Origin of the sequence: Treponema primitia ZAS-1 (assembly GCF_000297095.1) — a bacterium.
Classification (GTDB): Bacteria; Spirochaetota; Spirochaetia; order Treponematales; family Breznakiellaceae; genus Termitinema; species Termitinema primitia_A.
In genome coordinates, this window is record NZ_AEEA01000070.1 from 1 (window position 1) to 47,964 (window position 47,964).

45 protein-coding genes and 1 riboswitch are annotated in these 47,964 nt (G+C 53.2%); of the genes, 20 read left to right on the forward strand and 25 right to left on the reverse strand.

From position 1 onward, the window contains the following. Positions 1 to 74: 74 nt before the first annotated feature. Positions 75 to 716: a HigA family addiction module antitoxin gene (locus TPRIMZ1_RS18970; RefSeq protein ID WP_010260224.1), complete on the reverse strand. Its 642-nt coding sequence runs from the start codon at positions 714 to 716 to the stop codon at positions 75 to 77. 231 nt (positions 717 to 947) lie between these two features. Here TPRIMZ1_RS18970 and TPRIMZ1_RS0112555 point away from each other — a divergent pair, with 231 nt between their 5' ends. Then, a complete protein-coding gene (locus tag TPRIMZ1_RS0112555) occupies positions 948 to 2,702 on the forward strand; it encodes an NAD+ synthase (RefSeq protein ID WP_010260227.1) in 1,755 nt (584 codons plus the stop codon). Positions 2,703 to 2,718: 16 nt separating this feature from the next. Here TPRIMZ1_RS0112555 and TPRIMZ1_RS0112560 read toward each other — a convergent pair whose 3' ends face one another. Continuing rightward, complete coding sequence (locus tag TPRIMZ1_RS0112560) at positions 2,719 to 3,246, reverse strand: hypothetical protein (RefSeq protein ID WP_010260231.1); 528 nt, start codon at positions 3,244 to 3,246, stop codon at positions 2,719 to 2,721. 68 nt (positions 3,247 to 3,314) lie between these two features. On the opposite strand from TPRIMZ1_RS0112560, the gene TPRIMZ1_RS0112565 reads away from it, so the two are divergent. From TPRIMZ1_RS0112565 to TPRIMZ1_RS0112575, 3 genes are all read left to right on the forward strand, one after another. Next, positions 3,315 to 4,175 carry an MBL fold metallo-hydrolase gene (locus tag TPRIMZ1_RS0112565; RefSeq protein WP_010260234.1) on the forward strand — a complete coding sequence of 287 codons (861 nt, stop codon included), beginning with the start codon at positions 3,315 to 3,317 and terminating at the stop codon, positions 4,173 to 4,175. Between the two features lie 85 nt (positions 4,176 to 4,260). Continuing rightward, positions 4,261 to 5,619 (forward strand): hexokinase, encoded by a 1,359-nt coding sequence (locus TPRIMZ1_RS0112570; RefSeq protein ID WP_010260236.1) that lies wholly within the window; start codon positions 4,261 to 4,263, stop codon positions 5,617 to 5,619. Positions 5,620 to 5,844: 225 nt separating this feature from the next. Next, the gene (locus TPRIMZ1_RS0112575; protein WP_010260238.1) at positions 5,845 to 8,154 is read left to right on the forward strand and encodes a hypothetical protein; all 2,310 of its coding nucleotides are present in this window, start codon (positions 5,845 to 5,847) and stop codon (positions 8,152 to 8,154) included. A 147-nt stretch (positions 8,155 to 8,301) separates the two neighbouring features. On the opposite strand, the gene TPRIMZ1_RS0112580 is transcribed toward TPRIMZ1_RS0112575, so the two are convergent. The 7 genes from TPRIMZ1_RS0112580 to TPRIMZ1_RS0112610 all read right to left on the reverse strand — a co-directional run bounded on the left by TPRIMZ1_RS0112580 (position 8,302) and on the right by TPRIMZ1_RS0112610 (position 14,073). After that, positions 8,302 to 9,228, reverse strand: a complete 927-nt coding sequence (locus TPRIMZ1_RS0112580; RefSeq protein WP_010260241.1) for a catechol 2,3-dioxygenase — start codon at positions 9,226 to 9,228, stop codon at positions 8,302 to 8,304. Between the two features lie 16 nt (positions 9,229 to 9,244). Beyond that, on the reverse strand, positions 9,245 to 9,541 hold the full coding sequence (locus TPRIMZ1_RS0112585; protein ID WP_010260244.1) for a 2Fe-2S iron-sulfur cluster-binding protein: 297 nt from the start codon (positions 9,539 to 9,541) through the stop codon (positions 9,245 to 9,247). Between the two features lie 18 nt (positions 9,542 to 9,559). Continuing rightward, complete coding sequence (gene dmpG, locus TPRIMZ1_RS0112590) at positions 9,560 to 10,582, reverse strand: 4-hydroxy-2-oxovalerate aldolase (protein ID WP_010260247.1); 1,023 nt, start codon at positions 10,580 to 10,582, stop codon at positions 9,560 to 9,562. 1 nt (position 10,583) lies between these two features. Next, the gene (locus TPRIMZ1_RS0112595; RefSeq protein ID WP_010260250.1) at positions 10,584 to 11,453 is read right to left on the reverse strand and encodes an acetaldehyde dehydrogenase (acetylating); all 870 of its coding nucleotides are present in this window, start codon (positions 11,451 to 11,453) and stop codon (positions 10,584 to 10,586) included. A gap of 111 nt (positions 11,454 to 11,564) precedes the next feature. Next, entirely contained in the window at positions 11,565 to 12,347 is a 783-nt protein-coding gene (locus TPRIMZ1_RS0112600; protein WP_010260252.1) for a 2-keto-4-pentenoate hydratase, read from the reverse strand. A gap of 2 nt (positions 12,348 to 12,349) precedes the next feature. Next, positions 12,350 to 13,174 carry an alpha/beta fold hydrolase gene (locus TPRIMZ1_RS0112605; RefSeq protein ID WP_010260255.1) on the reverse strand — a complete coding sequence of 275 codons (825 nt, stop codon included), beginning with the start codon at positions 13,172 to 13,174 and terminating at the stop codon, positions 12,350 to 12,352. Positions 13,175 to 13,323: 149 nt separating this feature from the next. Then, positions 13,324 to 14,073, reverse strand: a complete 750-nt coding sequence (locus TPRIMZ1_RS0112610) for a FadR/GntR family transcriptional regulator (protein WP_010260258.1) — start codon at positions 14,071 to 14,073, stop codon at positions 13,324 to 13,326. Between the two features lie 126 nt (positions 14,074 to 14,199). Between TPRIMZ1_RS0112610 and TPRIMZ1_RS0112615 the strand changes: the two genes are divergently transcribed. Genes TPRIMZ1_RS0112615 through TPRIMZ1_RS0112630 form a run of 4 tightly spaced genes read left to right on the forward strand, consistent with a single transcriptional unit; the run spans position 14,200 to position 17,624 of the window. Then, a complete protein-coding gene (locus TPRIMZ1_RS0112615; RefSeq protein WP_010260261.1) occupies positions 14,200 to 15,036 on the forward strand; it encodes a transketolase in 837 nt (278 codons plus the stop codon). A gap of 2 nt (positions 15,037 to 15,038) precedes the next feature. Then, positions 15,039 to 15,974, forward strand: coding sequence for a transketolase family protein (locus TPRIMZ1_RS0112620; protein WP_010260264.1), 936 nt, complete (start codon positions 15,039 to 15,041; stop codon positions 15,972 to 15,974). Positions 15,975 to 15,987: 13 nt separating this feature from the next. Continuing rightward, positions 15,988 to 16,869, forward strand: a complete 882-nt coding sequence (gene garR, locus TPRIMZ1_RS0112625; RefSeq protein WP_010260268.1) for a 2-hydroxy-3-oxopropionate reductase — start codon at positions 15,988 to 15,990, stop codon at positions 16,867 to 16,869. After that, a complete protein-coding gene (locus tag TPRIMZ1_RS0112630; protein ID WP_010260271.1) occupies positions 16,866 to 17,624 on the forward strand; it encodes an SDR family NAD(P)-dependent oxidoreductase in 759 nt (252 codons plus the stop codon). The genes garR and TPRIMZ1_RS0112630 overlap by 4 nt, the downstream gene beginning before the upstream one ends. Here the strand turns inward: TPRIMZ1_RS0112630 and amrB are convergent. Beyond that, on the reverse strand, positions 17,621 to 18,472 hold the full coding sequence (gene amrB / locus TPRIMZ1_RS0112635; RefSeq protein ID WP_010260274.1) for an AmmeMemoRadiSam system protein B: 852 nt from the start codon (positions 18,470 to 18,472) through the stop codon (positions 17,621 to 17,623). The two genes, TPRIMZ1_RS0112630 and amrB, sit on opposite strands and share 4 nt — an antisense overlap. Positions 18,473 to 18,520: 48 nt before the next feature. Then, complete coding sequence (locus TPRIMZ1_RS0112640; RefSeq protein ID WP_010260277.1) at positions 18,521 to 20,008, reverse strand: NFACT RNA binding domain-containing protein; 1,488 nt, start codon at positions 20,006 to 20,008, stop codon at positions 18,521 to 18,523. 34 nt (positions 20,009 to 20,042) lie between these two features. Here TPRIMZ1_RS0112640 and TPRIMZ1_RS0112645 point away from each other — a divergent pair, with 34 nt between their 5' ends. Next, complete coding sequence (locus TPRIMZ1_RS0112645; protein WP_010260280.1) at positions 20,043 to 21,212, forward strand: glycoside hydrolase family 3 N-terminal domain-containing protein; 1,170 nt, start codon at positions 20,043 to 20,045, stop codon at positions 21,210 to 21,212. Between the two features lies 1 nt (position 21,213). After that, positions 21,214 to 22,005, forward strand: a complete 792-nt coding sequence (locus TPRIMZ1_RS18975) for an RluA family pseudouridine synthase (RefSeq protein WP_051004316.1) — start codon at positions 21,214 to 21,216, stop codon at positions 22,003 to 22,005. On the opposite strand, the gene TPRIMZ1_RS19810 is transcribed toward TPRIMZ1_RS18975, so the two are convergent. Next, entirely contained in the window at positions 21,932 to 22,666 is a 735-nt protein-coding gene (locus tag TPRIMZ1_RS19810) for a leucine-rich repeat domain-containing protein (RefSeq protein WP_010260285.1), read from the reverse strand. The genes TPRIMZ1_RS18975 and TPRIMZ1_RS19810 overlap by 74 nt on opposite strands. A 22-nt stretch (positions 22,667 to 22,688) precedes the next feature. Continuing rightward, the gene (locus TPRIMZ1_RS19815; protein WP_010260288.1) at positions 22,689 to 23,597 is read right to left on the reverse strand and encodes a hypothetical protein; all 909 of its coding nucleotides are present in this window, start codon (positions 23,595 to 23,597) and stop codon (positions 22,689 to 22,691) included. 77 nt (positions 23,598 to 23,674) lie between these two features. Here TPRIMZ1_RS19815 and TPRIMZ1_RS0112665 point away from each other — a divergent pair, with 77 nt between their 5' ends. From TPRIMZ1_RS0112665 to flgN, 4 genes are all read left to right on the forward strand, one after another. Continuing rightward, entirely contained in the window at positions 23,675 to 24,595 is a 921-nt protein-coding gene (locus TPRIMZ1_RS0112665; RefSeq protein ID WP_010260295.1) for an aldo/keto reductase, read from the forward strand. Between the two features lie 9 nt (positions 24,596 to 24,604). Beyond that, the gene (locus TPRIMZ1_RS0112670) at positions 24,605 to 25,297 is read left to right on the forward strand and encodes a DUF554 domain-containing protein (RefSeq protein ID WP_010260298.1); all 693 of its coding nucleotides are present in this window, start codon (positions 24,605 to 24,607) and stop codon (positions 25,295 to 25,297) included. Positions 25,298 to 25,383: 86 nt separating this feature from the next. Further along, positions 25,384 to 25,830 (forward strand): flagellar export chaperone FliS, encoded by a 447-nt coding sequence (gene fliS, locus TPRIMZ1_RS0112675; protein WP_010260301.1) that lies wholly within the window; start codon positions 25,384 to 25,386, stop codon positions 25,828 to 25,830. Between the two features lie 10 nt (positions 25,831 to 25,840). Then, entirely contained in the window at positions 25,841 to 26,329 is a 489-nt protein-coding gene (flgN, locus tag TPRIMZ1_RS0112680) for a flagellar export chaperone FlgN (protein ID WP_010260304.1), read from the forward strand. A 36-nt stretch (positions 26,330 to 26,365) separates the two neighbouring features. On the opposite strand, the gene TPRIMZ1_RS0112685 is transcribed toward flgN, so the two are convergent. From TPRIMZ1_RS0112685 to TPRIMZ1_RS0112700, 4 genes are read right to left on the reverse strand one after another with little or no spacing between them, the layout of a single operon-like run. Next, positions 26,366 to 27,883, reverse strand: a complete 1,518-nt coding sequence (locus tag TPRIMZ1_RS0112685) for an alpha-L-arabinofuranosidase C-terminal domain-containing protein (RefSeq protein ID WP_010260307.1) — start codon at positions 27,881 to 27,883, stop codon at positions 26,366 to 26,368. Positions 27,884 to 27,923: 40 nt separating this feature from the next. Further along, positions 27,924 to 29,006, reverse strand: a complete 1,083-nt coding sequence (locus tag TPRIMZ1_RS0112690; RefSeq protein WP_010260311.1) for a M42 family metallopeptidase — start codon at positions 29,004 to 29,006, stop codon at positions 27,924 to 27,926. A gap of 9 nt (positions 29,007 to 29,015) precedes the next feature. Beyond that, positions 29,016 to 29,144, reverse strand: coding sequence for a hypothetical protein (locus tag TPRIMZ1_RS21005; RefSeq protein WP_269775817.1), 129 nt, complete (start codon positions 29,142 to 29,144; stop codon positions 29,016 to 29,018). Further along, entirely contained in the window at positions 29,141 to 30,454 is a 1,314-nt protein-coding gene (locus tag TPRIMZ1_RS0112700) for a Na+/H+ antiporter NhaC family protein (RefSeq protein WP_010260323.1), read from the reverse strand. The genes TPRIMZ1_RS21005 and TPRIMZ1_RS0112700 overlap by 4 nt, the downstream gene beginning before the upstream one ends. A gap of 186 nt (positions 30,455 to 30,640) precedes the next feature. Between TPRIMZ1_RS0112700 and polA the strand changes: the two genes are divergently transcribed. From polA to TPRIMZ1_RS0112735, 6 genes are all read left to right on the forward strand, one after another. Next, positions 30,641 to 33,568 carry a DNA polymerase I gene (gene polA / locus TPRIMZ1_RS0112705; protein ID WP_010260327.1) on the forward strand — a complete coding sequence of 976 codons (2,928 nt, stop codon included), beginning with the start codon at positions 30,641 to 30,643 and terminating at the stop codon, positions 33,566 to 33,568. A 55-nt stretch (positions 33,569 to 33,623) separates the two neighbouring features. Continuing rightward, positions 33,624 to 33,726: riboswitch (glycine riboswitch) on the forward strand. Between the two features lie 173 nt (positions 33,727 to 33,899). Further along, positions 33,900 to 34,985 carry a glycine cleavage system aminomethyltransferase GcvT gene (gcvT, locus tag TPRIMZ1_RS0112715; RefSeq protein ID WP_010260330.1) on the forward strand — a complete coding sequence of 362 codons (1,086 nt, stop codon included), beginning with the start codon at positions 33,900 to 33,902 and terminating at the stop codon, positions 34,983 to 34,985. Positions 34,986 to 35,003: 18 nt separating this feature from the next. Continuing rightward, the gene (gcvH, locus tag TPRIMZ1_RS0112720; RefSeq protein ID WP_010260333.1) at positions 35,004 to 35,375 is read left to right on the forward strand and encodes a glycine cleavage system protein GcvH; all 372 of its coding nucleotides are present in this window, start codon (positions 35,004 to 35,006) and stop codon (positions 35,373 to 35,375) included. A gap of 9 nt (positions 35,376 to 35,384) precedes the next feature. After that, on the forward strand, positions 35,385 to 36,707 hold the full coding sequence (gcvPA, locus tag TPRIMZ1_RS0112725; protein WP_010260335.1) for an aminomethyl-transferring glycine dehydrogenase subunit GcvPA: 1,323 nt from the start codon (positions 35,385 to 35,387) through the stop codon (positions 36,705 to 36,707). Then, complete coding sequence (gcvPB, locus tag TPRIMZ1_RS0112730; protein ID WP_010260338.1) at positions 36,704 to 38,125, forward strand: aminomethyl-transferring glycine dehydrogenase subunit GcvPB; 1,422 nt, start codon at positions 36,704 to 36,706, stop codon at positions 38,123 to 38,125. Before gcvPA ends, gcvPB begins: the two co-directional genes overlap by 4 nt. A 74-nt stretch (positions 38,126 to 38,199) precedes the next feature. Next, positions 38,200 to 39,012, forward strand: coding sequence for a hypothetical protein (locus TPRIMZ1_RS0112735; RefSeq protein WP_010260341.1), 813 nt, complete (start codon positions 38,200 to 38,202; stop codon positions 39,010 to 39,012). A gap of 52 nt (positions 39,013 to 39,064) precedes the next feature. Here TPRIMZ1_RS0112735 and TPRIMZ1_RS19820 read toward each other — a convergent pair whose 3' ends face one another. From TPRIMZ1_RS19820 to cooS, 8 genes are all read right to left on the reverse strand, one after another. Then, positions 39,065 to 39,526, reverse strand: coding sequence for a CooT family nickel-binding protein (locus TPRIMZ1_RS19820; RefSeq protein WP_010260343.1), 462 nt, complete (start codon positions 39,524 to 39,526; stop codon positions 39,065 to 39,067). Next, positions 39,526 to 39,879 carry a cobalt transporter gene (locus tag TPRIMZ1_RS20540; protein ID WP_157784233.1) on the reverse strand — a complete coding sequence of 118 codons (354 nt, stop codon included), beginning with the start codon at positions 39,877 to 39,879 and terminating at the stop codon, positions 39,526 to 39,528. Before TPRIMZ1_RS20540 ends, TPRIMZ1_RS19820 begins: the two co-directional genes overlap by 1 nt. 3 nt (positions 39,880 to 39,882) lie before the next feature. Further along, a complete protein-coding gene (gene acsE / locus TPRIMZ1_RS0112755) occupies positions 39,883 to 40,668 on the reverse strand; it encodes a carbon monoxide dehydrogenase/acetyl-CoA synthase methytransferase subunit (protein WP_010260352.1) in 786 nt (261 codons plus the stop codon). A gap of 27 nt (positions 40,669 to 40,695) precedes the next feature. Then, the gene (gene acsC, locus TPRIMZ1_RS0112760; protein ID WP_010260356.1) at positions 40,696 to 42,027 is read right to left on the reverse strand and encodes an acetyl-CoA decarbonylase/synthase complex subunit gamma; all 1,332 of its coding nucleotides are present in this window, start codon (positions 42,025 to 42,027) and stop codon (positions 40,696 to 40,698) included. A 12-nt stretch (positions 42,028 to 42,039) separates the two neighbouring features. Continuing rightward, positions 42,040 to 42,984, reverse strand: coding sequence for an acetyl-CoA decarbonylase/synthase complex subunit delta (gene acsD / locus TPRIMZ1_RS0112765; RefSeq protein ID WP_010260359.1), 945 nt, complete (start codon positions 42,982 to 42,984; stop codon positions 42,040 to 42,042). An 84-nt stretch (positions 42,985 to 43,068) separates the two neighbouring features. Further along, positions 43,069 to 45,213: an acetyl-CoA decarbonylase/synthase complex subunit alpha/beta gene (acsB, locus tag TPRIMZ1_RS0112770; RefSeq protein WP_010260362.1), complete on the reverse strand. Its 2,145-nt coding sequence runs from the start codon at positions 45,211 to 45,213 to the stop codon at positions 43,069 to 43,071. A gap of 15 nt (positions 45,214 to 45,228) precedes the next feature. Further along, the gene (locus tag TPRIMZ1_RS0112775; RefSeq protein ID WP_010260365.1) at positions 45,229 to 46,008 is read right to left on the reverse strand and encodes an AAA family ATPase; all 780 of its coding nucleotides are present in this window, start codon (positions 46,006 to 46,008) and stop codon (positions 45,229 to 45,231) included. Further along, positions 46,008 to 47,903, reverse strand: coding sequence for an anaerobic carbon-monoxide dehydrogenase catalytic subunit (gene cooS, locus TPRIMZ1_RS0112780; protein WP_010260368.1), 1,896 nt, complete (start codon positions 47,901 to 47,903; stop codon positions 46,008 to 46,010). The genes TPRIMZ1_RS0112775 and cooS overlap by 1 nt, the downstream gene beginning before the upstream one ends. Between the last annotated feature and the right edge of the window lie 61 nt (positions 47,904 to 47,964).

Genomic DNA, 47,964 nt, shown 5'->3' on the forward strand with positions numbered 1-47,964 from the left:
GGCGCATGGCTTCACCGGGCATGCGATTACCAAAAAAAACGCCGCATAAAGCGGCGTTAGATGAACAACTTTTACTAATTATTGTCCGACGAAGGGGTCCAGGATACTACCGGGGCCGGAGCCGGGGTTGCAGGTTTGGGAGCAGGCTTCGGCGCAGCCTTTTTTACTGCTTTTTTAGCGGGGGCTTTAGCCTTGGGGGCAGCCTTTTTGGCCGGAGCTTTCTTGGCAGCAACCTTCTTCACAGCCTTTTTGGCCGGGGCTTTCTTGGCAGCAACCTTCTTCACGGCTTTTTTAGCCGGGGCTTTCTTTGCAGCAACCTTCTTCACGGCTTTTTTAGCCGGAGCTTTCTTGGCAGCAACCTTCTTCACGGCTTTCTTGGCCGGGGCTTTCTTGGCAGCAGCCTTCTTAGCCGGGGCTTTCGGGGCTACCTTTACGGCTTTGGAAACAGATTTAAGAATGGCAGCGTTCTTCTTGTCTGCGGTTAATTCCTTTAGCTCGTAGGCGGTCTGTAAATCAATCCAATATTCGGGGGTTTTCCCGAAAAACTTGGAAAGACGCTGTGCGAAGGGGACGCTGATCCTCAGCTTATTGTTGATTAACAAACGGGCGGCGGAAGGGCTAATCTTGATTCCTTCTGCTAACTGGGTAATAGAAAGATTGTACGCGGCGGCCAGGGTTTTTACTACTTCCCCCGGTGTTTGGACAGCTTTTGCCATTTCAATACTCCTTAAAAATTGTTTGATAGTATATATTATATCGGCGTAAAATTATTTAGTCAAGCATTTATACTTTCTAATTATGAAAAAAAGAAGAGATTAGAGAGTCTTTCTATCATTTAGTAATGCTAAAATGGTTTTCCGCCATATAAGCGCGGTAAATATTCTTAGGGATTCAAAGTTCTTCAAGGACCGCTTCACTCTTCTGCACGAAAATGATAAAATTCTCAAATGCGTATTTCAATAGCTCAGATTAATTCCACCATCGGCGATTTTCTCGGCAACCGGGAAAAGATATTGGCCTTTACCAGAAAAGCCCGGGAGGAGCAGCACGCCGATCTGGTCCTGTTTCCGGAATTGGCGGTTTGCGGGTATCCCCCTATGGACCTGCTGGATCAGGATAGCTTTGTGGAGATGAACATCCGTACCCTGCACATGCTCCAACGGGAACTACCCCAGGACATTGCGGTGGGTCTTGGTTTTGTTAACCGGAACCCCTATTCCCGGGGCAAGTCCCTGGTCAACGAATACGGCATCCTGTTTGAGGGGAAGCTGGCCTTTGAACAGCTAAAAACGCTGCTCCCCACCTATGATGTGTTTGATGAAGCCCGGAACTTTGAACCCAGCCGGGAATGGTCCGCCTTTGAGTACAAGGGTGAGCGCATAGGTTTTGCTATCTGCGAAGATGTGTGGCGGGAAACGGATATCCCCGGCACCAGCTATATTCGTGATCCTGTGCGTGAACTCCTGGATCGGGGGATCAGCCTCCTCTGCGTACCCTCCGCCTCCCCCTATGTGGCGGGCAAGCTCAAGGTACGCCGGGATCTGGCGGAGCGCATCGCCATCCGGGGTAATATCCCCCTGGTCTACATCAATGCTGTAGGGGCTAACGATTCTATCCTCTTCGACGGCCGCTCCTTCGTGGTGGCGCCCACAGTGGAGGCTGCCAAATCCGCCTCGGTTAAAAACTACCCCGTGCAGCTCAACGCAAAAGCCTTTGCGGAAGATTTAGTAACCTGGGACTCCGGGGACTCCTTACGGAGTCCCGAGCTATCCCGGGACATACCCCAGGACGATACTGAAGATCCCTTTAACGTGGGACTTACCCGGTATGAACTGGATATGCTGGAAGAAGGCCTGGTGATGGGTATACGGGATTATATGGCCAAGTGCGGCTTTAAGCGGGCCCACCTGGGCCTTTCCGGGGGCATTGATTCCGCCCTGGTTGCCTACCTGGGAGTCAAAGCCATAGGTCCGGAAAAAATCGCCTGCTTCAGCATGCCCTCCCGGTTTTCCTCCCAGGGCTCCAAGGATGACGCCCGGGAGTTGGCAGAAAACCTGAGCTGCCGCTACGAGGTTCTCCCCATAGAATCGGTGTTTACCAGCTTCCTTTCCACCCTGGAAGGGGTCTTTGAAAACCGCCCCTTCGACATTGCCGAAGAAAACCTTCAGGCCCGTATCCGCGGCTCCCTGCTTATGGCCTATTCCAACAAGTTTGACTCCATGCTCCTCACCACAGGAAACAAGAGTGAACTCGCCATGGGTTACTGTACCCTCTACGGTGACATGAACGGCGCTCTGGCCGTCATCGGCGATCTCTTTAAAACCGAAGTCTTTGCCCTCTGCAAGCGGATCAACGAGCGGTCCATCACAGCCGGCGCTAAGGCGATCATCCCTGAAGCGATCATCGTTAAACCCCCCTCAGCGGAACTGCGGCCCGACCAAAAAGACCAGGACAGCCTCCCCCCCTACGAAGTATTAGACGAGATCCTCAAACTCTACCTTTTCGGCAATCTTTCCAAGGACGAAATCGTCAAGCGGGGCTGGGAAGCGGATCTGGTAAGCCGCATTATCCGCACCGTGGCCCGGTCGGAGTTCAAACGCCGCCAGGCGCCGCCGGTACTCAAGGTAAGTCCCCGGGCCTTTGGGATGGGCCGCAGAATGCCCATAGCGCGGAGTGTGTACGAGATTGGAGAGCGGAATTAGTGTAAAATTTTCAAAATTAGCTTTTTTCCCTTTCCCCGTACGTGAATACCCCTGCCTTTACCTTTTCACTTTCGAAATATTCCCACTCGCAGTCGAGAGCCCCCAAAAGAAGATTTTTAGTGATACGACAGGATGTGGTACGGGAAAAATTTTCGATATTGGTAGTATCAATGACATCGCAGTAAAAAGATGAGAAACGCTTAAACCAGGGAAACTCGGCGAAGTACCCAAGCCAGGTCTCGGCATAGGGACATTTGACGCCTCCCATGGAAGGGTTCCATGCACTCCACGCGATAGAAGGAAGATCATTTACCGTTGAAAAATTCTCCAGGTTTTTTTCCAGACCCTGCGTATCAGCCCTGCTTCGGGCGCCATCGGTACGATCAAGGCCCAATCGGAATATCGTCTTCTGTACCGCCTTAAGAGCAGCTTCTTCCCCTACCGTTTCTACCAGGGTCCTGCAAAATTGAAAATACAACATGGCAAACTGACGGCACGCCGCCCGAACATCGCCTATACTCGCTGTTTTTTGATTATCACTCATTTACTTACCCCTTTTCTTCAAGCGCTACTATAGCAACAAAAGGCAATTTTAGCCATACTAAGCTCATTATGAAACTGACCGTCCTCGGTTCCGGTACTTCCCACGGAATCCCCGTCATAGGCTGTTCCTGTCCGGTATGCCATTCCGAAGATCCCCGGGATAACCGTATGCGGGCCTCCGTTTATATTGAAGGTGATGACGGGGAACGGGTAGTCATTGATATGGGGCCGGAATTCAGGATCCAGGCGCTGCGGACGGGGATCAGTTCCCTGGATGCGGTGTTTCTGACCCATGCCCATGCGGATCATGTCCACGGCCTGGACGATGTCCGATCCCTAAGCTATAAGCGGGAAATACCTATCTACGGGAATGCCAAAACCATGGCGGAAATTGAAGAACGATTTAGCTACGCCTTTAAAAACACCCAGCGGGGAGGCGGGAAACCCCGTATCAGCCTAAATCCTGTGGAGAGGCCCGTACAAATCGGCAGCCTTACCCTGACCCCCATACCGCTTAAGCACGGAGCGCTGGATATCCTGGGATGGATGATACAGGAAGACCCCCGGAACCAAGGTTCCGGGGACAAAAGTTCCTTCGCGGTGTACCTGACGGATACCAGCGCCATTCCCCCTGAATCCCTGGATCTGATACGGGGGGCGGCGCTTCTTATCATTGACGGGCTGCGTGTGCAGCCCCACGAAACTCACTTCAGTTTTGAACAGGCCCTGAGCGTGGGAGCGGAAATTCGGGCGCCAAGGGTGTACCTTACCCATATTTGCCATAACCATTCCCACCGGGAAATCAAAGATTTCTGTAATCGTTTCCGGGAAGAGCGGCGCCTGGGAGAAACGGTTATGGAACCGGCCTATGACAGCATGGAACTGGAGCTAAAAAAATCCGGAAAACCTTGCGAAAATAAGTCTTCCTAGGCATAATTAGAGCGGAGATATGCGAAACTTTGTTTCGCTTCGATTATATTGTGCGGCAGCTGCCGTACTAAATAAGGGGTATATTGTGGGTTCAACTTTTAATCCTGAAGAATTAGCTGATTTTGCCCGTTACCACGGGTTTCATTATGATACTGTCGATCCCGTCCAACTGGTTCGGGATATCCGCTTTGATATGGAGCGGGGCCTGCGGGGGCAGAGTTCCAGCCTTCCCATGATTCCCACCTATATCAACCCCGGGAACCGGATACCCGCGGGAAAAGCTGTAATCGCCCTGGACGCCGGGGGAACAAACCTTAGGGCGGCCCGGATACGGTTTGACGAAAAGGGCAAGGCCCTAGCCGAGGGAACTCGAAAGGTCCCCATGCCCGGCACTAAGGGCCGCCTAAGCGCGGAACAGTTTTTCGACGCAATCGCCGATGTCACCGAACCCCTTCTTACGGAAGGCGGCGATATCCAGGGCATCGGGTTTTGTTTTTCCTACCCCATGGAGATAACCAAGGAGGCTGATGGGATACTCATGGCCTTTAGCAAGGAAGTGGAGGCCCCGGAGGTAATTGGCAAGTCCATAGGCCAGGGACTTCGGGATGCCTTGGCAAGAAAAAAGCAAAAAGCCCCGGAAAAAATCGTTCTCCTCAACGATACGGTAGCTACCCTGCTCTGCGGCATGGGAGAGATTCCTCCGGACCTTGGCAAAGGGGACGGGCCGGATACGTACGGCATAGGGGGCGGCCCGGTTATCGGCTTCATTCTGGGAACCGGATTCAATACCGCTTACCCGGAAAAGAGCATCCCAAAGATCGGCTTCCAGTCCGAATCCTCCCCCCAAATTGTGGTTTGCGAGACCGGTACCTTCGCCCCCCGTTACCTGGGATACCTGGATAAGGAATATGATGCCACCACAAAAAGCCCCGGCGCCTATCTACAGGAAAAAGCTTCCGCCGGCGCTTACCTGGGTCCCCTCAGTTTTCATATTCTCAAACAGGCCCTGAAGGATGGTGTTTTGAAATTTAAAAAGTCCGGCGAATTCCTCGCCTGGCCTACCCTGCAAACCATGGACCTGAATTCCTTTTTACGAGCCCCCCTTGCCATGGAGGGTCCCGTGGGGCAGCTCTTCGGCAAGGATGAACGGGACGCCCTGAGCTCCTTTGTCTACCTTAGTTCTATTATTACCAAGCGGGCCGCCCTTCTTTCCGCAGGGGTACTTGCCGCCACAATGGAACGGATGGACGCCGGTTATGATCCTCTCGCCCCGGTACGAATAGCCGTGGAGGGAACTACCTATGTGCGCTACAAGGGCATGAGAGAAGCCCTGGAATCCTACCTGCATACCATGCTGAATGCCGATAAACCCCGGTTCTATGTCATATCCCCGGTGGAACAAGCCAGCCTCTTCGGCGCCGGCGTGGCCGCCCTAACGGAGTAAGTATTGACCCTGATGAAGGATAGCAGTAGGATTAAGAACGATTAACTATAAAGGGGGCGGTTTTTGTTAAACTCATCTAATTCCTTATATTATAACGAATTACCCCACACACACATGGTTTCGTTGTTTCCCGTATTTATTTCCATAATATTCGGTTATCAATGAAGTTGCCCGGGATTATACCCGGGTACTTTTATACCTATTTTTTCTATAAGGAGTAACAGAATGAAAAAAACCAAGTCATTGGTAGTGATGACAGTACTGGCGCTGTCAGTTTTCTTCCTCCTCATTGCCTGCGGTGAGGAAACAATCGAAAGCTTGGCTGAGAAAAATAGGGATGCCCTTATAGACGCCACTAAGGCTACGGAAGAAGGATTTACAGCTACAGCTAAGGATAAAGACGGTATGGATGTACCTGTTTCTATCCAGTTTGGTACAGAGATAATTCTTAAAGTTGGGGAAGGGGAAAGCGCAGAGGAAGGACACTATCAATGGACCATTGACGAAAAAACTATCACATTAAAAGGAGCCGGGGCCGACGGTGGGGATGTGACACTAGGATACGTTATTAATGATGATAAGACTCTCTCCATCACCAGCGGATTAGACAAAATTAAGGGCGCGGAGAACTTAGAGGAAAGCCTTGTTTCCAACGAGAATCCCGCCCTGGCAAAACCGGCGGAAGAAGCAACCAAGCCCGATAGCGGGAGCGGCGATGTAAAAGACGCCACGGTATATCAGCGAAACTGGCAGAACGGGTCCGATCAATTAACCCCAGTATCCGGCAATGCAACGGTAAGTTTGGTATTGTACAAAAACGATGAGGATACAAACCCTACCCGTGTGGATATCGGAACTATTACCAAGGGCAAACTGAGCTTCACCCTTCCTGCGGAAAGCAAATTTAACACTTACCTGGCCACGCTATCAAGTGAGCCGGAGCTGGCAAATCTTAAAATAAGTAACCCAGCGGCTAAGGCGCTTACTCTGGGTGGCGGGTTCGCACTACTTAACAATGCAGGGCAAGAAATTGGCGATCTCCGTTTTGAGAAAGACACTACAACCGGCAATGATGACATTACGTATTGGTATTTTGACAGGGATGTTAAAATCACCGGTACCGTAATCCAAGAAGCAGAGGATGAGGATGATTGGAGCGGTACAATTACAATTAATATCGATGCGAAAAAGGGCTGGAATAAAGTACGGAATTCTGAAACAGGTAATGAAAAAACGCGATCGTTTACATCTACCATAACAATCTGGACCGGCAGCACATCAGATTATAAATGGGTCTATGAACAGCATGGAAGCAACAGCGGTCTCGATTCCGATACCTCTGCAACCGGCGGTGAGCTCCAGAAGGTCACCGGGGATCAACTCGCTACAGAGTTTGCAGAACAGTCCGGAGGTCAGGTTAAAAAAAGTGATATCTTAGGGAAAACCTTCCAAGAAATAGCTGATTTGTCCGGAATAGGCCTTGGATTTTTTCAATCTCTGGTTTTCACGGATAAAGAAGGTAAAAACCCGGTTCAGGGTACTACCAAAATAACCGCGAGCGCCGTTTTTTACTTGGATGAAAGTGGTGGTGAAGACCCCTACAACCCCGGCTCTGGCGGTACGCTCCAGAAGGTCAGCGGGAATGACATCGCGAAAGTATTAGTGGAACAATTAAAAGAATTTGGAATCAATAAGACAGAGGATCAGATTTTAGGTCAAACATTCTCAGCGATTGTTGAGAACAATACGCAAGGTCTCCAGATACTTCAACAGAATATCTTCAAGGATGCAAATGGTACACCGGTTGCGGGTACTGACAAACTAGTTGCAAGTACCGATTATTGGGTATACGGATACGACGAAGGGTACGAAGACAACTCAGGCTATGGCGATACAACAACCGGCGGCGGTTGGAAACCCGGTAGCGACGATGCAACAACCGGTAGTGGGAAGCTCCAGAGGATCACCGGGATCGAGCTTTCTGAGGAGGCTGGGTCTGATATCTTGGGGAAAACATTCCAAGACCTAGCTACCATAATCGGAATACCCTTTGATTTTCTTCAATATACGTTTTTCACGGATGAAGCTGGTAAAAACCCGGTTAAAAGTACTACCAGAATAACAACGGACGCCGTTTTTTACGTATTGATTGGCGACAACATAACCGGCGGTGAAGACTCCGACTTGGGCAACGGTTACCCCATCTATAGTGAACCACCCTTGGTCGGCAGCGGTAAGCTCCAGAGGATTACCGGGATCGAGCTCGCTCTTGGGTTTGGGTCTGATATCTTTGGGAAAACATTCCAAGAGCTAGCTACCATAATCGAACTACCCTTTGAATTTCTTCAACTTGTGTTTTTCACGGATGAAGCCGGTAAAAACCCTGTTAGCAGTACTACCAGAATAACAACGGACGCCGTTTTTTACGTATTGGAGGAGTTTGCCGCCCCCAGCTCTGGCGACAGCGGTGTGTACCCCTCCCCCAGCTCTGGCGACAGCGGTGTGATTCTCCGGGCAACTCGCCGGACTTTCTAATCTGATTGTAAGCACTGTCCGGGCCGGTATTTCGGCTCGAACAGTGCTTTTTTTATAACCCTGGCAGTCTTCTCTGAACCGAAAAAAAAGCTGTCCAAATAGCGTTTTAAAACTTTTGGACAGCCCCATATTACGTAAACTACAAGATCAGGTAACTACTTCCAGGAAGCTGGGGATCATTTCCCCGGAGAAGTAGAAGAGACCGCGGCCAAGCTGGTCGGCGTCCCAAACCCGCTGGGGATTATCCGGATAGGCGGTGTACCCGCCGCAGTAGGTCTCGATCCGGTTGCCCGAGGGTTCCCAGAAGTAGATGGTGGTACCGCGGGTAATGGCGTGCCGTGTGGGCCCGATGTCCAGCTTCAGATGGTTGATGGCGATCAGGTCTGCAGCGTTGAGTACGTCCTGCCAGGTCTCCAGGAAGAATGCGAAGTGGTGCATCTTGCCGGGCTTGGGATATTCCACAAAGGCCAGGTCGTGGGCCTTGTTGGAGCCGGTGATCCAGGCGGCAAGCCGTTTCCCGTCGGGGGTGTTACACACCTCGGGAACGTACATACCAAAAACCTCTTTCATGAACCGTTCCGCCTCGTCAATGCCGGGTCCGTAGAGGAGGAAGTGATCCAGCCTGGTGGCCCGCATACCCCGGGGCTGTTCGTGCCATATGTCGGGGTTCTTGATCGGCGGGAACTTCTTGGCCAGTTCCACATCACTGTAAATCTGCAGCTGATGGCCGGTACAGATGGTAAAGGCGTAGCGTTTTCCAAAACCGGGCTGTTCATCGTTTGCCTTGAGTTCCGTTACCTTATAACCGAATTTTTCGGTCTTTGCCTTAATGTCCTCCAGGGTCTTGGCGTCGGCCACCTTAAAGGCTACATAATCAAGCCCCGCCTCAGGAGCCTTGCGGAGTACCACGCTGTGGTGATCAAATTCATCATAGCACTTCAGCAATACCCGGCCATCGCTGGTCCGGCCGACTTCGTCCAATCCGACGATGTTCTTGTAGCAATCCAGGGTCTTTTCCAGATCCAGCACCCGCAGCTGAATAAGTCCGGGACGCAATGTCGCAGTAAATCCCATATCAAACCTCCATGCGTTAAATATTTGTTTCCACCCGCCGGACCGTAAGATCACTGCGGGGTTGAACACAACACAAAAGAACTATCCCCTCTTTTTTATCATCCTCCGAAATATGGGCGGCGCTCATAGTCTTAAATGCAAACCATTCCCCGGAACTTATCCGCACACGGCAGGCGCCGCATCCCCCGCCGGCGCAGCCATAACTCACCGGACCGGTACGGGCGCGGATCATGGCCGCAAAAACCGATTCATCTTCCCCGCAGGGAAAAGCTTTCCCCACTTCCGGTACGCTGACCTGCCACGTTTTCCCCATGACAAACTCCGTTACCGCCTACTTTTTCTGCGATAATTGATAAGCCACATCCACTATCATATCTTCCTGGCCGCCCACCATACGGCGCTTGCCGAGCTCCACCAGGATATCCCGGGGAGGTATACCGAATTTTTCCGCCGCACGCCGGGTATGGAGGAGGAAACTGGAATAGACCCCCGCATAGCCCAGCATAAGAGAATCGGTGCGAACCACCTGGGGACGCTGCATCAGGGGCTCAACCACATCCTCCGCAAGGTCCATGAGGTCAAAACTTTTTACCCCCGTATTATAACCCAGCCGTTCCAATACCGCACAGAAAACCTCACCCTGGGTATTCCCGGCCCCGGCCCCCAGCCCCCGGCAGGTAACATCGATGTAGAGGGCGCCCTCTTCCACCGCCGCCAAAGAATTGGCAACCGCCAGGGACAGGTTATTATGGGAATGGAAGCCCACAGGAATATTAATTGCCGCCTTGAGCGCACTAACCCGGGCGCGGACATCATCGGGAACCATGTACCCCGAAGAATCCGCCAGATTGATATAGTCGGCGCCGGCATCGGCAAAGAACTTCGCCTGCTCCACAATTTTTTCAGGAGACGCCATGTGGGTCATCATGAGGAAGCCCACGGCGAACATCCCCGCCTGTTTTGCCCAGGCGATATGCTGGACGGCGATATCCGCCTCGGTTACATGGGTGGCTACCCGTACCGCGTTGGCCCCCCGTTCCTGGGCTTTTTTCAGGTCCTCTATAGTACCTATCCCCGGCAGGAGCAGTACCGCCAACTTGGCGTTCTTTATTACTTTTCCTGCGGCCTCGATCAGCTCCAGCTCATCCACCTTGGAAAACCCGTAGTTTATCGACGAACCGGTTATGCCGTCCCCGTGGCTAATCTCAATAATATCGATCCCGGCCCTATCCAGCCCCCCCGCTATGGCCACTGCCTGTTCCACGGTAAAAGAATGGCTTACCGCATGGCTGCCGTCCCGCAGGGTAGTATCAACAATATTAATCTTATTCGTATTTATTTTAGCAGCGCCCATACTATGCCTTTCCTCCCAGCAGTTTTACCGCCAGCTTTTCCGCAACGGCCACTGCGGCCTGGTTAATGATATCCAGGTTCCCCGAATACGCGGGAAGGAAATCCCCCGCCCCCTCAACCTCTACTATCACCGTTACCTTATTGCCTTCGATCACCGGAGGAAGCCGCAGACGATACCCGGGAACATAACTCTGTACTTCCCGGATAATATCGTTCACCGACTCGGTAATTTTTTTCGCATCGGGGTTCTTCACCAGGGCATAGACCGTGTTGGTCATCATCAGGGGCGGGTCCGCAGGGTTCAGTACGATGATAGCTTTACTGCGATCCGCTCCACCCACCACGCGAAGGGCCTTGGAGGTGGTCTCGGTAAATTCGTCGATGTTCGCCCGTGTCCCGGGACCGGCGCCCTTGGATGAAATACAAGAGACAATCTCCGCATACTCCACGTCCGCCGCCCGGTTAATGGCGTAGGCAATGGGTATGGTGGCCTGGCCGCCGCAGGTGACCATGTTAAAGTCCACCTCGTCGGCGAGCTTGTCCAAGTTTACGCAGGGCACCACATAGGGTCCTACCGCCGCGGGGGTCATGTCGATGGAGATTTTCCCGGCAGCCTTGAGGATAGCGGAATTGTGAAGATGGGCCTTGGCGCTGGTGGCGTCAAAAACAATTTTGATTTCCCGGTCCTCCGCCACGGCGTCCACACCTTTAATGGAGGTTTTAAACCCCAGGGCTGCGGCCCGCTTAATGCCTTCGGATTCCACGATACCGGTCATCATGTGCATCTGGAGATGCTTGCTCTTCATAACCTTGTACATCAAATCACTGCCGATGTTTCCCGGGCCAATGATTCCCACCTTTATTTTTTCCATTTCCAATCACCCCTCATTACATACAAAACGAACATGAAGAATTTCAACCGCAAAGACTTTATAACCGTAAAGTCAACATTTACAGTTATAAACTCTTCGCAGTTATACTATCTACACAAACTGCGCTTCCACCGTCCCCAGGGTGGAAAATTCCGCCTTGAAACTATCGCCCTTGGCGGCCAGGGGCGCCGCGGAGAAGGCCCCGGAAAGTATCACTTCCCCGGCCTTAAGGGTTACACCGTAGGTCCAGAGCCGGTTCGCAAGCCAGGCCACGGAAATACAAGGGTCTCCCAGGACCGCTGCGCCGGTACCCTCTCCCACCAACTCGCCCTGGTTCTTATAGAGCTTCATGGCTACCTTGGTAAGATCCACATCGCTGAGCCGAACCTTGTTGGCCCCCAGCACGTAGCGCCCGGAAGAGGCATTATCAGCAATAGTGTCGGGGAGCTTGATTTTCCAGTCGGCGATACGGCTGTCCACGATTTCAAAGGAGGCTACCACATAGTCCGTAGCCTTGATTACATCTTCCCGGGTAACCTTACCGCCGGCAAGATCCGCCTTGAGGATAAAGGCTATCTCCCCCTCGATCTTCGGCTGGAGTAAGGCCGCGGTGTTTACCGTACCATCCTTGCAGTCCATGGCTGCGTAGAGATGTCCGTAATCGGGTTCATTAACCCCCATCTGCTTCTGGATACCCGGAGAGGTAAGGCCTATCTTCTTCCCGGAAATAACATGCCCCAGGGAAAGGACGGCCTTTACATTTTCCAGTTGGATCTGGTAGGCATCGTCAACAGTAAGACTGCTATCCTGCCCGGTCAGGGGAGCAATAGCCTTACGGTTCCGTTCCGCCTGGTAAAGCTTTTCGGCGTAGACCTTGATCTTCGCGGCGTCCATGACTACCTCTTAAAGAAACTGCGGGTTAAGTCCGCGAATTCCTGGGTATGTTCAATCTGGGTCCAGTGACCGCAGTGACCGAATACATGGAGCTGGGCCTTGTCGATAAGCTTGAGCAGCTTATAGGAGTTATCCAGGGGGATTACCCGGTCTTCCCGGCCGTGAACGATGAGGGTCTCGTGGGGGATGTTCCGGATAAAATTCTCATTACCCGCCATGGCCTCCACCCCCTTCTGCCGGGGCTCGGGGAACAGGGCGTGGAAACTCTCCTGGAAACCGGGCTGGATACTGGATTCATACCGGCTTTTAACAAGGTCCTTGGTAGCAAAACTGTGGTCATAGGTGAAGATTTCCAGCAATTCCTCCATATGTTCTATGGAAGGTTCGTAACCCCAAACCTGGTCCAGTCCGTAGGTGATGGGGAAGCTCACCCCCATAGCCCCCATGAGCACCAGTTTGTTTACCCGCTGGGGGTATTTGATCGCCAGAGACAGGGCCAGGGCGCCGCCGAAGGAATTCCCCACCAGGTTGGTTTTTTCGATTTTAAGGGCATCCAGCAAATCAATGGTCTGCTCCACCCAGCCGTTCATGGTCTCCACCCGGCCCGGGACCCGTTCGGTAAAGCCGAAGCCGGACATATCCGGGGCGATAATGCGGAAATCGTCTTTTAAAAGGGGGAATAACTTATTCCAGTTTGCCCAGGCGGTTACCCCCGGGCCGGAACCGTGAAGCAGGGTTACCGGAAAACCCTTACCCAAATCATGATAATTAGTTTTGAACGAACCTGTTTGGATACTATTCGCTATTTCAGGTCTTTGCTCAGCCATGGTACATCACTCCTTATTGATTTTTTTAATCCCAATTTCCTTACAGGGGAAAATATAATTCTGTACGCACTTTGGGGATTTGTCAAGAAAAATACATGATAAAAATACTATAAAAAGGGTAATTATTACAAAAATATTAATGTATCGCCCTAGGATTTATCCCATATAGCGGTTTCGTCAAACCCATCGCTTTCCCGTATCCGCTGAATAGTAACGTCGAGATGCTCTTCCATAATTGCCTCGGTTTTGGCCTTATCCCCTGCTTTCAGCGCGTCAATCAAGGCCCGGTGATAGGTCAGACCATCCCGGTGGCCCAGAAGACGGACTATGTCCATCATGGCCACCGAAAGCATATCGTTAATCAGGGAGTAAACCTTAAGGATGATGGAATTCCGGGTTATTTCGGCAATACGGTAATGGAATGCCAGGTCCGCTTCGCTGAATGCTTTGAGATCCGCCACCGCTCCCACCATAACCGCATAGATTTCTTCCAGAGAGTCTATGTCTTCGGGACTTACCCGTTCCTGGGCCATGCCGGCGGAACCTTTTTCGATGATTTTCCGGTATTCCAGGATGGTGATAAGATCCTGATTCTGGCGGAGCTGCAGGAGGGGATGAAAGGTATCGACTTTCTCTATAGAAGAAAAATTCTTTACAAAGGTTCCGCCCCCGTGTTTGGTCTCCACAAGCCCCAGAATTTCCAGCTGCTGCAGGGCCGTTCGGATAGTTACCCGGCTTACCCCGTATAGAGCGCAAAACTCATGCTCCGAGGGAAGTTTTTCCCCCTCCTTCCATACCCCCTTCATGAGTTGTTCCTTAATTTTACGATAAACTTGAGCCCGGAGAGGTTCGGCCTTTATTTTGGGGATTTCATGCATAAATGGTTCCTGCTTATGCATATAATAAGTTTCTCCTTTTGTCTATGAACTATTCTGAAAAATTGATTTTATTTGACAAATACCTTCTTGTATGGAATAATAAGTTGTCATACAAGTTCCCGATTACGGAAACCAGGAGGAGTTTTTATGCTAAAGCCGGAACAAAAAAAGGAGCTTGAAAAAATAACCCTGCAGCTGCGCCGCGATTTAGTAGAAATGATCGGTATCGGTGTGGCCGGTCATTTAGGCGGTTCGAGTTCCCTGGCGGAAACCATGGCGGTGTTGTACTTCAACAAGATGAATTTCAGCGCCGATCGTCTGAAGGACCCCAACCGGGATCGGCTGGTACTGTCCAAGGGCCATGCGGCGCTGATTCAGTATGCGGCGCTCTGTGAAAAGGGTTGTTTTCCCCGAGAAGAGCTGAAGCGGGTAAAGAAGTTGGATGCCCTGCTCCAGGGTCACCCCGATCTGTCCATCCCCGGCATTGAAGCGGTCACCGGGTCCCTGGGCCAGGGACTTTCCATTTCCCTGGGTCTGGCCCTGGCGCTACGGCTGAACAAAAGCCCCGCCCGGGTTTACACCATCATGGGAGACGGCGAGCAGTCCGAAGGCCAGCTCTGGGAGGCGTCCATGGCGGCGGCAAATTTCAAGATTGATAACCTTACCGCCTTTTTAGACTGGAACAGCGTTCAGGCCACGGGGGCCACAAAGGATATATTCAATATCCCCGACCTGGATAAAAAATGGACCAGTTTCGGCTGGCACAGTATCAATGTCGATGGTCATACGGTTGAGGCAATCCTGAACGCCATCGAAGAGGCGGAAACCATTAAGGGCAAGCCGACATTGATCATTCTGAAAACTATTAAGGGTAAGGGCTTCTCCTTTGCGGAGGGAAATCCCGCATATCATAACGGTATCCTCACCGAAGAAACCTACAAACAAGCGCTCAAGGAACTGGACGCCATAAAGGCAGGGTTATAATTATGGAAAAACAAAGTTTGAGAAAAGCCTACGGAGATGCCCTGGTAGAACTGGGTAAACAGAATTCCGATGTGGTAGCCCTGGAAGCGGACCTGGGCAAATCGACCATGTCCTGTCTTTTCAAGGACGCCTTCCCCGACCGGTACTTTGAAATGGGTATTGCCGAACAAAACATGGCATCCACCTCCGCGGGGCTTGCCCTGGGAGGAAAGATCCCCTTCTACAGTACCTTTGCGGTCTTTGCCTCCGGGCGAGCCTACGATCAGATCCGCTGCTCCATCGCCATTCCCAGGGCGAATGTAAAGATCTGCGGTTCAAGCTGCGGCCTTTCGGATTTCGGGGACGGAAAAACCCATCAATCTATAGAAGATAGCAATGTGATCAAAACCCTCCCCAACATGATCGTTATCAATCCCCTGGATGCGGTGGAGGTTAAAAAGGTAATGAAGTTCCTCCTAAGTTATGAGGGACCGGCCTACATCAGGATCAATCGGAATGATCTTCCCGTATTTACGGCGGAGGAAGGGGAATTCGAACTTGGGAAGCTCCGCACCATAGTCGATGGTAATGATGCGCTTATCTTCGCCACCGGAGCCATGGTTTGGAAATCCGTAGAAGCCGCAGGGCTGTTGAAAAAGGACGGCATAAGCGCCCAGGTAGTAAACGTAAGCGCCGTCAAACCCCTCGTAAAGGAGGAGATCCTCAAGTACACCGCCGGGAAAAAGGCGATCATCACCGTGGAGGAAGCGGTAAAGATAGGCGGCCTTGGGGCGGGCATCGCGGCGGAGATCATCGGGGAGGTAAACCTTCCCTTTGAACAGGTAGGGATAAACGATACCTTCGGTACGTCCGCCCATGGTTACGATGAATTGCTGGAAAAATACGGGCTATCAACCAATCATATATATAATGCTGTTAAGAGGGCATTGAATAAATAATACGGAGGACAATATGACCATTGGATTTATAGGACTGGGTATCATGGGCGGTCCCATGGCTAAAAACCTTATCAAGGCCGGGTACAAACTCGTGGTAAGTTCCAAATCCGCAAAATTCAGCGAACTCAGCGGTTTGGGTGCGGAGGGGGCCGTCTCCGGTAAGGATATTGCCGCCAAGAGCGATGTGATAGTCACCATGCTGCCCAATTCCCCGGAGGTAAGGGAAGTGATCCTCGGGCCGGGGGGCGTTATTGAAGGAATTAAGGCGGGAACCATCGTGGTGGATATGAGTTCCATCGCCCCGGCGGTGTCACAGGAAGTCGGCGCAGCCCTTAAGGCAAAGGGAGCGGACTTTTTGGACGCCCCGGTTTCCGGCGGCGAACCCAAGGCGATTGACGGCACCCTGGCGATTATGGTTGGGGGCAATCCGGGGGCCTTTGAGCGGGTTAAGCCGGTGCTGGAAAAAATGGGGTCCTCGGTTACTCTGGTGGGGGATATCGGCAGCGGTAATGTTACCAAGCTGGCCAATCAGATCATCGTAGCCCTCAATATTGCTGCGGTTTCCGAAGCCTTCGTGCTTGCCGCCAAGGCCGGGGTAAATCCCCAGGCGGTCTTTGACGCCATTAAGGGGGGACTCGCAGGGTCAACGGTTATGAACGCCAAGGTTCCCATGATCCTGGATGGCAACTTCAAACCCGGGTTCCGGATTGAACTGCATATCAAGGATCTGCAGAACGCCCTGGATACGGCCCACAATCTTGGTGTGCCGGTCCCCCTTACCGCAGAGGTGATGGAAACGCTCCAGAGCCTGAAAAACGATGGTTACGCCAAAAGCGATCACAGCGCCATTGTCCGATTCTATGAACAGCTCGCCAAACAGGAAGTACGGAAATGAGTAAAAAACTTGAACATAAAAGGGCCCTCATCACCGGAGCGGCCCAGGGCCTGGGTTTTGCCATTGCCAGCCGTTTCGCCGAAGAAGGCGCCGAGGTATTTATCGCCGACCTGCAAGCCGACGCGGGGGCCAAGTCGGCAGCCGAAATAGACAGCAAGGGCGGCAAGGCCCACTTCATCACCCTGGATGTTACCAGCGAACAGAGCTGGATCGCCGCCTCTGGGGAGGTGCAGAAGATTGCCGGGGGGCTCGATATCCTGGTGAACAATGCGGGGATCAATATCCGGGAACCGGTGGAAACCATGGCGGCGGAAAATTTCGACAAGATGTTGGCAGTAAATGTGAAGGGTCCGTTTCTGGGGACCAAGCATTTCATTCCGGTGCTCCGGAAGGCCGGAGGCGGCTCTATCATCAACATGTCCTCGGTCTGCGGACTAATCGGACACCGGTACACCACCGAAGCTTACACGGTAACCAAAGGCGCAGTAACGCTGCTCACCAAGACTATCGCGGTGCGCTATGCCAAGGATAATATACGCTGTAACTCCATCCATCCCAGCACGGTGGATACCCCGCTGATGCAGGAGCTCTTCAAGAACCCGGACCGTAAAGCGGAACGGCTGGGGGAGGTTCCCCTGGGCCGGCTCGCCACTGCCGCAGACGTAGCCAACGCAGCGCTCTTCCTCGCTTCTAACGAGGCAACGTTTATCAACGGCGTGGCCTTCCCGGTGGACGGGGGAACTACGGCGGACTAAATACAAATACTTTCAAAGGCAATACCGGCGTAGTAGGTGGTATCCCCCAATTCTCCCCGGGCGCTTACCAGGGGGCCTGTCACAAGACGCGCCGGTTTGTCGGCCATTAGGCCGCTTTCTAAAAGGGATGCTATCAAGGAGGCCCCGCAGGAACTTATCCGGCCATCGTATATGCCGGAAATAAAATCACCTATCCTATTTTCTTCCAGCAGTTGAATACAGGTTTCGGCGCCTAAACGGGCTGCCTTTTCATCATCATGTATGGAAACATTGGCGGAAACCACCAAAAGGGTACTGTCCATAATGGGTTCCAGGATTATCCGCAGCGCCCGGGCCAGGGCCGATATCAGCCAGGGCTGGGCGCCTCCCATAAGGATAGGGACGATTGCCGCGCCGGGAAAACAAAACTGTGTCAGGGGGAGCAGAACCTCCACCGCGATTTCCTGCAGATGGGGAATATCGTTGACTTCGAAGAGGGTACTACAGGATGCCAGGGATTCGGAGAGTTCCATATCCACCGGCAGCCTCCCAAGGGGGGTGTCAAAATAATGGGAATCCGAAAAAAAGACCCCCGGTTCCTCCATGCGGTGAACATTTCCCAGGATAACCACCCGGGATACCTCATTGGCCCTGCCGGCGGCGGCTGAAAACGCGGTTGCCGCAACGGACCCGGAAAAATCCCAGGCCCCGTGGGGAGCAATAATCGCCGAAGCCCTGCCTCCAACACCGCGTTTCAACCCAAGGGCGCGGATTCGGGTTCCCATCTCCGCCCGGTCATCGGGATAAAATAATCCCGATACTACCGGAGAACGGCCTTTAACTTTGTGGAATGCGGTTAGAACGCCCATATAATAATTCTAGGTCTCTCGCCCTTGATCTGCAAGGAAAAGACTGCATTATTTTTCTATTCGGCACTGCTCCAGTTCTTTCAATCGAAACTCTTCTACCTTCACATGAAGGTTTTTTTCTTGGGTCGGTATCACCAGTCCCTTGGGCCCGTTCTTCGCCCGCCTGAGAAATTTTACCGGCGTATAGAAAAGATCCCCCTCGCCGTTGTTACGGCCCTTGGAATAAAAGATGGCAAGGTTCCCCGCGTCCAGAAGTATATCTAAGGGGACCGTCTTCCCGGATCGTTGTTTGATAAACACATAGGAACCGGGATAATCCCGGGCATGGAGCCAAAGATCGTTCCCCTTAACGTGCCTGCGGAGGAGCTCGTCATTCTCCGATGCGTCCCTGCCCACGATGATAAGCCAGTCCTTGCGCCGGAAGGAAAGCCCCGGACGTTTACTGTCCGCCTTTGCCGGAGGTTTCTCCCCCCGATTCTTGAGCAGCCGGTGCAGCGCCAGGGGGTTTGTCTCTTCCAGCAGCCTGTCCAGGGTCTCCTCCAGGGCAGTAAGTTCCTTTTCCCCGGCGGCAATCTCTTCCTGTACATCCGCAAGGCCGTTTTTTGCCTTACGGTACTGCTCGTAGTAGAGCTCCCCCTGGGCGGCGGGGCTTTTGCGTGGCTCCAGCTTGATCCGTATCGTTTCCCCGGTGTAAAAATTATCCGCCTCCAACCAGGAGTCCCCGGTCTTAATGGCGCCCAGGTTAGCCATGATGATATCCCCGTACTCTTTCAGCCTGTCCGCCGCCCCAAAATCCCCCGCCTTCTCCCTAAGACGTTCCAGGGAAGCCTTCAGCCTGCCCATACGCCCCTCAAAATTCCGCCGGGCCTGTTCCCTAAGCGCTTCCAGGGACAGGGCGCCCCCGTGTTCAGCATAAAAAGCGTCTATCTTTTCGTTAAACGAAGCGCCGGGCTCAATTCCTGCCGGAGTTCCCGGCTCAAATTCCCGGATTTCGTATTCCCGAACTACATGCTCCCGCCCGGGCTTTCCGCCGGGTGTTTCAGCCTCCGGCGTATAGTGTCCGCCGGTAACTTCCCCCCGCTTGGGGAGCCGCCGCATAGCGTCCAGTATCAACCCGCCTTCATCGGTAACCACCACATTGGCGGCATTGGACCAGAGCCGGGCATAGAGCCGGAAATAGTTCTTCCCCTGCCGGATCAGGAGCCGGACAATACGGTTATCCCCCAGTTGTCCCGCCTCCTCAATCCAGCCGTTCACAATCCGGGACTTGAGAAATTCCGCAAACCGCAGGGGCCTATCGCTTTTCGGGGTACCCCGGAAGGTTTCGTGGATACGGCAAGCCCCAGGACTAAGGGCGATGAGGATATTCTTGGCCCCGCCCTTTCCGTAAAGCTGCAGGCTTAACACATCGTAGGTACTCTGTACCGCCTTCTGTATCTGATACCCCCGCAGATCCAGTTCGGCGAGAATTAGATTGATTTCCTTCCAGTTCAGGGACATGGGGTAACTATACGCCCCGGGAACAAAATACGCCATAGGAAAAAGTCCCGGATTCCGTTACAGTACCCCTATGCGTTCCCTATTGTACCCCATGGCTTTTCTCCTGCTGATCAGCCTCCCCCTATGTACCGCCGAAGAGACCCTCCCGGAAGGGGCTGATCCGCTCCGTGTACGGGCCGGGCGGATTGCGGCGGCCATGGACGACCGTACTTTGGCAGGCCAGGTTCTGCTTACGGGGCTGGACGGGAACGGAACCCTGGGGGAGGCCATGAGGTCCCTGCTTCGGGATATTTCTCCCGGGGGGGTCATGCTTTTTAAAATGAACCTCAATATGGAGAAGGGGCGTATTCCCGGTTTTCTCAAAACCGTATCGGACTTGGCGGCGACAAGCGCCTTTGAGCATACCGATATGGAAGTAATGATACCTCCCTTCATGGCGGTGGATCATGAGGGGGGCATTGTACACCGCTTCGTCGCCGGAGTGGAGCGGCTGCCCCCGCCCCTTTCCTATTGGGAGCTGGCGCAGAAAAACGGGCGGGACGCCGCGCTCCGGGCTATTGAAAAAGATGCCGTCCGCTCGGGCACTGAAATCCGCGCCCTGGGAATAAATCTGAACCTTGCGCCCGTGGCAGAAATACTGAACAGCGAAAACGCAGCCTTCCTGGAGGATCGCTCCTACGGTTCCGACACCGCCTTTGTGGAAGCCGCCGCCGCTGCCTTTGTTCGGGGTATGGGTTCCGCCGGGGTGGCCTGCGTGGTAAAACACTTCCCCGGTAATTCCGGGACAGACCCCCACCAGGCAGCTTCGGTGCTAAGAGATGATAGGGAAACCCTGGACAAAATGGTCCTGCCCTTTGTGGAGCTTATTGCAAAGGAGCAGCCCGCAGGTATCATGGTTTCCCATGTGCTGGTAAACGCCTGGGATGATGGGGTAAATGCCAGCCGTTCCAGGGCGGTAGTATCGGTATGGCTCCGGGAAAACCTGGGTTTCCGGGGCATAGTCCTGGGGGATGACTTTTCCATGGGGGCCATAAGCGCCGCCGGCCTGCGGGAAGAGGATGCGGTAATCGAAGCCCTGAACGCCGGGGTAGATATGGTGATGACCTGGCCGCGGAGCCTGGGACGGGTCCACCGGGCCATCCTGCGCGCCCTGGGGGATGGCCGCCTTAAACGGGAACGGCTTGAGGAAGCAGCGGCCCGCATTATATATGAAAAGATCCGTTATGGACTTATGGAGTGATATGGACAACAAAATAAACGAAGAGCGAATTATCTACTCAAACGATCAGTGCATGGTGATAAACAAACTGCCCGGAGAAGCCGCCGAAGGCGCCGCTAAGGGGATGGCGGACCTGCCCCAAATTCTAACGAAGCAATTCGGCGGCTCCTTTACGGCGGTACAGCGGCTTGATGTCCCGGTCTCAGGCTGCGCCCTCTTCGCCCGTACCCCTAAGGCCCTGTCTTTTCTCAACGCCGCATTCACCGCCGACCGGGTGCAGAAATACTACTGGGCCATTGTGGAGATGCCGCCCCCAGACCTGACCCTGGCGCCGGCCGGGGAACTGGTCCACTGGCTTGAGATGGATACTCGCCAGAACAAAAGCATCGCCTTTGCCGAAAAAGCGCCGGAGGGCTCGCAACGAAGCTCCCCGCGCAAACAAGCCATACTCCGGTATCGGATTATCGGAAAGGGAACCAATTATCTTTTTATGGAGATAGAACTGGTCACCGGCCGTCACCACCAGATCCGGGCTCAACTGGCCGCACTGGGACTCCACATCAAGGGGGATCTCAAGTACGGCGCCCGGCGCAGTGAAAAGGCCGGTGGTATACGCCTCCACGCACGATCACTGCGCTTCCCCGCGCCCGGTTCTTCCGCAAAGCTTCCCGATGAATTTATCCAGGTTACCGCAACCCCGCCCCTGCGGGACCGGCTCTGGGAGGACTTTGAAGCCGCTGCTATGGCCCCAGAAACTTCCCCACCAGTGGCCGTTTCCCCAGTTCCGCCTCAAGCGCCCTCTGACTGTGCATAACCATTCCGCTGTAGGCGTACCGCAGGGGCGTATCCCCAAAGACATCATCCCCCAGGGAATTAATACTGTCAGGAATAATCACACTCCGGAGCCGGTTACCCGCAAAGGCCAGGCTGCCGATTTCATCTATGCGCTTACCGAAAATCACATTGGTAATCCGGTTGTTTTCAAAGGCGTGATCCCCAATAACCGTAACGCTGTCGGGAATGAGTACCCCGCCGAGTTGGTTGTTGGCAAAGGCGGAGTCCCTGATGACCGTAAGCCCTTCGCCGAGTATTACCCAGGCGAGCCGGTTATTTTCAAAGGCCTTATACAAAATCGCCGTAACGGTGCCGGGAATTTCTACACCAATAAGCTGGTTGTCGGCAAAGGCCTTGTATCCGATGGCAGTAACCGGCATACCCTGGATCTCTGCGGGGATGACAATTTCCGCAGCATCTCCGGAATAAGCGGTAATGGTTACCCTATCTCCATGAATAACAAAACCAAAATCCCCGGAACTCCTACCGGAGGATACCTGGGAGGGTTCTTCAACCATTTCTGTTTCAGGTTCCGCCTGGTCATCGTACAGTTCAAAATCATACTCAAAATCTTCCAAATTTTGGGCCGCAACGAAGAAACAAACCAGGGGAAAAAGACAAACCAATGCTATCCGGCGCATATTCACTTCCTTAATCTAAGCATTATACTTTTTTGTCTATCCGGCAAGCGTTTTTTTCCAGAAACCGTATCAGAGGCGCCTCCCAGGGCTCTCCGGGATCGCTGCTGTCGGCCATAAAACGGCGGTATAGGGTGATGATATGGTCCCTGATGATCGCCCCATCCTCCTGGGCTAATCCGGGTAACGCAGTTCGTGGTGTAAAAAGCCGGGCGACAAATACCTCCGCCTCCTCCGGCGGGAACATAGCGGGATCGAAGCGGCTCATGGCGTACATGGCGGCGGCTACACAGTTTACGCTGTGCTGCTTCACATAGAGGATAGCCTCGGTGATCAGGGCGGCCCCGGAATTTATCTCGTCAATCCGGCCGGCCAGGGCTTCCTCGTCACCGAAGGAGCGGAGGATGTCCCGGAAGCGGGTATAGCTCAGGATCATCACCATCACATGGAGGCTGGGTATACACATAAGGTGGGGATCCGTAAGGTGGATCAGGAAAAACCGGGGGCGGGCTATATAATAGGGCCGGCGGGTGGTGGACATGTTTTTGGAATAGACTTCTGCGGAGAATTGGTAGAGCCGGTTCATGGAATTAAGAAAATCCTTTACAGGCTTAAGGGCACGGCGGCCGTAGTGTTTTAGAAGAAAGCCCAGGATACGTATCCAGAAGGCGACAAAGTCCAGGTAAATATTGACCCACCGGGGGATAAAGGGGATCTTTGCGTCCAGGGGATGGTCCACCGAAGTAACGGGGATGCGCCCCGGAAAAAGGACAGCCTTATACTGGAGAAAGAAAAAATTCAAAAAAATCGACCGGATACATTGTATCCCCGGCCCCCGCAGGATCGGACTGGCCATTATCGTAACCATTGAAACAAGGGGCGACTGTTTTCCTGGGGTTTCATCCCCTTGGGTTTCACCCTTTCCCTCTGCCATACACGCTCTCCCTCCCTATTGTTTATGGTCAACGTACCCTGTATTATTCTATCATTCTATTTAAGGAGCATAATACCATGAGAACCATCAACTTGGGTACCTCCGGTTTACAAGTACCGGTTATTGCTATTGGCTGTATGCGCATCGATTCCGTTGAAAAAAAGGATGCCGAAAAGCTGATTAAAACAGCCCTGGATAAGGGGGCCAACTTCTTTGACCATGCGGACGTCTACCAGGACGGCAAATGCGAAAAGATCTTTGCAGAGGCAATCGGCATGAACGCCTCGGTCAGGGAAAAAATCATTCTTCAGAGCAAATGCGGAATCCGTAGGGGAGTCGCCTTTGATTTTTCCAAGAACCATATCCTCAAGTCTGTGGATGGAATCCTAAAGCGGCTTAAAACCGATTACCTCGACGTGCTGCTGCTCCACCGCCCGGATCTCCTGGTTGATCCTGAAGAAGTGGCCGAAGCTTTCGGGATACTTCATACCACCGGTAAAGTTCGGAATTTTGGGGTATCTAACCAGAACCCCACGCAAATTCAGCTCCTGCAGAAATTCGTGAAACAGCCCATCGTGGCTAACCAGCTCCAGTTCAGCCTTGCCCACGCCTCCATGATCTCGTCGGGCCTCCATGTAAATATGGGCGATGATACAGCGATAAACCGGGATGGGGGCATTCTGGACTTCTGCCGCCTCAAGGATATCACCATCCAGGCCTGGTCTCCCTTCCAGAAGGGCTTCTTCGGCGGGGTCTTCCTGGGGGACAGCGAATATGCAAAACTGAACACCAAGATTGATAAGATCGCCAAAAAATACGAAGTAACCAATACCACCATAGCCCTGGCATGGATACTCCGGCATCCCGCCAAAATCCAACCCGTCACCGGAACCTGGAATGTGAATCGTATCAAGGATTGCATCAAAGCGGCGGATATCACCCTTTCCAAAGAGGAATGGTACGAGCTCTATCTGGCGGCGGGAAACGATCTGCCCTAAGGAATACCAATGTTAGGACCGGTGGTTAATGCGATAACAATCGTGGTATGCGCCCTAGCCGGGTGCTTCCTTATCCGGGGTATTCCGGAGCGGTTTGAGGAGATTATCAAAAAGGCCATCGGTCTTTCTATTATGTATGTGGGGATCCGGGGCGCCATGGATAACCAGCGGGTCCTCCTTTTGATCATGAGCATGGTCATCGGGGCGGTTATCGGGGAGTTTATCAATATCGATAGGCTGATGAACCGCTTTGGGGACTGGACAGAGCGGAAATTGAATATGCGCGGGGGTACCTTTTCCAAAGGCTTTGTTACCGCCAGCATACTCTTCTGTACCGGTTCTATGGCCATCGTGGGCTCCATGCAGAGCGGCCTCCAGGGCAACCACGAAACCCTCTTTGCCAAGTCTATCCTGGACGGCTCTATTTCCCTGGTTTTCGGCGCCTCCATGGGCATAGGGGTGGTTTTTTCCGCCATCCCGGTACTGGTCTATCAGGCAGGGATAGCCCTGGCATCCATGGCGGTCAAGGATTTCCTGAGTCCCGACATTATCCGGGAAATGTCCGCCGTGGGGAACCTCCTGGTGGCGGCCATTGGCTTTAATTTTCTCGGAGTTAAGGAAATCCGGGTGGCCAACCTGATTCCGGCAATTTTTATCCCCTGGGTGTATCTCGGTCTGGAAATAATTTTAAAAAACCCTTAATATTACTTAAAATATTCCGATAAAAAAAGGAATACCCGGAAGCGGATTTAAAACACCCGAATCCCGGTTAGACAGAGGGGACCATTTTGGCAAAATCGAATCAAATATTCGCTTACACAGAGACCCGCATCAAGACCGCGAGCCAGGGACAGCTTATCATCATGCTTTACAATGAGGCGGTAAAACAGTTGGATCATGGTCTTGAGCTGCTGGAACGGAACGCCGGGGGGAAGAAGAACCCCGGCAGAATTGAACAGATCAGCAAATCCATCCTGAAAACCCAGGAAATTGTCACCGAATTGATGGCTTCTTTGGATTTCGACCAGGGCGGGGACATCGCCAAAAACCTTTTTTCCCTCTATACATGGTTTAACCAGGAACTCCTGGCGGCCAATATCAACCATGACCCCCAGCGTATCTCCTCGGTCCGCAATATGCTGAACGACCTCCGGAGCGCCTGGAGCGAAATTATCACTAAAAATTCCATGGAAGGGATAGGTCATCCCGCCGTGGGTCTCAATATTACCGGCTAAGGCGCAAGGTATGGCCGGGGTTTTACCTGCAGAAGAAATCAACCGGCGGGTCGCCATCCTCAAACGCTTTCGGGAAATGCTCCGGGCCCAGAGGGATCGCTTTCAGGAATACCTCAATGTTCTGGACAAGCAGCAGGATATCATCGAAAAAGGCGATACCGAAGCGCTCCTTTCCCACGTAGAACTGGAAGAACACATCGTAACCGACATTTTCAATATACAGAAGGTCATAGATCCCCTGGAAGATATGTACCGCACCGTTACAGCCCAGCCAGGGACCAACACGGAGGGGGAAACCGAAGTCTCCGGCCTTAAAGCCGCCGTGGAGCGACTCAAACGGGAAGCAACGGTCAACACCACCCGGAACAAGGACCTGCTCGCCAAGCGGATGACGGAGATCCGTACGGAGATTAAGAGTCTCCGGGGAAACCCCTACGCCGCCCGCCAGTCCATCTATGCCGATACCGCCGCCCCGATGATGATAGACGTGAAGGGTTAGTTCAGTAATACGCTGCCCAAAGATTTTTCACGGGATTCAGTTCTTATTTACCGGATTGGCAAATCGTATAATATTGACCGAGTGAGCAGGTAACGATATAACCGTACCGGGATTATAATTAACAGTAACTGGTTTCCCGGGTTCGGCGTCAACATGATTGATATCATTATATGATTCAGTGCCTGTCCCCATAAGCGTTTGGATGGTATACACGGATGAAACAAAGGGGCCTACCCATTCAAGTTCCAAATCCCATGCCCTATGGGGGTCCTTATTGACCGCTGCCACTACTATACATCCTTCATGGGTATCTAAAGTAGTAATGATGTCAAGGGCATCCATTCCAACTGTCCCACCCGTTTTTTCCCGGACCTGAATCTGAGGCATATTTTCCACATAGGTATCCAGTACGGTTTCTCCAAGATTATTAACATAAAGATCAAAAACATGGTAAGTTGAACGTAGAACTATTCCATCCTTGTGGGTAAATATGCAGCCGCGGGTATTTACCACAGGGGCAAAATTTGCCATTCCCACCACAGTACAATTTCGATTGCACATGTTGAGAAAACAGGCGGTGAATACCGCATCAGCCATGGTGTAACGGCAATTTTCATCATTCAGATCCCGTGGGGTGAGATAATCCGCCGTAGTAAGTCCCTGTTTTACCGTATGAATATTCGGATGATACCATCCCCGAAGGTTCCATTCATCAAAGGCAATGCGTATTTTATTCTGCAAGCCCATAGCATTCAGAATTCCCTGGACCTTGACAATTTTATCGTCTAAGTGGTTTGTATACGCTATGCTTTGCTCGTAGTCTGCATAATCATTTGTCTGGTGAATTGCATCCCAATAGTCATGAATGGAAATCCAGTTAATACGATCCCCACAATTCCGGAGCAGATTAATATTCCAATCAAGATCCGCCAAGGCTGCGGCGGAAAGCTCAGTCTGCGGATCTACCCGCAGCATCATCTTTGCCGATTCGGTTACAAGCCTCCCCCATTCTTCCGCAGACTTTGCACCGATTTCCCAGCCACCGTAATTTTCATTACCTATACTCCAGTACCGTACTTTATATGGGTCTCGGTGACCGTTTGATATACGCTGCTTTGCATAAGGCCCTTCATTTGAAAGATTGCAATACTCAACCCAATCACTCATCTCTTCTGCGTTACCGGTCCCAGCATTGGTACAAATATAAGGTTCACAACCAACCTTGCGGCAGAATGCAATATACTCATCGGTTCCGAAGGTATTCGGTTCTTCAACCCGCCAAGCCTTGTCAAAAGACGGCTTCCGTTCCGGTCCTACCGCATCTTTCCAATGATGAGCAGATACAAAACATCCGCCCGGCCAGCGCAAAATTGGTACTTTTATTTTTCGCATAGCTTCAATGACATCAAGGCGAAACCCATCCCGATCTGACAAAGGATTTCCAGGATCAAAAATGCCGCCGTATATCTGACGATGAAAATGTTCAATAAAATGCCCATAAATCATTTTATCTCTTTTACCTATGGTACGCCGGGTATCAATATTTAATTTCATATCCCTACATCCTTAACGTGAAGGGTTAGTCCATGTTTCATTAGAGTGATTGGTAATCTTTTAAGTAGGCAATGATATAATTTACACAATGCTCCAGATCGCTTAGCTTTACGGTACCCACCGCGGTGTGTATGTAACGGCTGGGAATAGATATGCCGCCCGCAAGAACACCGCTGTCCGCAAGCGAGGCAGGCCAAGCATCGGTGCCGCCGCCCATCATAACCTCGCGTTGGAAGGGTATATGGTGTTTTTTTGCAAGCTCGATCATTCTGTTGGTAAGATGGCGGGGCACCGTATTACCGCAGCTTACATTCGGATCCCAGTCATAATATTTAACGCAGATACCGCCGCCCATTTTTTGCGAAGAGTCCCGCCATTCAATGCCGGGACTGCCGCCGGTAAGCGTTACGTCCACCGCAAAAAATAGTTCCGGTTTAAAACTGCGCGCCGCCGGTCCACCGCCGTGCATACCGATTTCTTCCTGGGTCGTTCCTGCCATGCAGATGGTCGGCAGCAGCGGCTCGTCTTTTAAACGCCGCATAACTTCCACCAGAACCGCAAGCCCGGAACGATCGTCCACCGCCTTGCCGCTGTAATAATCCGTACCGTTCAGAAAAAAGCCCCTGCGCGAATAGCCGCCTAAGTCGCCTATCTCAAGGCCTAAAGCGCGGGCTTCGGCGGCGCTTTGAACGCCAAAGTCCACAAACAGATCTTGTATCTTAAGCGGGGAATGCAACTCATCCTCACTCATCATATGGAATGGTTTTGCGCCGGTTACGCCGTACACTTTTTTGCCGGATGCCGTGTTAAACACCAGATCCTGGTTTACCACCATTTTATCATCGTGGTAACCCACAGGAAAGATGCGGGCAAATCCATCATCGTCAATGTATTTGATAATAAAACCGATTTCGTCCATGTGGGCGGCAAACATTACCCGTTTATCGCTTGCCGTACCCTTACGGATATAATACTGATTCCCCAGGGGGTCGGCATAGTAATCATCAAAAAATCCCGCCATCTCATTTTTTAACGCCCCGGCAACTTCTTCCTCATTGCCCGTCACCCCAAACACATTATCAAGGGTTTCCAAAAGCCGCGCCAGTGAATTAGTATCGCTCATAAATTTTCCTTACGCAACGATGATGCCGGTTATGAGATACAGTATCGCCGTGATAAGCCCGGCGATAAGCATATAGGGCGCTATGGCAAACATGGTGTCGATAGGGCGTATTTGACACGCCTGGGACGTAAGGATCACACCATCGCTGTAGGGGCAGAACACATTGCCAAAGAGGGAACCCGAAAAAACCGCCGCCCCGCAATAATCGGATCAATACCGATAGCAAGCGCCAGGGGCACCACAATCGGCATGATGATCATCGCCAGGTCCCAACAGGCGCCGGTAAAGTAACCGTAAGCCGCGCACACCACAAACACCGTTAGGGGGAGTAGGGATCCGCTCAGTATCGGCTCAACACAGGCAATGACAAAGCCGGGCATACCGGTGACTTCGTTTATCGCATTCACCGTAAAGGCGAGTACGAATAATATAAGGCAATACCCCATATTGAGAACACCATGGAAACAGGCGTCCATTGATTTGTAGAACGTCAGCTTACGCTCAACAATATAGAGAATCAACGCACAAATAGTGCCCCAGAAGGCGCCCATCAAAATATCAACTTCGTTTAATAAGGTTACCACCACGGTCACTAAAATTGGAATGAGAAAGTTAAAGGGGTATGCTTTTTTGCCGCCCTTCGCCGCTTCTTCCTCCTGCGTTTTTTGTATCTCCCTTTCAATATCGCTGTCGCTTATGGCGGCGCCGCCCAGGGGAAATAATTCACCCTTTTCTTCGGCGCGTTTAGAATCACGTTTTATCATGCCCAGTTTTGGCAGCACGCCGAGTATCTGCAACAGACAAACGATAAGCACAACCCAGGCATAAAAAATAAAGGGTATGCTGCGGAGAAAAGCAGTCATGGCGCTGCCGTTATACAAAACACCCTGTTCTTCAAAAATGGTGACATACGCCGCCGTCCAGGACGATATTGGTATGAGCTGACTTATCGGCCCCGCCATGATCAACACAATATAGGCAAGCTGTGTTCGGGGAATTTTGTGTTTGTCGGTAATTTTGCGCATCGTGGCGCCCACGGCGAGGTTGGAAAGATAGTCATCCACAAAGACTATCAACCCAAACAAGAAGGTACCCACCAGCGCTTGTCTTTTTGACTTGATAAATTTGCTTGCCCAGCGGCCGAACTCGGTTATGGCGCCCGATTCTTCGAACAGGGCAATCATAATACCGAACAACAGCACCACCGTGGTCAGCCACTGGTAATCTCCGTTACCCAGTGTTCCCTGCAAATACTCAAAAAAGACACCGGTAAACGGCGCGGCGGTACTTGCCGCCACGATGATACAACCGGTTACCACACCGCAAAACATTCCCAAGAGGCTTCGTTTAGTGATGATGCTTACCACAAAAATTACGGCGATCGGCAGTAGTGACAATACGCCCAGATTTGAAACTACCTGAGCAGCTTCTTCGACCAGTTCTTCCATATTATTATTCCTCCATAACAAGTCCAAAGTCGATAATTACAGAGAGTATATTACCAGTTTTTCTCATACCTCCCGGCCAATTTAAGGAACTGCTTAAATAGAGTAACCCGAGACTTGCGATTTGTCAAATCCCATGACTCCGCTGCCACGCTTTACCGAAGCTGCCGCATCCTTTATGATAAAGCTATGAAAGAACCCCTCTACCTAATCGACGCCTACGGGCTTATCTACCGCTCCTACTTTGCCTTCCTGAACCGCCCCCTGCGGAACAGCCGGGGCCAGAACGTATCCGCCCTTTTCGGCTTTGCCCGTACCCTGGTGAGTCTCCTGGACGAGGGCGCTGCCGCAGCCGACGCATCGGGGAAGATCCTCCCCACACCCCAAAGGCCCAGGCGGCTGGCGGTGGTGTTCGACTCCCCCACCCCCACATTCCGGCATAAACAATACCCCGAATATAAAGCCACCCGGCAGAAAGCCCCGGATGATCTCCACACCCAGGTTCCCCTGGTGGAAGAAGTCCTCAACGCCCTCAAGGTCCCGGCCCTCAAGGCCCCGGGCTTCGAAGCGGACGATATCATCGCTACCCTGGCAAAAAAATGCCAGGAAGAAGGACGGCAGTGCTACGTCCTTTCCTCGGACAAGGACCTGCTCCAACTGGTAGGTAACGGTACCTACCAACTGCGCCCTACCAAGGCGGCAAAGGCCGGGGAAGCGGGGTCCGGCGGTGGGACCAACACCGTCAAGGGCGGCCTGTCCTACGAGTTGGTAGGCGTGGAAGAAGTTAAGCTTGAGTGGGGTGTAAACCCGGACCGGGTCCTGGACCTCCTCTCCCTCACCGGCGACACCTCGGACAATGTCCCCGGAGTTAAGGGCGTGGGTGATGTAACCGCGGTTAAACTCATGGCCCGCTACGGTTCCCTGGATGAGATCTACAAAAACCTTGCCGGCATTGAAGGCGCGGTAGGCAAAAAACTCGCCGCCGGCAAGGAAAGCGCCTATCTGGCCAAATCGCTGATAACCCTAAGCTACGAAGCGCCCCTTTCGATCAGCGCCCTGGACGAGCTAAGCGTGGAAACCCTGGACCGCCCCGCTGCCGCGCAGGTCCTGCTCCGGGAGGGGATACGGCAATTAGCGGCGGTCCTGGACCCGTCCGCCAAGAAGGCCGGGAACGATGGGACAAGCGCAACCGGGGACAACGCTGCAGACAACGGTTCGGCTGCCGATGGAGTTTCAAGTCCAGTCTACGGCGGTCAGCGGCCCGACCAAAGCCCTGTGGATCCGGCCCTCCTGGGGGACGGCGCCTACAAAACCATCCTGGACTTTGCCGAGTTCGAAGCCCTCCTGATAAAAGCCCGTCAACAAAGCCTCATCGCCCTGGACTTTGAAACCGATTCCCTGGACGCCTGGAATGCCCACCCCATCGGCATATCCCTGGCCCTGAAACCCAAGGAAGCCTACTACATCCCCGTGGCTGCCCACCAGGGAACGGCGGCGGATGGCTCTGACGCCGGAACCCCCGCACCCTTCATTGATCCCGCCATAGTCCGGGAGGCCTTGGCTCTCCTGCTGGCGGACCCGGCTATGACCGTAGCCGCCCACAACGCTAAGTATGATTACAAGGTAAGCCGCGGCTGGGGACTCCCCCGGTGGAAGTGCAAGATTTGGGACACCATGGTTGCAGCCTGGGTGGACGATCCGGAGCGGAACAACTATTCCCTGGATTCCCTGGCCAGCTACCATTTCGGCCATACCCCCGTTGCCTACAACAGCATCGTTCCAAAGGGCGGAACCTTCGATCAGGTTCCCCTGGAAACCGCAACCCGGTACTCCGCAGAGGATGCGGATCTTACCCTCCGTGCCAAGGCCTTCCTGGAACAGCGCCTCGAAAAATCCGGTTCCCTGGGCCTCTTCCGGGACCTGGAAATGCCCCTGCTCCCCATCCTTGCCGAGATGGAAGGACTGGGTATCAAGATTGAACCCAAGGTCCTCCGGGACTTCGGGGTAGAACTATCAACGGAACTGGATCAAATACAGGCGGACACCTACAAACTGGTGGGCCACGAATTCAACCTGGCGTCCCCCAAGCAGCTTCAGGATGTGCTCTTTACGGAGCGGAAACTCAAGCCGGGGAAGAAGACCAAGACCGGCTACTCCACCGACGTGTCGGTTCTGGAGGAGCTTGCCCGGGAGGACCCGGTGCCCGCCAAGATTCTCCGCCACCGCACCCTGGCGAAACTCAAGTCCACCTACGTGGATGCCCTTGCGGACATTGCGGACAAGGAAGGCCGGCTCCACACTAATTTTGTGCAGACCGGTACCGCCACGGGCCGCCTTTCCAGCCGGGAACCCAACCTCCAGAACATCCCCATTCGGGACGAGGAAGGCCGCCGCATCCGGGAAGCCTTTATCGCCAAACCAGGCTGCGTCCTCATCTCCGCGGACTACAGCCAGATAGAACTGGTGGTACTGGCCCACCTTTCCCAGGACGAAAACCTCATCGCCGCCTTCAAGGGGGGTAAGGACGTCCACGCCAGAACCGCCGCCCTCATCTTCGGCATAGACGAAAAGGACGTACAAAGCGATCAGCGCCGCATAGCCAAGACCATCAACTTCGGGGTCATGTACGGCATGAGCGCCTTCCGCCTTTCAAATGAATTGAACATCTCCCGCACCGAGGCGGCCTCTTTTATTGAAGCCTACTTCAAAACCTACGCGGGGATCCGCAGCTTCATTGACGAGCTCATCAGAAAAACTGAGGAAACCGGTTACGCCTCCACCATCCTGGGCCGCCGCCGCTACATCCCGGCGATCAATTCCCGGAACAAAACCGAAAAAGCCGGGGCCGAGCGGGTAGCGGTAAATACCCCCATTCAGGGTTCCGCGGCGGACATTGTCAAAACCGCCATGCTCAACCTGGACAAGCGGCTTACCAAAGAGAAGAGCACAGCAAAACTGCTCCTACAGGTCCACGACGAACTCATCCTGGAATGCCCCAAGGCCGACGCTCCGGAGGCCGCAGCATTGGTCAAAGAGGTGATGGAAAAAGCGGTAAAATTACGGATACCCCTGCGGGTCAGCGTAGAAACCGGCAAGCGGTGGGGGGATTTTCACTAAAAAAACCACCACTTGATCTCTTCCTAAAACTATATTAGACTTAAATTAAGTTCGAATGATGAATCCGGGAGAGAACGGAAAACAGGCTTTATGGCCGGGTTTCTGTCGCCGAAGGGGCAATGCGTAAAACTCTCAGGCAAAAGAACCGGATTTTGACGAAACTCCGAAAAGTCGGGATAATTCCCGCACCGAAGAGGCAATTCTCCGATCAACCGGGGGAGAATCTTTCAGGTTATAAACGGAGCGCATTCCTGGATACCGTAACCGGTGTTCAGGGAGACGCAGCTTGCCCTTTGGGGCGGCCCGTTTATATTCCCGAAGGAGGGCCAATTTGGAAAAGAAAACACCCCTTTACCAATGGCACGAATCTCACGGCGGCAGGATAGTTCCCTTTGCGGGGTACCTTCTCCCGGTACAATACGAAACGGGGGTAATCGCCGAGCATAACGCGGTCCGCGAAAAAGCGGGTCTCTTCGACGTGTCCCACATGGGCGAATTTGTCATCCGGGGCAAGGATGCACTTTCCAATCTTCAACGTATCTTTACCAACGACTTTACAAACATGACAAAAGGCCGGGTCCGTTATACTCCGATGTGCAATGAATCCGGCGGAGTCATCGACGACATGGTGGTCTGCAAGATGGAAGAGGAACGTTACTTGCTCGTGGTTAACGCCGCAAACCGCGACAAGGACGCCGCCTGGATCAAGGGACACCTGGAAGGCAGCGCCAGCTTCGAGGACATTTCCGAAACCCTTGCCCAGATCGCCATTCAAGGCCCCGCTTCCCCGCTAATACTCAGCGCCATCTCGAAAACCATCCCGGAAAAATACTATACCCTGGTTGAGAACGGCGAAGCTGCGGGAATCCCCTGTATCATCTCCCGGACGGGCTATACCGGCGAAACCGGTTTTGAGCTTTACTGCAAACCAGCGGATGCAGAAAAACTGTGGGATAAACTTTTGGAAGCGGGTAAGAATGACGGGCTTATCCCCTGCGGCCTCGGAGCGCGGGACACCCTGCGGCTTGAGGCATCGATGCCCCTCTACGGCCATGAAATGGATGACACCGTTACTCCCTTTGAGGCCGGCCTTTCTTCTGCGGTACGGATGGACAAGCCGGACTTTATCGGAAAGGCTGCCCTCACCGGGAAAGAGAAGCCCCCCCGGACCCGGGTAGGGCTCAGGATAACCGGGCGGGGCATAGCCAGGGAGGGAGCGCTTATCCTGTACCAGGGTAAAACGATAGGCAAGACCAGTTCGGGCAACTTCTGCCCCTTTCTGAAGGAAGCCTATGCTATGGCGTTGGTGGATTCTTCAATCACCAAACCCGGAACCCCTGTTGGGGTCGATGTGCGAAACAGAATCATTGAAGCGGAGATATGTACCCTTCCCTTTTATAAAAAGGGACAAAATTAATATGAATGGAGAAATGCTATGAATTTTCCTGCGAACCTTAAGTATACGAAGTCCCATGAATGGGTAAAGAATCTGGACGGGGGAATCGTCGAGATCGGAATTACCGATTATGCGCAGAAGGAATTGGGGGATATCGTCTATGTCGAACTCCCCCAGATCGGAGACGCGCTAAAGGCGGATGCTTCCTTTGCCAACATAGAATCGGTAAAAATCGTATCGGAAATTTTTAGTCCCATCACGGGAACCGTAAAAGAAATAAACGCGGCCCTTAATGATGCCCCCGATTCGATAAACAAATCACCCTATGACGCATGGCTCATCCGTGCCGAAGGGAAAATCCCCGAGGGAAAACTTCTCACCGCAGAAGAATACCAAGCCCAGCTTTCTTAAGGAGCAATCATGGGTACCTATATACCGCATACGGAAACCGACAAAAAAGAAATGCTCGCAGCCATGGGCCGCAAATCGACGGAAGAACTATTCGCTGCAATCCCAAAAAATATGCTGATCCGGGAACTTTCCCTTCCTCCGGGTATGTCGGAAATGGAAACCTCCCGTAAACTAAAGGCAATAGCTGGAGAAAACCATGTCTTCCAAAAAATCTTCCAGGGAGCCGGCGCTTACCGTCACTATATCCCCGGGGCGGTCAAACGGATCGTCTCCAATGAAACTTTTATCACCGCCTACACCCCCTATCAGGCGGAGATAAGCCAGGGCATACTGCAGTCGATATTTGAGTACCAGACCATGATCTGCTGCCTCACCGGCATGGATGTCTCCAACGCCTCGGTTTACGACGGGGCCAGCGCCGCTGCAGAGGCGGTGAATATGTGCCGGGATAGGGATCGACAGTCTGTCTATGTTTCCGCCGCCGCCCACCCCCAGGTAATAGAAACCATACGGACCTACTGCGAAGGCTATGGCATACCGGTAACCCTGACGCCCGTCGGCCAGGATGGCAAGACCGATCTCAACGCCCTGGAAAAACTTATGGGCGTGACAAAAACAGCCGCCTGCTTCTACCTCCAGAACCCAAATTTTTTCGGCCTTATTGAAGACACTCCGCGATGCGCAGAAATAGTGCATGCCGCAGGATCTCTCCTCATAGCCGGAGTTAATCCCATATCCCTCGGCCTGCTGGAAAGCCCCGGCGTTCTCGGCGCCGATATTGCCGTGGGCGAAGGCCAGCCCCTGGGTATGCCCCTGGCATTCGGCGGCCCCTACCTGGGCTTCATGGCCTGTAAATCCCCCCATTTACGCAGGCTCCCCGGCAGAATCGTCGGCGAAACCGTGGACACAAAGGGTGAACGAGCCTTCGTGCTCACCCTCCAGGCCCGGGAACAGCACATCCGGCGGGAAAAGGCTTCGAGCAACGTCTGTTCCAACGAAGCCCATTGCGCCCTTACTGCGGCGGTTTACCTTTCGGTGATGGGTGAGCAGGGCTTTGCGGAACTTAGCCTTCAATGCCATTCCAAAGCGGTATACGCCGCGGAGCAAATTTCCGCACTGCCGGGGTTCTCCCTTGAGTACAAGGGCGAGTTCTTTAACGAATTTGTCACCGCCTGTCCCGATGCGGGAAAAACCCTTGCCGCATTGGAAAAACGGGACATACTCGGCGGTTATCCCCTGTCAAACAAACGTATCCTCTGGTGCGTCACCGAACTCAACACAAAAGAAGAAATAGATGAGCTGGTAGAAATTCTGAAGGAAGGCGCCTTATGAAATTAATATTCGAAAAGAGCAAACAAGGACGAGGATGTTCTATCCTCCCTCCCTGCGATGTACCGGAACATACCGTGTCATCCAGGGTAGCAAGAAAAATCCCCGCAGCCCTTCCAAGCCTGGACGAAAACGAAATTTCCCGGCATTATAGCGAACTTGCAAAACGCTCCTTTGGGGTGAACGATGGTTTTTATCCCCTGGGTTCCTGTACCATGAAGTATAACCCCAAGATTAACGAAGAACTTGCGGGCCTTCCGGGCTTCACCGATATCCACCCTCTGCAGCCGGCTAACACCATACAGGGCTGCCTTAAGGTTCTGGACATTGCCGCAGCATATCTGAGGGAAATTACCGGTATGGACGCCATGAGTTTTCAGCCTGCAGCCGGCGCCCACGGAGAGTTGACGGGACTCCTCTTAATCAAGGCGTATCACAAAAGCCGCGGCGATACGGCGAGAACCAAGATTATCATCCCCGACAGCGCCCATGGCACCAACCCCGCCAGTGCGGCCATGGCGGGCTTCCAGGTATTGAACATAGCTTCCGGGAGTGACGGATGCGTGGATTTGACGGTCCTCAGAAATGCTGTGGGACCGGATACCGCGGGGCTCATGCTCACCAATCCTAATACGGTGGGCATCTTCGATCCCAATATACTTGATATTACCCGGATCATCCATGAGGCCGGGGGGCTTAACTATTACGATGGGGCAAACCTCAACGCAATCATGGGTATAGTCCGGCCCGGGGATATGGGTTTCGATGCGGTCCACCTCAACCTGCACAAATCCTTTTCTACCCCCCACGGCGGCGGCGGTCCCGGTTCCGGGGCGGTGGGATGTAAACAAAACCTTGTCCCCTTCCTGCCCCTTGCAGGCCCGGGCCTCGATGGCGGCGCAACGGAAAGCCCCCAAAGCATAGGAAGGGTGCGGGCCTTCTGCGGTAATTTCCTGGTAATAGTAAAAGCGGCGGCTTACCTCCTCACCCTGGGAAAGGAAAACATACCCGAAGTGGCGCGGAATGCGGTACTCAATGCCAACTACATGATGGAACGCATTAAGACAAAACTCCCGGCAGCCTACAGCGGTCCTTGCATGCACGAATTTGTATTATCTTTGGAAGAATTGAAGAAATCCCACAACGTTTCTGCGCTGGACTTTGCCAAGGCGATTCAGGACAAGGGTATGCATCCGCCGACAATATACTTCCCCCTGATCGTTCACGAAGCTCTGATGGTGGAACCCACCGAAACGGAATCCCGGGAAACCCTGGACGAAGCGGCGGACATCCTTATCTCCCTCTTCAATCAGGCCCAACTCGATCCCGAAAGCTTCAACGCAGCGCCCTTCACCACGGTTATCGGACGTCCGGATGAAGCAAGAGCAGCGAGACAGCCGGTGGTACGATTCAAGGTTTGACTTTTTTTCAGGAATTCCGTATTTTGTTATTGAACAGTTATTTGTTGCATTACATCTTAGAGGAGTACAAAAAAATGATGGGAGGACAAAAGGCCCCGCTGGCCTTCACCACGATAAATCTACACGTCGGAACGATACGCATTTACGATTTTGATGGAATACGGCTTCACGCCTATGATACGAAGGATCCCTTTGGTGACGAAAGTTATCTTTTTGAAACCGAACATGAACTCATCGGCCTGGAATCACCCATGTTCCTGAACAATCTGACAGAATATGCGGATTACGTTAATTCCCTGGGCAAGCCCCTGAACCATTTCATTATGGCCTACCATCCCGGAGGGAGCAATGCCTTTATCTACTGCCGGACATACGCAACGGAGACCACCAAAAAATCAATATCCGAAGGCGGTTCCATAAAGACGCTGATCGACAATTTTTCTGCGGCCTTTGGGAATCATCTAAACCCGTATATTCCGGCTATCACAAATATTATTAAAGCTGGCAGGATAACTATCGGCGATATTGAATTTGTCGTAAAGGACACCAAGGAAAGTTTCGATCTTGAAATCCCCGCCATCAACGCAGTTTATACCCACATGGTTGGCAACAGGGTTCATAACATTCTGGAAAGCCCGGAACAAATAGACGCCATGATAGGGCAGATGAATGATTATACAAAGAAAAAGCCCAGCCTTATCCTCACTACCCATGATATCCCCGCAACGGTAGAAGTAGCCGCAGAAAAAGCAACATACCTTAAAACAATAAAGGAACTGGCCTTAAGGTCCAAAGATAAGACTAGCTTCGTCGAACAGGCAAGCGCTACTTTTCCGGAGTACGACGGAAGGGATTATCTCAAGATGAGCGCCGCCGCTTTGTTTTAAAAAAAGGCAGCCAACGTTCCCGCCGACTGCCCATTTCTGTTTCCGTTTTTTCCTAGCTTATTTCCGTAAACGAAACCCGCTGGGCCATTCCGGATGCATCGATATCAAACACCACCACGCCGTTTTTCTTCACGGTTCTGTCGCTGGTAAAACGCTCTCCCTTGTAAATCTGCGCAAGGTACGCGTCTACGTCGTCGGTCTCGATCTCCTGAACATCCACATCCCGCATCTGGTTTCCCGAGCAGGAATTGAAGATCTCTCGGATCATCTCGTACTTCTTCATCCCCGTTTTGCCGGGAAATGCGTCGGCGGCTCTTGAAAATACCGCCGGCCGTATGGTGATGGCGTTTTTTACCAGGTCCACACTTTCCAGCTCGCCCGTAACGCTGATCTCCTGGCCCATAAGGTCCGTGAGGGTTATGGTATCCCCCGCCACCTTGATGACACTGACATATTCACAGAGCTGTTTTCTCGTACCGCCCTCGCCAAGTTCATAGGCCGTGGAAAGACACATCACTTACCATCCTTAATCAGGTCCAGGGCTTTGACCAGTTTTTCAGTTCCCTTTTCAAAGTCCTTCACCGCATCATCAATGACATCAGCGGATTCATGCTGAGCCGCGTGGTAGAGATTGTGCGCCAAGTCACCCAGCTCAGCTGCGTGCTCCCGGTTGTGCTCCAGCATATACTGCAGCAGGGTCTTGAGCTTATTCAGATCACCGCCGTGGCCGTGACTATGTTCATGGCCGTCTCCGTGTTCGTGGGGATGGTCGTGTTCATGCCCATGCTCATCCCCATGGGTATGCGGATGGCTGTGGGTGTGGTCATGATCGTGACAATGCTCGTGGTCGTGGTGATGATCTGACATAAACTATAACTCCAGGTAAGAATCTGCGAACAGGGTTTGGTTCATGATAATGTCCGCGGACTTTATCGCTTCCATGAGCCGGAGATCGCAGGGGTTCACTATCGCTGAGGTAAGACCGTGGCTTATGGCCATGGCAACCATGGTAGAATCCATGATGGGCCGCACCGCCTTGGGCATCATGTTGGAAACATTAGAAAGCCCGCCGGTGGAGTTAAAGCCCTGTTCGGAAAGCCAGCTGATGAACTGCAGGGTCTGGATCTGCTTATCCTGCTGCCCCTTAATAACCAGGAACAGGGGATCAAACCAAAGATCCTCCGCTTCCATCCCCAGTCCAGCGCCGCGTTCCAGCATCTCCAGGCAATACCCCTGGCGCTCTTCGTTGTCCGAGGGAATCCCGGACTTTGCGCAAAGGGCAATGGCGATGGCGTCATTGGCCGCCGCAACATCAATGTAGGAGATCCGGTCTCCGGCGTCAGCGGAGTTAACAAGGGGTTTCCCCTTGGCCCGGTTGTACACCTTAATTCCCGCCTCAATAGCCTTCTTGTTCGCCGTATCAAGGGCGAGGGGCACATTGTCAAAATTTTCCTGGAGGAGCTTTACCCCCCAAGCCATCAGTTCTTCGCCGCCCTTTTCCGCAGGCCCGATGTTCAGGTCCAGGTAGGTGGCTCCGGCGTCCAGCTGTTCCTTGGCGCGCTTAAGAATCGGCGCGGGGTCCTTGGCATCCATGGCCGCCTTAATCGCCGGCGAAATACAATGTATACGCTCACCAATTGCAATAAATTTTCCCATAAGTCCTATACCTCCAATAAAATTTTATTAACCCTTGAAATCCTTGAGCCACTTAACCACCCCAACCGCTTCGTTGGGCCCGACAAGGATCTTCCAGCCGGGCAGGTTTTCTTCAAGCTCACCCTTAAGGACGGCAACCTTGCCGGGGATAAGGAGGTTACGGTTCTTCACCTGACCATCAATACCCGCTTCCTTAAAGAATTTAGAAATAGTACCGGCGGAAAATTTTCCCGCCGCCCAGGAGGTCAATACCGAATATCCCCCCGCGTCCGAGACGATGAGGTTGACAGGCACCCCGCTCCGTTCCAGTTCGCCGTTGATAACGAAGTAGGAGAGGGCAAAGTCCACGGTAATTGCACAGATGGAGTCCGCGTCCGCGCCGTTGACCGGGTAGATCTTCGGTTCCATCTTCATGGGCTTCTGGGGATCCGTGTAGATATTCTGCCTGAGGCCGTACAGGGGCAGCGCCGTGGCGTAGCTCATGTTACTCAGGATGATGATCGAGCCGTATTTCAGGGTGAACACCGAGGCCAGGGCGGTCTCCAGGTTCTCGTCCTTACCCGCCAGCTTGTGAAGATTAACGATGCTGGGATACCCAAAGCTGCGATCCTGATCCTTCAGGGCCGCCCGGCGGATCTGCACCGCATTGGCAAAGGCGTCTTTGATAGAAACGCTGCCCACGTCGATGGCCAGGTTCTTGTTACCCGCTGCTTCGATTTTCTGCACCGTCTCGTAGATAGTGTCCAGGTCCTTTCCGCCGACCCCGAGGACCACTCCGGCTTCGGCAGCAATCTTGCTAAAGGCTTCCCAGTTGGTTTCATCGGCGCCGTTGAGGAGAGGCTTTTCAGCCTTGACGATATCCAGGGCGGCCTTAGCGGCGTCCGCATCCTTCACTTCAAGGATGAGGGTCCGCCCCGCGCCCTGGGCTTTCTTTACCGTGTCCAGGAACTTAGCCTTGTCGCCGGTAAACTCCACGTTGATCAGATCCACGATCATCCGCTCACCTATGCGGTCGTAGTCGATCTCCTTGATCTTGGGCAGCTTCTCGTCTATACAACCCTCGCACACCGCTACTGCGTAGAGGCTCTTGGACACAAATGTCTTATCGTGCCGGAAGAGTACGGTCTCGCCGCCGAGCTTGTACTGCTTGTCCCCGTTACCGATGGTCAGGGCCTTCATGGGGGGGGCCGATGCGTCGCTGAGCTGGGCCAGGGCCTCCGCCGAAATGTCCGGGCATTTATCGATGGTAATCGACCCCTGGGCAACCTTCATCGCAAAGGCCATACAGGTGGGATTGCCGCACTTCTTACAGTTTGATTTGGGCAGTAATTTAAAGATGTCTAATCCTTTAAGCGCCATGTCTTCCTCCTTTTATACCAGTTCCGCAATAAGTTTTGAAACTGCGGCAACCGATGCGGGATGGCGCAGAATAACGGCGTTAGAGCCGGCGGCAAGGGCCGCTGAGGCGGTAGCTATTTCCATGGCGATGCCCCGCTGTTCCTGGGGTCCCCAGCCGGCGGGAGCTTCCGCTTCACTCTTAAACGATTCACCAACGCTCCAGGTCTGTTCACCCACCGGGGTGATAATAGGCATTTGGAGCTTGTCGTCGTTCTGGGTCAGGGCGGCCAGTTTTATCCGGTCCATGGTACTCACCACGTACTCAAAGCCGTAACCCGCAGCGGCGGAACCTACATTCATGGTCATGCTCTCGTTCTTGATCCCCAGTTGGGAGATCAGTACGTTAAGCTGCTTGGCCAGGTTGATATCCACCGCAGATTCTGCGGAGATCTTCTGTCCGTAAGCCTGGACCGCGCCAACGGCGATGGCCTTGTGGTTATCTTCCTTGGCGGACATGAGGAGCACATTTTTCCCCTGAAGGGCGTCGGCGATCTTCACAAAAAGCTGGCTGTCCTTCTCCGTATTTTTACTGCCCTGGATCACCAGGGGGAGCGTTATTGCGTCGGCCACTTCCTTGCAGAGGGCAACGCAGTCTTCAATAGACTTGTTGGCTCCGTTGGGGTCGGCGCTTTCAAGGGACAGGCTGATAAAGCTTGCGCCGGGAATCGTACAGGCCTTTTTCGCCACATCGGCGATTTTCTCAGCCCCTTCGTAAAACTTACCCAGCTCAGGCAGATCCCGGTTCGGCCCAAGATCGGAAACTTCCACCCCCACCTTAGGAGGATTCTTGATCTTCTCGTCAAAACTGTAGAAGGGGAGTACATTTTCACCCCCCAGAGTAACAGCCTTATCCCCGGCGCCAATCACCACTTCTTTGATGGTGGCCGGAAACTTTTGCGGAACGCGTTTAAATGGCATAACACCTCTCCTTTCCATTTAATTTTACTATGCACAGTCAAAAAACACGGCGGGATACACCCGCCATGTTTTATAAATCCATTGTTACATCAGGGGTTCAAGCTGCAGAACCGGATGTTCCTTTTCGCCAAGGTATTCCACCAGTTTTTCCGCATCATCGGTAACGGTCTCATCGGCGATCCGGTCAACAAAGTTGTCGATCCCGTAGAGTTCCTTCGCCGTTTTGTTGAGCTTGGCGCCTACAAATTCCTTGAGGGCCTTGGGCATCCACACAATCCGTGCAGGGCCGCCTTCAGCGGCCATAAACTTTTTGGAACTGATGAACTGCTTGCCGTGGCCCATGAAACCCGGGGTCTGGACACCGCCGCCGGTCATGGAGGCCATTTCCGAGAAGGTCATCCCCAGGGGGGTCATGCCCGAATGTTCCCGGTTTACAATAACCACACCATTACTGGCGGGCTCAATACCGCAGATACACTCGAAACAACCACAGCTGGTCATGGGGTCCTGCATGATGGAATAGAGGGTAACCTGCTGGAGGGAACCGTGGGAGGCGGTTTGTACCGCTTCGTTCACATCCTCCCAGATACCCAGCTTTTCATCCACCACCCGCTCCTTGGTAACTATCTGGCAGGAACCGTTGGGATCGATCTCGTTGGTGGCCTTGGCGTCAAGCCAGGACACGGCGCCGCAGAGACCCAGCCGTTCCGGGGTAACCACGCACACGTGGGCCGGGGAGAAGGACTGGCAGAGTATACAGTTGTAGAACACTTCGACATTCTCATCCGTAAGAGAAAGGAGCCGGGCGTCACGGGTCTCGTAGACCTTGTTCACCTCCGCCCGGAGCCGTTTAAGATCCTCCGGTTTGGTGTAAACCTTTATCTGGACCTTGTCGATGATGGCATCGAAGTCGCCCTTGAGCTTAGCGTAGAGTATTTCCCCAAAGTGCTTGGCCCGGAAGCCTGCGGCAAAGGCGGCCTTGCTCACCCGGATACGGATAAGGTCCCGCTGGCCGGTATGCATGATACCTTCCGCGTAGTTAAGGTAATGGTGAATCCGGCGTTCAAACACCGGCTCGAAGTCCTTCTGCATGTTCTTGCCGGAAACTTCCACCACAAAGCCCATGGCGGAACGATCCCCTTCCTTAACGCTGTCGATATCCGGCCCGATAAGTTCAATCTTGTGGTCCTCAATCTCAGCGGATTCCTTGGTGGTGACCCACTCAAAGCAGTCCAGCTTAGACCCGTCAATGTCCACGTGCATATCCGCCCGGCGGATAATTTCCCCTTCGAAGGCGGTGGAGAAGGCTACGGGGATATCAACCTTGGTAACCTTGATCTTGATATCCCGGGCTTCCAGGGATGTCTCGATAAAGTCCTTGGTATTCTGCTGGATGATAAGGCTCTTGGGTACGGGCCATACGTCTTTGGTAGAATTGGTGATAACCGGGAAGCCCATGGCAATGGCGCCGCCACCGCAGGCCACGGTAAGATCCGGCAGGGGGTCAAAGGCGTTAACAAAGGCGCGAATTCGCTTAAAGGTATAGTCGTCAAACTCTTCCTGATCCCCGGGCTGTACGTTGCCGAAGATCATGGCGGCCCGGTTTACCAGGGAGATGATGTGGGCCACATGCCACAGTTCCGGTCCCACCGGAACAACCCGGACGGAGAAGTTCATGTTCAGGTTCATTCGCTTGGCCTGATCGATAACCCCGCCGATGAGGAATACAAAGATGGCCCGGGACTGGTAGCCCTTGATCAGTTCCGCCGCTTCCTCGTCGGAAGGGGCGGGGCCGATGATGACCACGAATCCGGGGATATCGCCGGTAACCAGGGGCACCCCAAGCTCACGCACTTCGGCGTCGCTCATGTGGCCCCAGTATTCCCGGGCGTCGCCCTCACCGTAGGGGGTGGGGCTTTTCGCGTATTTACAGGCTTCGATAACCTCCGCCGCTAGGACCGTGCCAAAGCCGGTCTTAAAGACATCCCCCAACCGCTGGTTTCGGGGCATCCAGGAAGCCTTGGTTTCATCGAAAGCGGCCTTGAGTTCCCCCAGGGTCGTAATTTTCTTACCAAGGTAGGCCAGATGGTTGGCGAGAAAATATGCCGTATCCGGCATAGCCAGGGGAGCGGACTCCCCAAGTTCCTTTAAAGTTTCATTCAGCGTCTTTTCGGCCACCGCCACCATTTCGTCGGAACCGTCAAAAACCCGGTTAAACAACAGTTTCATAGAAGCACCTCTCCTTCAGGATTTATGCGCAGCATCAATGCGCTCTTTGATCTTCATGATCTCGTTTCTTGCCCGGTCGCTGGTTTCATAGGGTGATATGCCCCGGCGATCGGCCTCAATAATCTCCTCATTATAGCTGATGAACCCAAACAGATCCTCCGGGGGTATACGGCTTCTGAGGTAATCCTCATCTTCCTTGCCCCGGACCTTGTTTGCTACCACGCTTACCGCCTTAACCCCCAGATCAGCAGCCAGGGATTTGACCTTGTGATAGGTCTGGATACTCCGTTCGCCCGGCTCGATAACCACGATGAACCGGTCCACCATTTCCGCGGTACCCCGGCCCAGGTGTTCAAGCCCGGCCTCCATATCCATGATGACCACCTCGTCCCTGGCGATTACCAGGTGGGAGATGACCCGCTTGACCATCACATGTTCAGGGCACACACAGCCGGACCCTCCGGTTTCCACGGTACCCATCACCAGAAACTTAACCCCGTTCTTTTCCCGGGCGAACCGGTCAGGGATGTCGTCTACCTTGGGGTTGATCTTAAAGAACTTCCCATAGGTATCCTTACCCGAACCGGTACGCTCGGCGATCAGATCGCTCATCTTGGAGATGGGGGTAATGGCCTCCACCTCCGCTTCGGTAAACCCGAGAGCTAAGCCCAGGTTAGCATCGGGGTCCACATCCACCGCCAGGACCTTCCGGCCTTCGGCGGCGTACAGCCGCGATAATACCGCAGCCAATGTAGTTTTCCCAACCCCACCCTTTCCGGTGATCGCTATCTTCATCAGATACCCAGGGCGGCCCGTTTCTTCTCAAGCCCGTCCAGTATCGATTTAACTAATTCATGGGGATCAAGATTGATGATGTACCCCGCCCCGGTGATCGCCCTGGTTCCTTCGGTGATGAACTCCATCATCTGGGAACTCCCCTTAACCTGGGGCTCGATACCCAGGTATACGTCAAGGCCGGTGGACACAACGTAGTTGGCGATGGATACCGCCTTTTCGCTCATCCACTCCGGCGCGCAGCCGACGACGGGGATCTGGGTGGTATCAACCCCCCAGTCTTTGGCAATACCCGTGGCCAGGAGCATCATACGGCTGATGTCCACGCAGGCGCCCATGTGCAGGATCGGCGGAATGTCGACCAGTTCGCAGACCCGGCGGAGACCGGCGCCGCAGAGATACTTGGCGTCCTTTTGGAGGAACCCCGCCTTGGTCGCCAGCTGGGCGGCGCATCCGGTTGCCACGATGAGTACATCGTTTGCCATGAGTTCCTTCATAATTTCCAGGTGGGAATAGTCCGGCCGTACCCGGGGGTTGTTACAGCCCACGATTGCCACGGCGCCCCGGAGAACCCCGGCCTTAATGGCGTCAATCGCCGGCCTGTAGGAACCCAGCTCATCCACATGGGTATTGGCGACCCCGTCCAGATGCTTGATGATCTGTTCGCAGGGATAGCCGACCGTGGCCTTCTGCTTGGTTTCGGGGATATAGATCTTGCTTTGATCCCGGTTCTGGAAATTATCAATCGCCATCCTGATTATTTCTTTGGCCTGCTCAAAGGCAGTTTCTGGCTTAAATTCAATATAGATTGACCCGGGAATCCGGGCGATGGGGGAACTGGTAACGAATTTGGTGTGGTAGCAATCGGTCAGGGAGGCAAGGGCGGGGAAAATACACTGTACGTCCACGCACATCATTTCCACCACGCCGGTGAGAACCACATTTTCCTGCTGGAGGAAGTTACCCACCATACGGACCCCGTGACGCATGGCCACTTCGTTGGCGGTACAGCAGAGGCCCACCAGGTTGATACCCTTGGCGCCCTTGCTCTTGGCGTAGTCCACCAGCTCTTTAATCTCTCCGGCGGTAACCACCATCTCCGAGAAGGCCGGATCGTGGCCATGGACTACGATATTAACATAGTCCTTCTCCAGAACACCCAGGTTGCCTTCGGTATTCCACACCGTGGGGGTACCGAACAGGATGTCGGTGATTTCAGTCCCCAGCATGGAGCCGCCCCAGCCGTTGGAAATAGCGGTCCGCAGGCCCTGGCGAATCAGCGCTTCGGGCTGGGCGGTATTTCCCATGTGGGTCATATGCATGGCGGTGGCGATTTCCCGGTCTATAGCCCGGGGCTCAATGTCCTGGTCTTTCCAAACCTTCTGCCGCCCCTCGGTGGCGCGCTTGAGAAAACGCAGGGTACCGAAGGTCTTCCCGAATTCCGCAAGCCCCACTTCCGCGACTTCGTGGGCAACGTCATATATATCCCGGCCGTCGGTGGGAACATCCCATTCCTTGGCCAGCTTGATAAGCTTCTGCTCATCCCGTACCTGGTAATTCCCGTCACGGCTCGTACTGTGGAGCACGTGGAGTATCTCCCGGGCATGATCCGAGTGGGCCGAAGTACCCGCCGCAATGGTACGGAGGTAGTTTCTGCCCGCTATGGCATGGGCGTCTGCGCCGCAGATACCCCTGGAAGCCTTTGCGGTAATCCGGCAGGGCCCCATGGAGCAATTTTTGCAGCAAATCCCGTCTTCCCCGAATTTGCAGTGGGGGGTTTGATTTTTTACCCGGTCCGCATAGGTCTCGGCGTGCACAAAGGTCGCCATCTCTTTCAACTTAGCAGTTACGGTTTCCATCTCATCGATGGTAGTAAAATGTTCCAAGGTTCTCAAATTAAGTCTCCTCCTCTATGGTTAAGGTGAATCTCGTCTATAATATAGTATAAAAGCGAAT

Excerpts from the sequence above, each read along its gene's own strand:
- TPRIMZ1_RS18970 (WP_010260224.1), bottom strand. The coding sequence starts at position 716 with ATGGCAAAAGCTGTCCAAACACCGGGGGAAGTAGTAAAAACCCTGGCC.
- TPRIMZ1_RS0112555 (WP_010260227.1), top strand. The coding sequence starts at position 948 with ATGCGTATTTCAATAGCTCAGATTAATTCCACCATCGGCGATTTTCTC.
- TPRIMZ1_RS0112560 (WP_010260231.1), bottom strand. The coding sequence starts at position 3,246 with ATGAGTGATAATCAAAAAACAGCGAGTATAGGCGATGTTCGGGCGGCG.
- TPRIMZ1_RS0112565 (WP_010260234.1), top strand. The coding sequence starts at position 3,315 with ATGAAACTGACCGTCCTCGGTTCCGGTACTTCCCACGGAATCCCCGTC.
- TPRIMZ1_RS0112575 (WP_010260238.1), top strand. The coding sequence starts at position 5,845 with ATGAAAAAAACCAAGTCATTGGTAGTGATGACAGTACTGGCGCTGTCA.
- TPRIMZ1_RS0112580 (WP_010260241.1), bottom strand. The coding sequence starts at position 9,228 with ATGGGATTTACTGCGACATTGCGTCCCGGACTTATTCAGCTGCGGGTG.
- TPRIMZ1_RS0112585 (WP_010260244.1), bottom strand. The coding sequence starts at position 9,541 with ATGGGGAAAACGTGGCAGGTCAGCGTACCGGAAGTGGGGAAAGCTTTT.
- dmpG (WP_010260247.1), bottom strand. The coding sequence starts at position 10,582 with ATGGGCGCTGCTAAAATAAATACGAATAAGATTAATATTGTTGATACT.
- TPRIMZ1_RS0112595 (WP_010260250.1), bottom strand. The coding sequence starts at position 11,453 with ATGGAAAAAATAAAGGTGGGAATCATTGGCCCGGGAAACATCGGCAGT.
- TPRIMZ1_RS0112600 (WP_010260252.1), bottom strand. The coding sequence starts at position 12,347 with ATGGACGCCGCGAAGATCAAGGTCTACGCCGAAAAGCTTTACCAGGCG.
- TPRIMZ1_RS0112605 (WP_010260255.1), bottom strand. The coding sequence starts at position 13,174 with ATGGCTGAGCAAAGACCTGAAATAGCGAATAGTATCCAAACAGGTTCG.
- TPRIMZ1_RS0112610 (WP_010260258.1), bottom strand. The coding sequence starts at position 14,073 with ATGCATAAGCAGGAACCATTTATGCATGAAATCCCCAAAATAAAGGCC.
- TPRIMZ1_RS0112615 (WP_010260261.1), top strand. The coding sequence starts at position 14,200 with ATGCTAAAGCCGGAACAAAAAAAGGAGCTTGAAAAAATAACCCTGCAG.
- TPRIMZ1_RS0112620 (WP_010260264.1), top strand. The coding sequence starts at position 15,039 with ATGGAAAAACAAAGTTTGAGAAAAGCCTACGGAGATGCCCTGGTAGAA.
- garR (WP_010260268.1), top strand. The coding sequence starts at position 15,988 with ATGACCATTGGATTTATAGGACTGGGTATCATGGGCGGTCCCATGGCT.
- TPRIMZ1_RS0112630 (WP_010260271.1), top strand. The coding sequence starts at position 16,866 with ATGAGTAAAAAACTTGAACATAAAAGGGCCCTCATCACCGGAGCGGCC.
- amrB (WP_010260274.1), bottom strand. The coding sequence starts at position 18,472 with ATGGGCGTTCTAACCGCATTCCACAAAGTTAAAGGCCGTTCTCCGGTA.
- TPRIMZ1_RS0112640 (WP_010260277.1), bottom strand. The coding sequence starts at position 20,008 with ATGGCGTATTTTGTTCCCGGGGCGTATAGTTACCCCATGTCCCTGAAC.
- TPRIMZ1_RS0112645 (WP_010260280.1), top strand. The coding sequence starts at position 20,043 with ATGCGTTCCCTATTGTACCCCATGGCTTTTCTCCTGCTGATCAGCCTC.
- TPRIMZ1_RS18975 (WP_051004316.1), top strand. The coding sequence starts at position 21,214 with ATGGACAACAAAATAAACGAAGAGCGAATTATCTACTCAAACGATCAG.
- TPRIMZ1_RS19810 (WP_010260285.1), bottom strand. The coding sequence starts at position 22,666 with ATGCGCCGGATAGCATTGGTTTGTCTTTTTCCCCTGGTTTGTTTCTTC.
- TPRIMZ1_RS19815 (WP_010260288.1), bottom strand. The coding sequence starts at position 23,597 with ATGGCAGAGGGAAAGGGTGAAACCCAAGGGGATGAAACCCCAGGAAAA.
- TPRIMZ1_RS0112665 (WP_010260295.1), top strand. The coding sequence starts at position 23,675 with ATGAGAACCATCAACTTGGGTACCTCCGGTTTACAAGTACCGGTTATT.
- TPRIMZ1_RS0112670 (WP_010260298.1), top strand. The coding sequence starts at position 24,605 with ATGTTAGGACCGGTGGTTAATGCGATAACAATCGTGGTATGCGCCCTA.
- flgN (WP_010260304.1), top strand. The coding sequence starts at position 25,841 with ATGGCCGGGGTTTTACCTGCAGAAGAAATCAACCGGCGGGTCGCCATC.
- TPRIMZ1_RS0112685 (WP_010260307.1), bottom strand. The coding sequence starts at position 27,883 with ATGAAATTAAATATTGATACCCGGCGTACCATAGGTAAAAGAGATAAA.
- TPRIMZ1_RS0112690 (WP_010260311.1), bottom strand. The coding sequence starts at position 29,006 with ATGAGCGATACTAATTCACTGGCGCGGCTTTTGGAAACCCTTGATAAT.
- TPRIMZ1_RS0112700 (WP_010260323.1), bottom strand. The coding sequence starts at position 30,454 with ATGGAAGAACTGGTCGAAGAAGCTGCTCAGGTAGTTTCAAATCTGGGC.
- polA (WP_010260327.1), top strand. The coding sequence starts at position 30,641 with ATGAAAGAACCCCTCTACCTAATCGACGCCTACGGGCTTATCTACCGC.
- gcvH (WP_010260333.1), top strand. The coding sequence starts at position 35,004 with ATGAATTTTCCTGCGAACCTTAAGTATACGAAGTCCCATGAATGGGTA.
- gcvPA (WP_010260335.1), top strand. The coding sequence starts at position 35,385 with ATGGGTACCTATATACCGCATACGGAAACCGACAAAAAAGAAATGCTC.
- gcvPB (WP_010260338.1), top strand. The coding sequence starts at position 36,704 with ATGAAATTAATATTCGAAAAGAGCAAACAAGGACGAGGATGTTCTATC.
- TPRIMZ1_RS0112735 (WP_010260341.1), top strand. The coding sequence starts at position 38,200 with ATGATGGGAGGACAAAAGGCCCCGCTGGCCTTCACCACGATAAATCTA.
- TPRIMZ1_RS19820 (WP_010260343.1), bottom strand. The coding sequence starts at position 39,526 with ATGTGTCTTTCCACGGCCTATGAACTTGGCGAGGGCGGTACGAGAAAA.
- TPRIMZ1_RS20540 (WP_157784233.1), bottom strand. The coding sequence starts at position 39,879 with ATGTCAGATCATCACCACGACCACGAGCATTGTCACGATCATGACCAC.
- acsE (WP_010260352.1), bottom strand. The coding sequence starts at position 40,668 with ATGGGAAAATTTATTGCAATTGGTGAGCGTATACATTGTATTTCGCCG.
- acsC (WP_010260356.1), bottom strand. The coding sequence starts at position 42,027 with ATGGCGCTTAAAGGATTAGACATCTTTAAATTACTGCCCAAATCAAAC.
- acsD (WP_010260359.1), bottom strand. The coding sequence starts at position 42,984 with ATGCCATTTAAACGCGTTCCGCAAAAGTTTCCGGCCACCATCAAAGAA.
- acsB (WP_010260362.1), bottom strand. The coding sequence starts at position 45,213 with ATGAAACTGTTGTTTAACCGGGTTTTTGACGGTTCCGACGAAATGGTG.
- TPRIMZ1_RS0112775 (WP_010260365.1), bottom strand. The coding sequence starts at position 46,008 with ATGAAGATAGCGATCACCGGAAAGGGTGGGGTTGGGAAAACTACATTG.